Origin of the sequence: Paraburkholderia guartelaensis, from assembly GCF_004353905.1 — a bacterium.
Classification (GTDB): Bacteria; Pseudomonadota; Gammaproteobacteria; order Burkholderiales; family Burkholderiaceae; genus Paraburkholderia; species Paraburkholderia guartelaensis.
The window spans coordinates 1-55,429 of sequence record NZ_SMOD01000016.1 but is presented as its reverse complement, the minus strand read 5'-3'; the positions used below and the strand labels follow the sequence as shown (position 1 = coordinate 55,429).

The following is a 55,429-nucleotide window of genomic DNA, read 5'->3' as shown; positions in this document are numbered from 1 at the left end:
GCTGCGGCCTGAGGCTGATAGTCAAAGCAAAGGCTTCTGCCTGGTTGCAAACACAACGGCTCTGGACCTAAGCATCCAGAGCCGTTTTGGCATTTAGAAGCGTTGAACGATGCCGATCTGCACGCCGCGCGCATCCGCGCCGGGGTAGGCGAGCGGCAGGCCCGGATTTGCCGCGCCGGCGAGCGTGTAACTCGCCTGGTTCCGGTTGCGCAGGAACGAAAGTGCGCCGTAGAAGTTCGTCGTTTTGGAGAGGTCGTATTCGTACATCAGGCCGATCTGGTCGGCATTGTCGCCTTGTGAGGTGCGATCGTGCAGCGTGGCGTAGCCGAGCGAAACCGCGTTGCTCACATTGAACTGATACTTCGCGGAAAGGCCGACCGTATAGGCGTTCAGCGCGAGGTCGGGCCATTTCATGTCCGAATAGCCGCCGAAGATCGTTGCGCTCCCGATCGCGTACGAGGTGCCCGCCATGATCGTCCGGTCGGTGGCGCTCCCTTCGCTGTTCTTGAGCCACTGGCCCGCCACGAACGCGGCAAACGGTCCGTGCGCATAGGTCACGTCGAACTGCTGGCTGGAGCCTGCGGCGCGCAGTCCGCCCGCATCGCCGAAGCCCACGTAGACGCCTGCCTGCAGGCCCGCGAATTCAGGCGTGACATAGGAGACAGTGTTGCTGGTGCGGAAAGTGAACACCGTAAGGTTGTCCATGGCCGAGGCCTGCGTGACACCGCCGAAGGCATCCTGGCCGCCTTGGTCGTTGAAGAGCGGCGAGTTTTGCCGGCCCACACGCACCGTGCCCCAGCCGCCCGAGAGACCGACCCACGCCTGGCGATCGAACAGCGATCCCTTCGTGGCGAGCGTGCCGTCCGTGGGGTTGAAGCCGTTTTCGAGGGCGAACGACAGCGTTTGCCCGCCGCCCAGGTCTTCCTTGCCTTTCAGGCCGAAGCGGCTGCCCCATTGGCCGCTCGATCCGAGCGCGGCCGTGTAGCCGTTGCCCGTGTTGACGTATTGGGCGAATTCGTCGATGAGCCCGTAGAGCGTCACGCCGTCCTGGGCAAGCGCGTCGTGCGCAAAGAGCCCGAGCGCGGTCGCGCAAAGCGTGCTTCTGATTGCGCGAGCGGAGGGGCGAAGAGCCATAGCGGGGTGCTTTTTCATTATCAGTACAACTATTTTTTGGGGGAATGAAACGAACGCGCGGGTGGTGAGACCCGCGCGAATGGGAACTGTGTTGATCAGCGAAGCGGCGCGGCGGCGCGCCGCCGCTTCAATCCTGCTCGACCGGCAGGATCAGCCGTTCGGGAATGACCGGCGGCGTGAGATGCATGGCGACGTAGTAAAGCATGCCCGGCACGATCAGGCCGAGAATCCACGAGATGTCCGTGCCGCCGAGCGCATCGACGAAGGGGCCCGTATAGAAGCTCGTCGAGATGAACGGCATCTGCACCAGCACGCCGAGCACGTAGATGCCGATGGCTTTGGCATTCCAGCGGCCGTAGCGGCCATCGGGGTTCGAGAGCGCCGGCACGTCGTAGCGCGAGCGCGTGAAGCAGTAGAAGTCCACCAGATTGATCGCGCTCCACGGCGTGAAGAACGCGAGCAGAAACAGGATGAACGCCGTGAATTCCTTGAGAAACGAGTGGCGCCCCGCGAGCGCGACGAGCGTCGAGATGCCCACCATGCCGATGATGTAGACGAAGCGATGACGCGTGGAGATCGCACGCTTTGCACGAAACGCGCTGACGATCGTCGCCATCGACATGAAGCTGCCGTACGCGTTGAGCGTCGTGACGGTGAGCTTGCCGAACGCAATGCTGAAGTAGAGCATCGCGGCCACCGCGCCGCTCGCGCCCAGGCTCACGATATATGCCACTTCATGGTGGGCGAACGCGTGGCCCGCGAGTGCAGCGGCAAATACGCCGAACACCATGGCCGCCTGCGCGCCGATCACCGAGCCGAGCCCGACCGCGAGGAACGTACGCGCGGGTGAAGTGGAGCGCGGCAGGTAGCGCGAATAGTCCGCGACATAGGGGCCGAACGCGATTTGCCACGAAGCCGAAAGCGACATGGAAAGCAGAAAGCTCGCGATCGAGAAATGGCGATTGGCCAGCAGCGCGCCGATATCGTGGTGCGTAAAGAGCTGCGCGAACATGAACACGAATGCGAGCACGCCGATCACGCTGGCAATGCGGCCGACGAAGTGAATCGAGCGGTAGCCGAGCAATGTCAGCACGACGATCAGCGCCGCAAACAGGCAGATGCCCGCCGTATCGGAAACGTTGAGCAGTTGTGCGGTGGCCTGGCCGGCGAGCACCGTGCCGCTCGCGGAAAATCCCACATACATGATGCAAACGAGCGCGATGGGAATGGCCGCGCCGTAGACGCCGAATTGCACACGGCTGGAGATCATCTGCGGCAGGCCGAGCTGCGGCCCTTGCGCGCCGTGCAGCGCCATGACCGCGCCGCCGATGAGTTGTCCAGCCAAGAGAGCGATGAGCGACCAGAAAACGTCGCCGCCGAGCACGACGGCCAACGCGCCGGTAATGATCGCCGTGACTTGCAGGTTCGCGGAAAGCCAGAGCGTGAACTGGCTGAACAGGCTGCCGTGGCGCTCAGATTCGGGGATGTAATCGATCGAACGCGTTTCCAGGATCTTGCGGCCATCGGTTTCGAGATTGGCGACGGATTCAGGCATGGCCACGGACAGCTCCGGATGAGGGGGAATGTCCGCATGATGTTGTATAGACAACTTTGGAGGAATAGGGGATAACCCTGTCGGTTCCGGCTCGGACGACAGGGCTAACGGTGCGCCGCTGCGCGCGCTACAGCAGCCACTCGATAGGCAGGATGGAGAAGAACCAGACGCTCAGGCGCTGGTTCCATGTGGTGTTCGGCTCCGTGTCGTAGCGGATGACCGTGTCGTCGGAAAGGCGCGTCCAGTAGAGCTTGCCGTTCTCGTCGAGGTGCGCCTGATACGCGAGCTGCGGCACGCGCGTCCAGAACGCTTTTTCGATCTGGGTGGCGAGCACGGGGCTGTCGATCACGAGGCCGAGTTCGGTGTTGAGGTTGGCCGAGCGCGGATCGAAATTGACTGAGCCGACGAACACGCGCTCCGCATCCACAGCGAAGGTCTTGGCGTGCAGGCTCGACCCCGTGCTGCCGAACGGACCACTGCCTGCGCCTTTGCCCGTAGCCTTGCTCGTGCCCGCCGCACGCTGCAACTCGAACAGCTCCACGCCGCCTTTGAGCAGCGCCACGCGGCGCCGCGCGTAGCCGGAATGGACGGCGGAAACATCGGTGGCTTCGAGCGAGTTCGTCAGCACGCGCACGGTCACGCCCTTGGCGGCGAGCTGGGTGAAGTATTGCGTGCCCACCTCACCCGGCACGAAGTACGGCGAAACCAGATCGAGTTCACGGTGCGGATCGCCGACGATCTCGTGGAGTTGACTGAGGATGAGCGTCTCCTTGGGCGCCGTGCCGAGCGCTTTCGCCGGGTCGTCGCTGACCAGTTGCGTTTTGGCCCACTCGAGCGGCAGCGTGCCGTCCAGCAGTCGGCGCACGTCGGTGGTCTTGCGCAGCGACTCGATGTATTCCTGCGCGGCCGGATCGGTGCGCGCGGCAAGCGCGTCGCGATCGAGTGTGGCGAGTGCATCGGGCGCCGTGTACGGCAGGATTTGCGACGCGGGGAATGACGAAGCGCTGGCCCAGTAGCGGTCGAAATCGTTCGCGACATCGGTGGCGGCGGGGCCGATAGCGAGCACGTCGAGGTCGGCGAAGACGACGCCGTCGGTCGCGCCGAAATACTCGTCGCCGATGTTGCGGCCGCCAAGAATGGTCGCCACACCGTCAGCCGTGAGCGACTTGTTGTGCATGCGCCGGTTCAGCCGCGAGAAGTCGGTGAGAAAGCCGATGGCTTTGGGCTTGCGCGTGACGAACGGATTGAAGAGCCGAACCTCGATGTTGGGATGTCCATTGAGCGCCGCGAGCGTGGAGTCCAGCGAGGACGGAATGCCGTTGTCGTCGAGCAGCAGGCGCACGCGCACGCCGCGATCGGCGGCCTCGCGCAGCTCCTCGAGCAACAGCGTGCCGGTGAGATCGTTGCGCCAGATGTAGTACTGGACGTCGAGCGTGCGCTGGGCGTTGCGCACGAGCGCCACGCGCGAGGCGAAGGCATCGAGCGGGTTCGCGAGCGGGTCGATGCCGGTGAAGTCAGGATGGGTGGCGAGTTCAGCCGCTACGGCTTTGCCAAGTGGAGTCGATCGCGCTTCGGCTGACGTGAGCGCCGTGGTTTGCGTGCGCTCGCCGAGAGGAGGTAACTGCTGACACGCGGCAAGACCGGTGGCAAGCGCGATTGCGCATAGCGGCAACGCCATGGCGCACAGTTTTCGCAACCCGTTTGCAGCCAGCGCGATGAGCGATCTTTGCATGGAGCGTTCGCTTTCCCGTGTCGATCCCGCCTCGAGGCACGAAGCGCGGGGCTTCGCGAGTGAGCGTGCAACGACGTTAGCTTACGCGATTGGCGTGGCGGGCACCACGCCAGGCGTACAGCCCAGGAGCGAACGCGTGGGTGGCGCGCGCTTAGTGCGCGTCGAGCGCGTCGAGCGCGGCTTGCGCGCGGGCACGGGAGTCTTGCGCCGACTGGTTGCGCTCGGCCCGGGCGTCACGTGATTCCTGCTTGAAGGTCTGGCGCGCTTCCGCTGTGCGGGCGCGCTGTTGCCGGTTGGCCTCGCGAACTTCCATGCGCTTCTGAACGATCGGGTCGTTATGCGTCACGGTGGCGGCGGGCTGGCCTTCCTTGCTTGCCGGTGCGGGGGTCTGTGCAAACACCTGGCCCGCAAACAGGGCGCTGGCCACGATGGCGACGATGGCAACGGTGCGAGTTCTGACTTTCATGAATTTCTCTCCGGCAAATAACTTTGTATTGCTAATTAATGCTCAGGCTCCGGTAAGAGCGAGAGCGCGGCCTGTCGAGCGGTGCGAGGCGGGTAGCCCCGGCGGCTCTTGTTTTTCAGTGCTTTCATTTTACTTTCGAGTTGAGGCAGGTCAACCCAAGAGCGGCTCTAACGACGTGGCCGTGCAACCGCGATGCGCCTATTCATAGGCTATTGAGGAATTTGCATGACAGATGGTCGCAGTCACGCGTTCTGTCACCGACGCAGCATGTCTGCAATCGTTTGTGTGAGCAACGTTTGCTTGTGCGCCTTCCGGTGAATCATCCCGACGGTGCGGATGAATGGCCGCCCGGGGAGCGGGACGAGCCGCAAATTCGGATCGCTCTGCCATTTGCCGCCTTGCAGAACGGGCAACACACTCACGCCCACGTCGTTGCGCACCAGCGAGACAATCGTTTCGATCGAATTCAGCTCCAGATATTCGAGCGGTTCGATGCCTAGCTCGCCCAGTGCGTGGTCGATCACGACGCCCGTCGGCACGCGCCGGTCGAAGCGCAGAAAGCCTCGCTCGCGCAGGATGCGGCGCGCGTCGTCTCCGGGCGTCGCGCGGCTCGTCACGAGCATTAACGGCTCCTCGTAGAGCGGCGTCCACGCGAGCGACTCGTGAAGCGAACCATCTGCACTGCCAACTACGACGGCAAGGTCCACGTCGCCGTCTTCGACCATGCGCGCCAGCTCGTTCGAGCGCGCCGAGGTGAGGCGCACTTCGAGTTCCGGATGGCCAGTTTTCAGATGCGCGACGGCCAGCGAAAGCGCGCCGATCACCGACACCACCGCGCCGATGATGATCGAGCCGCGCATCGTGTCGCCGGCGCTCGCGGGCAACTCGTCGATCAGCGCGAGAATGTGTTCGACCTTCGCGCAGATCTCTCGGCCTTCGCGCGTGAGCGCGACCTGCCGCGCGCGGCGGTCGAAGATCTGCCGCCCGAGTGCTTCTTCGAGCCCGCGCATCTGCAGGCTCACGGCCGCCTGGGTGAGCGCCGTTTTTTCCGCCGCCGTGGCGAACGATCCACTGCGCGCGACGGCTTGCAAGGTGCGCAGCATGCGTAGGGTGAGCATGTAAAGAAAACTTAAGTGTCGACAATAAAATATTAATATTTTTTCGCTTGATCCTTCAAGATAATCGATAGATCGGCATGAGACGTGCGCCCCGCGACTGAGTGCGGCAGTGCGCGCGACGCTGCTTTCGTTCATTACCGGAATCCGAATTCCATGACGCGCTTCAACTGGCAAAACCCCTATCCGACGCCGCGCCTGCCGGTGTTCGCCCGCAATATCGTTTCGACGTCGCATCCGCTTGCCGCGCAGGCCGGGCTGCGCATGCTCTGGAAAGGCGGGAATGCCATCGACGCCGCCATCGCCGCTGCCGCGGCCATCACCGTGGTCGAGCCGGTATCGAACGGTCTTGGCAGCGACTGCTTCGCGCTCGTGTGGGACGGCGCGAAGCTGCACGGCTTGAACGCGTCGGGCAATGCGCCGGCGGCGTGGAACGTCGATTATTTCCGCCGCAAATACGGCGAGGAAAACGGACTCGCGAAGCAGCCCAAGCGCGGCTGGGACACGGTGACCGTGCCTGGCGTGATCGCGGGCTGGGAAGCGCTGCATGCGAAGTTCGGCAAGCTGCCGTTCGCGGACCTGATGGAGCCGGCCATCGAGATCGCGGAGCGCGGCCATGCGGTAGCGACCATCGTCACGCGCAAGTGGCAGGCGGCGATTCCCGAGTTGCACAATCAGCCGGGCTTTGCCGATACGTTCATGCCGCGCGGGCGCGCGCCCGAAGTAAGCGAGCGCGTGTGCTTCCCCGGCCATGCGGCCACGCTGCGGCGTCTCGCGGAACGCGGTCCGCGCGACTACTACGAAGGCGAACTCGCCGAGCGCATCGCCGCGTTTGCGCGTGAAGGCGGCGCGGCGCTCACGCTGGACGACCTGCGCAACTATCGCCCGGAATGGGTCGAGCCGATCGGCAAGAACTATCGCGGCTACACGGTCCACGAAATTCCGCCGAACGGGCAGGGCATCGCCGCGCTGATCGCGCTCGGCATTCTCGAACAGTTCGACATGGGCTCGCTCGCAATCGACAGCCTCGAATCGCAGCATCTGCAGATCGAGGCCATGAAGCTCGCGTTCGCCGACGTCTATCGCTACGTGGCCGATCCGCGTTCGATGGAGGTCACGCCCGAGCAGATGCTCGACGACGCCTACCTGAAAGAGCGCGCGAAGCTGATCGACCCGAAGCGCGCCACGCATTTCGACTTCGGCATGCCGCGCTCGGGCGGCACGATCTATCTCTCCGCCGTGGACGAGCGCGGCATGATGGTGAGCTTCATCCAGTCGAACTACATGGGCTTCGGTTCGGGCGTGGTCGTGTCGGGCACCGGCATCGCGCTGCAGAACCGCGGCTGCGGTTTTTCGATGGACCCGGCATCGCCCAACGTCGTGGCAGGCGGCAAGCGCCCGTTCCACACCATCATTCCGGCGTTCCTCACGCAGCAGGTGGACGGCCGCCAGGAAGCCGTGATGAGCTTCGGCGTGATGGGCGGCGACATGCAGCCGCAAGGGCATTTGCAGTCGGTCGTGCGCATGCTCGACTACGGCCAGCAGCCGCAGGCCGCGTGCGATGCGCCGCGCTGGAAGGTCAACCGCGACTTCACGCTCGATATCGAATCGACCTTCAACCCGCAGACGGCGCGCGCGCTGCAAGGGCTCGGCCACGAGATCAAGGGCATCGACGATCCGTACATGGACTTCGGCTCGGGCCAGTTCATCTGGAAGCTCGATCGCAACGATCCCGAGCGCGGCTATGTGGCCGCGAGCGACACGCGCCGCGACGGGCTCGCAGCGGGCTTCTAGGCGGCAAACCGGCAAGCAGTAGTTGACGCGAGCGGGAATACCCCGCTCGCGGTTCACGACGAACAATGAGTAGACCAAATAAAAACGGAGGAGACTGACATGGAGACCGGTTCATCGGTAACGGGCGCGCCGCTCAGCCGCGGCATGGTGCGCCGTATCGTGTTCTCTTCGTCGATCGGCAATGCGTTGGAGTGGTTCGACTTTCTCGTGTACGGCTACTTCGCGCCGATCATCGCGAAGCAGTTCTTTCCCGTGCACGACGAATGGCTCTCCACGCTGCTTGCAGTCGGCACCTTTGGCATCTCTTTTCTCATGCGTCCGCTCGGCGCGATCGTGCTGGGCGTCTACGGCGACCGCAAGGGGCGCAAGGCCGCGCTCACGCTCGCCATTGCGCTCATGATGGCGGGCACGCTCGCCATGGCGGTCATGCCGCCATATGCGTCGATCGGTATCGCCGCGCCGCTCCTGATCCTGCTCGCGCGTCTCGTGCAGGGTTTTGCGGTGGGCGGCGAATTCGGCAGCGCGACGGCGTTCATGGTCGAACACAGCTCCGCGAAGCGCGGCTACTACGCGAGCTGGCAGTTCGCGAGCCAGGGCGCGGCCGCGATTCTCGCGGCGTCGTTCGGCGGCGTGCTCGCATGGTGGCTGCCGCCCGAGCAACTGCAGGCGTGGGGCTGGCGCGTTCCGTTCTTCTTCGGGCTCGTGCTCGGACCCGTGGGCTGGTACATCCGCTCGCATCTGGACGAGACGCCCGAATTCGTCGCGAACCAGCAAGCGCACGGCGAACAAGATGCGCGCGCAACGAATGAGCCGGGGCTCGGCCGTCAATGGGTGAGCCTGCTGCTCGCGGTAGGCATCGTTGCGCAGTCCACCGTCGGCGTGTACATCCTCCAGCTCTACATGCCGATGTACGCGGTGAAACAGCTCCACATGGCGGCGGCGACCTCGTTCGGCGTGGTCGTGCTCAACGGCGGCCTGCAGTTCGCGCTTTCGCCGGTGATGGGCGCGCTCTCGGACCGTATCGGCCGCATTCGCATCATGCTGACCACGTCGATCCTGCTCGCAGCGCTCACGTATCCCATGTTTGCGCTGTTGCAGCGTCACCCCACGCTCGGCTGGCTGCTCGTGCTCCAGGGCGCCGCGGGCATCTTCAAGGCGGCCTATTCGGGCCCGATGCCAGCGCTGATGTCGGAGATTTTTCCCGTGCGCGTGCGCTCGGCGGGGCTTTCCATCGCGTATAGCCTTGGCGTGACGCTCTTTGGCGGCTTTGCGCCGACGATTGCCGAAGTGCTGATTCACGTGACGGGCGATACGCTCGCACCCGCGTATTACGTCTCGCTTGCCGCCGTGATCTCGGGCGTTTCGCTCGCGATCGTCGGCTGGCGGACAATGCGGCAGGCTTCGATGCGTACCACGCTCGCGAGCTGAAATTCGGAAGTCCGAACTGACCCGATTGTTCTTGCGCCCGCAGAATCGCTCCTTAAAACAGGGCGTGAATGCAGGCGCAGTGTTTTTTCACGCCTTCTTCGCGACTTCGTGTGGACCTCGCTGAAGCGTCACGAAAGTGGTGATATAGTCGCCCCCTCACCGCCGTCCGGCAGGGCGAGCATTACGTTTTGTCAGGTTTCGGGAGAGTATATGGCAGTCGAATATCGTGGCTTTCGAGTCACTGTCGATGCGAAAGCAGACGCGACGGACACGCAATGGCTGTGCCGCGCGGTTATGGAAGGTGTCGACGCACAAGTGGAAACGGCCAAGCTGCCTTCCGTGGAGCTTGCAATTCCCAAGCTGAAGATCGATGTGCTGATGGCGCTCAGCGTGGTCGAACAAACGGCGAAACAGGCCGTCGACGAATGGTGGCACGCCAAGCAGCCGGAAATGGCCTGATGTCTCAGGCGCGGGCAACCCCGCTGCGGTTGCCGCGCCTCGCGCTCAACGCGCACTGACCCGATTGCGCGGCTTGCCTTCGCAAAACGCCGCAATGTTTTCCACGAGTTGATCCGCAAGCGCCTGCATGGCTTCATCGCTCGCCCACGCAACGTGGGGTGTGAGGATGAACGCCGGATGCGAGACGATGGCCTGAAAAGGATGATCGGCTGGCAACGGTTCCTGCGTCACGACATCGAAGCCGGCGCCTAAAATCGCGCCGCTTTGCAGGGCGTCCACCAACGCCGCTTCGTTTACGAGTCCCCCACGTGCCGTGTTGATCAGCAAGGGCCGCCGCTTCATGCGCGCGAATGCCGTGGCGTCGATCAGATCCCGCGTTTCCGCGGTGAGCGGGCAGTGCAGCGTGATGATGTCGCTGTCTTCGAGCAGCGTTTCGAGCGGCACGTAGCCCGCTTTCGCGTCGTTGCGCGTTTTGCGCGCGGCGAACAGCACGCGCAGGCCCAGCGCGCGTCCCATTTGCGCAACGGCTTGTCCCAGTGCGCCGTCCCCGATGACGCCGAGCGTCGAACCCGCGAGATTGCGGATCGGAAAATCAAAGAAGCAGAACTGTCCCGATTCGAGCCAGCGGCCCGCGCGCACGGCGTCGCGATACGCGGCCAGGCTGCGGCGCAGCGAGAATATCAATGCGAACGTATGCTCCGGCACGCTGTTGCCGGCGTAGTCGCGCACGTTGCTCACGACGATGCCGCGCGTCGCGCAGGCGGCCAGATCGACGTTGTCCGTGCCCGTGGCGGCGACGGCGACCATGCGCAGGCGGGGCGCGCCAGCCAGTGCTTCGGCGGTGATGCGCGCCTTGTTCGTAATCACGATGTCGGCGTTGCTGATGCGGGCGGCGACCTCATCGGGCGCGGTGCGCTCGAAGGTTTCCAGTGTGTGGTCGAACGGCAGCGGACGAAGCTGCGTCTGGGGCGCGAGCGTCGCGCGATCGAGAAAAACGACGTGCATGATGTCTGGCCTGAGCGAAAGAGGGGCAGTACGTCCATTGTCGCGCACCAGGTGCCCGCCCGGCTTGCGCGATCCGCCACCTGAGTTTCCGGTGAGGAAATTCGCAGCGACGCCGCGCCACAGGCGTTCGTCCAGCCTTTCCATTTGGTCAAGCCAGATTGAGCAAGCATCGATTATCAAAGGGTGCGGTCCGGTTCATCATGTCTCCCATAGTCAGTCGCAACCAGTCCGAAATAACCCCTTTCATGGGACCAGAGTCAGGAGCTTTGCATGGGATCAGAGTAAGCGCTAAAGCGCTAACTCTGATCGACAGCTTTGCCCCAACTCTGGTCGACAGGAGACACAGCCATGCCACGACCACTCGAAGGAATCCGCGTTCTGGAGCTCGGACAGCTCATCGCGGGTCCGTTTGCTGGCCGCATGCTCGCCGAATTCGGCGCGAGCGTCATTAAGGTGGAGCCGCCCGGCGTGGGCGATCCGTTGCGCAAGTGGCGCCTGCTGCACGACGGCACGTCGGTCTGGTGGGCTGCCCAGTCGCGCAACAAGGAGTCCATCACGCTCGATCTGCGCACGCCCGAAGGGCAGGACGTGATTCGCCGTCTCGTATCGGAAACCGACGTGCTGATCGAAAATTTCCGTCCCGGCACGCTCGAAGGCTGGGGCCTCGGCTGGGACGAACTCAGCGCGATCAATCCCGGTCTCGTCATGTTGCGCGTTTCGGGCTACGGGCAGACGGGCCCGTATCGTGACCGGCCTGGTTTCGGCGTGGTCGCCGAAGCGATGGGTGGCCTGCGTCACCTGAGCGGCGAGCCGGAGCGCACGCCGGTGCGCGTGGGCATCTCGATCGGCGATTCGCTTTCCGCGCTGCATGGCGTGATCGGCATCCTGTTGGCGCTGCGGCACCGCGAGCAGCAGGGCGGACGGGGCCAGGTCGTGGACGTCGCGCTCTACGAGTCGGTCTTCAACATGATGGAAAGCCTGCTGCCCGAGTATTCGGTGTTCGGCGCCGTGCGCCAGCCGGCCGGCAGCAGCCTGCCCGGCATCGCGCCGAGCAACGCCTACCGCTGCAGCGACGGCAAGTACGCGCTGATCGCAGGCAATGGCGACAGCATCTATCGCCGCCTGATGGAGCTGATCGGTCGTCCGGACCTGGGCAACGATCCCGCGCTCGCGCAGAACGACGGACGCGTCGCGCAGGTCGAGCGCATCGACGCCGCGATCGGCGAATGGACCGCGCGGCACACGCTCGATGAGGTGCTCGCGGCGCTCAACGAGGCGCGTATTCCTGCGGGCCGCATCTACGACGTCGCGGACATCGCAGCCGATCCGCATTACCACGCCCGCGAGATGATCGTGGACGACACCTTGCCTGACGGCACAGCGGTGCAGGTGCCGGGCGTGGTGCCCAAGCTGTGCGGCACACCCGGCACGATCGAGCGCAGCGCGCCGAAGCTCGGCGAACATACCGACACAGTGCTGGAATCGATAGGCGTCGACGCCGCAACGCGCGAAGCATGGCGCGCGCGCGGCGTAATCTGAACGGAGAGCGGCAAGATGACGACTGGCAATAAGGACAACTTCAAGGGCAAGGTGCTGTATCTGAACGAAGTCGCGACACGCGACGGCTTCCAGAACGAAGCTGCCTTCATCGACACTGACGACAAGATCGCGCTGATCGACCGCCTGAGCGCATGCGGCTACGCGAAGATCGAGGTGACCTCGTTCACGTCGCCCAAGGCGATTCCCGCACTGCGCGACGCCGAGGCGGTGATGCACGGCATCGAGCGCGTGCCGGGCGTCGTCTATACGGTGCTCGTGCCGAACGTGCGCGGCGCGGAGCGCGCGTTGTCGTGCAACGTGAATGAAGTGAATCTCGTGATGTCGGTGAGCGAGACCCACAATCGCACCAATCTGCGCATGACGCGCGAGCAGTCGTTCGCGCAGTTGCGCGACGTGATCGACGCGGTGCGCGGCACGGGCGTGGCGATCAATGTTTCGCTCTCCACAGCAATGGGCTGCCCGATGGAAGGCGACGTACCCGTGCAGGACGTGCTCGGCTGGATGCAGCGTTTCGCGGAACTGGGCGTGCAGGGCGTTACGCTTTGCGATACCACCGGCATGGCGCATCCCGCGCAGGTGCGGGCGCTGTGCGAAAGCGCTGCGCAGGCGTTCGGCGCACTCGAACTGACGCTGCACTTCCACAACACGCGCGGCATGGCGCTCGCCAACACGCTTGCGGCACTCGATGCGGGCATCGTGCGCTTCGACGCTTCGCTCGGCGGTCTTGGCGGCTGTCCGTACGCGCCGGGCGCGAGCGGCAACGTGTGCACCGAAGAACTCGTGCACATGCTCGAACTCGACGGCTACGACACCGGCGTCAACCTCGCCGCCGTGCTCGACGCCGCCGCGCTGTTGCCCGGCCTGATCGGTCATGACGTGCCCAGCCAGATTCTGAAGGCCGGGCGCCGCCTCGATCTGCATCCCGTGCCGGAGCAGGCGCAAGGCATGCCCGTACAACGCGCGTACTCATGACAAGGAGCGAAAGCATGGCGTTGATCGACCACCTCGACCACCTGGTGCTGACCTGCGTGGACCCTGAGGCCACGAAGCACTTCTATACGGAAGTGTTGCAGATGCAACTGGAGACTTTCGGCGCGGGGCGGCTCGCGTTTCGCTTCGGCAATCAGAAGATCAATCTGCATGTGCGCGGCGCGGAATTCGAGCCCAAGGCGCATGTACCGGTGCCGGGCGCCCTCGATCTGTGCTTCATCGCCGCGGTGCCGCTCGATGCGGTGATCGCGCATCTCGCTGAGAAGAACTGGCCGATCGTCGAAGGTCCGGTCGAGCGCACGGGCGCGACGCAGAAGATTCGCTCCGTTTATGTGCGCGACCCGGATCTGAACCTCATCGAAATTTCCGAGCTGATCCAGGCCGGTTGATCCCTCCCGCCAGTTTTCGCCGTTGAGCCGGGGGGCGCCGGTTACGCGGCAAGCACGCCGGCCCGCGTGGCCGGCACGCGGACGTGCATCGCAGCACGTCCGCATCTCCATCCCCGATCTGCACTTCCTCCCAGGGCCGCGATGCAGGACAATCGTCTCCTGCGCCGGCTTTGTCGCATTCATCATGGTCAATCCACTTCACTTCGATCTGCAGTCGCTGCGGGTCTTTCTGCTCGTCGCGGAACATGGCAGCCTCACCAAGGCCGCCGAGCACGGGCAGCTCACGCTTTCGGCCGTCAGCAAGCGCATCGCCGAACTCGAAAGCGTGACCGACTGCGCCTTGTTTATCCGCCGCGCGCGCGGTGTGGATCTCACGCCCGCCGGAGATGCGCTGCTGGAGCACGCCACGCGCGTGGTCGATCAGGTGAATCGCATGGCCACCGAAATGAGCGATTACGCCGCCGGAGTGCGCGGGCACGTGCGCATGTGGGCGAATACGTCGGCGATCGTGCAGTTTCTGCCCGTCGATCTTGCTTGTTTCCTGAATGAAAATCCGGGCATCAAGGTCAGTCTCGAAGAGCGGTTGAGCCACGAGATCGTCGAGGCGCTCGGCGCAGGCAAGGCCGACCTCGGCGTGTTCGCCGACAACGTGCCCGCGCCCGGCATCGAGCGGCGGCTCTACCGCCGCGACGAACTCGTGCTGCTCGTGCCGCGCAGTCACCGTTTCGCACAACTCGACGTGATCCGCTTCGCGGATACGCTCGACGAAGACTACGTGGGCCTGAGCGATGGCAGCTCGCTGCTCGCGCGCATGACGGACGCGGCATTCGCCATCGAGCGATCGCTGAAGCTGCGCATCCAGGCCTCGAACTTCGACGGCGTGTTTCGCATGATCGAAGCAGGGCTGGGTATCGGCGTGCTGCCGCGCGACGCAGTGAGCGACGAGCGCGGCAAAGCCGGCGTCGTCAAGGTGAAGCTGGCGGATACGTGGGCTACACGCACGCTTTGGGTCGGCATGAAGGCGGATAGCGCGCCAAGCTCGGACATCGTGAGCCTGTTCGACTACATGTCGGCGCGTGCCGAGCAATGAAAACGGGGCGGCCCCGCATGACGCGGCGGCCGCCCCGATGATCCAGGGACGCTCGAGGAACAGGCAGGTCAGACCGGATTGATCTCGTCCTGGCTGCGCCGCGTGGTGAGGGGCCCAAGCGTACGCAGGGTCACGGCGACGATAGCCAGCGCGACGGAGATCACGCCAAACATCGCGATCGGGCCGTGCTGCGTAAGCACCGGCAGCAGGATGAAGGGCAGGGCGCTGCTCATGATGCGCGAGAGCGAATAGGTGCTGCCGATCGCTGTCGAGCGCACGCTGGCCGGGAAAATCTCCGCTTGATACACGTGGTAAGCGTTGCTGAAAACATTCGACGCGCAGGTCGTCAGCACGCCGAAGCAAACGATCAGCGCAGCCTGCCCCGAATACGCGAAGCCAAGGCCAAAAATCGCAATGGAGATGAGCGAGGCGATCACGAGCGTGCGGCGCTCGATCCAGTTGAGCAGCGGCACGGAGAGCAGCGAGCCGATCGGGTAGCCGAGAAACGAGAGGGCGACGAACAGCGTGCTGCCCGTCACGTCGATGCCACGGCTCTTCACGACCACGCCCGCAAGCGTGCCGAAGCCGTAATAGCCGAAGGCCTGGAACAGGTGAAACACGACGAGCATGATATAGCGCTTGTCATACGGTGCGCGTCGCAGCACGGCAATGCGCTCGGAAAGGCGCAGCGGGTGCTGGCGCGTTTGTGGATCGGCAAAGCGCTTCGGCATCTGCGCGCCGGCACTTTGCGCGAAGCGGCCCAGCATCGCATAGGCTTCGTCGGTGCGGCCTTGCGCGAGCAGCCAGCGCGGGCTTTCGGGCACGCGATGCTGCACGGCCAGCACGAACAGGGCGCCAAGGCTGCCGATGGCGAGAATGATGCGCCATCCCGCGATGCCGCCAAGATGGATCGGGTTGAGCCAAACCGCGAGGAAGCCGACCAGCGGCACCGCGACATACGAGGTGGTATAGGCCCAGGCGGCCATCCTGCCGCGTTTTTCCTTCGGCAGGATTTCCGAAAGGAAACTATCCGCCACCGGATAGATCGCGCCGACGCCCACGCCGGTCAGAAAACGGCAGACGACGAGCATGGTGGCGTCCACGGAGAATGCGGCGAGCAGCGAGAACGCGCTGTACCACACGAGCGTGAACAGGAAGGCGCGGCGCCTGCCGATGCGGTCGGCGAGACTGCCGAGGAAGAGCGAGCCGAAGAACATGCCGATGAAGGCCGAGGCCAGCAAGAGCTTGAACGCGAGGCTGTGCGCATCGAGTCCGTATTCGTTCTGCAGTGCGGAGCCGATCGAGCTGACGAGGAAGATCTCGTACATGTCGAAGAAGAGGCCGATGCCGATCACCCACACCACGAAGCGGTGCAGCGCACCCACGGGCATGTCGTCCATGAAGCTGCCGAGCGTGACGCCTTGGGGGCTTTGAAACGGCGCTTCAGCGGTTAGCGGGCGGCGTGGCGCTTCGCCCGGCGCACTGCCGCCGAGGTCCAGGGGATGGCTGTTCATGCTGTCTCCAGTATTTTCGATGCCGCGCGATGAGTCGCGGTCGGGGCGCAACTCCGTACGAACGGTACGGAGCAGGCGTGATGGCAAGTTTGGGAGATTTTCGCGAGCGCGAAAATTGAGGAAGGGTGAAGCGTGCTTTCCCGCGGGGAAAGGCTGGGGGCGCGGGCGTTATGACGGGTCGGCGCTTTTTCCCCGCATGACTTTGCGGATCACCGCTCCCATGCCGTCGCGTCGGCGCTCAGGCGTGGGGCGGATCGATTAATTCCGGACGCAGCGAAATCCCGCATAAACATACTGGTAACGTGGCTGAAACCAGTTGCGGAACGTCGGCCGCAACATGCACTGGGCGGTGCGCGGCGAGCCGCCTTTCATCGCGTAGTGCTGGCCGTCGAAGAAGTTTGCCGAATACCCCTCGTAGAACGGAAACGCCTTGAAACCCGGCAACGGACCGAAGAGTGTGGAGGTCCATTCCCAGCCGTTGCCGTAGAGGCCTTCCACGCCCCACGTGCTGGCGCTGTCCGGTGTGGCGTCGACGGCCACCGGGTTCCAGTCGCGGAAATCGAAGTTGTCGGTGCGACCGGGCAGCGCGCCGTGCGCCGCGCGCTGCCACTGCGCCTCGCTTGGCAGCGCCATGCCGCGCCAGCGCGCAAAGGCGCTGGCTTCGGCGTGGCTCACATACACGGGCCACGCAAGCGGCAATGCGATGTCTTCGAACATCGTGCGCAGTGTCCAGCCTTCTGGGCCGCGCGACCAGAACACGGGGTGCTCCACATGCGCGCCTTCCTTCCAGGCCCAGTCCGCGTCGTTCCAGAGTTCGCGCCTGCGGTAGCCGCCGTCCTCGATGAATTCGAGAAACGCGCCGTTCGTCACCATGTAGCGGTCGATCTCGAAGGCCGGCACGTCGACCTGCTGCTCGCCGAACTCGTTGTCCCAGCCGAACAGGCCACGCTCGGCAGTCATCCCAAGCTCCGTGCGGCCCGCGGGCACCTGCACCATTTCGGGCTCGACCGCACGGAGCGGGTCGGCGCGCGCGCCCGATGCGGCGGGCGGCTGCTTTTGCTCGAACGGCAGCTGGTGGAGCATGTAGGCGAGCGTTTCGACATGCATGAGCCGATGTTCGATCGCGACGTTCAGCAACTGCCCTGGCGTATCGTGATTCGAGGCATCGGGCGGCAGATCGAGCTTCGAGAGCTGCGCGTCGATGCGGCTGCGTGCATCGCGCCCGTAGGCCAGGACTTCGGCGAGTTCGGGCCAGTCGGCGGGCACATCGGTCGGCAGACCGCCATCGACAGGATCGATACCGAACGCAAACAGCTGATCGAGGCGCGCATCGGCGGAGGGCAGGTCGAACAGGCGCTTGTCGAAGAGGTTGCGGTCGAATGCTTCCAGATGACCGATATAGAACACGATGCGGTGGCGCTCGCGAATGGGCCGCTCGTAGAGAAACTCGGGCTTGACGACGTTGAACAGCGCGTCGCTGGCGCTGCGAGCCGCTTCGAGACGGGCTGCGAGCGTGGGAGATTGCGGGAGATGCATTTCGGCGATTCTCCTTGCGTGGGCGTAGTACGAAACTTTAACCCTGCGCAGGAGTTGTGCCAACGAAGTTGCCGCACCAGTGAGGCGCGGCGTGGGCACCCCGGGCGGGCGGCCCGCCGGGGGCTTGCCACGAATTACAGATGCCGCAGACCTTCGAGATCGATGATGCGGATCAGCTTGCCCTGTGCGTCGATCAGGCCACGCTTTTGAAATCTCGACAGGGTGCGGCTCACCGTTTCGAGCGTCATGCCGAGATAGCTGCCCATGTCCTCGCGCGTCATACGCAGGTTGAACTCCGCATGCGAATAGCCGCGCTGGCCGTTACGTTCGGAGACATCCAGCAGGAACGCGGCGACGCGTTCGTCGGCAGAGAGCGAGCCGAGCACCATCATTTGCGACGATTCGCGGATGAGCTGCTCGCTCATGAGGCGGTGCAGCCGGTCTTGCATGGCGCCGGTTTCGCGGCACAAATGCTTGAGGGCCGAGTAGGGAATGAGGCAAACCGAGCTGTCTTCGAGCGCCACGGCGCTGCAGGTGTGGAAGCCGGTGCTGATGCCGTCGAGGCCCAGCGGGTCGCCGGCCAGACGCAGGCCGGTGACCTGCTCGCGGCCGTCGCGGTGCGCCATGACTGTTTTGAGCGACCCGGAGCGCGCAACGTAGAGATTGTCGAATGCGTCGCCGGCGCGATACACGGCTTCACCGCGCCGCACACTGCGCGCGGAGCAGATCAAGGCTTCGAGTTTCGGCAGGTCGTCGAGCGTGAGGCCCTGGGGCATGCACAGGTGCCGCATGGCGCAAACCGAACAGCGCGTGGACGTGCGCGGTGCCGTCATCGGCGTGCGATTGCTGCGGCGCACGGTGGTCTGAGAAGTGACGGAAGGGTTCAGCATCGACAATGCTCCTTTGATTTCTGTCCAGGCATTGTCTACCGGGGTCGAATCTCAGATTAGTGGCAAAGTGACGCGCATTTAAGATGAATCGTTTTGAGCCTTGTCAGAAGCCGCTCGCGCGGCGTCTGACGGCGCGCAAGCGGCTTTCCAATAGCACGCAAAACCGCGTGTACTTGATGCGACTACTCTGCGGCATTTCCGGCGGCCGAGGGGATCAGCAGGACAGGCAGCGTGGACTGGCGCACGCAGCGTTCGGCAACGCTGCCGAGGATGAGGCGCTGAAAGCCCCGGCGGCCGTGCGTGCCCATCACGATCAGGTCGGCGCCTGCGGTCTTCGCGGCGTTGAGCACGAGAGTCGGGACGTCGTCGAGCGAGGAGGCTTCGCCCGTGACCATGGCGCCTTGCACGCCACGCTCGCCCATCGCCTTATCCATTTCTTCCGCGAGTTCGTTGCCCTGCGCAATCATCTGGTTGCGCAGGATAGACGGGTCGTAGCCGGGCGCGTCGAAATACATGGGTGTGTTCTCGATCACGTAGTACGGCTGCAGGGTCGCGCCCATCGCCTTCGCCAGGTCGAGCGCGGCTTCGAAGGCGCGGCGCGACGTGGCGCTGCCGTCGACGGCGACAAGGATGCGTTTGTACATAAGACCTCCTCTTGAGTGGGATCGAGAATCGCGCGGCCTCGGGCGAAGCTGTGAGGAGGCGGGCGCGGCGTGTTGTGTCGTAACTGGCGAGAAGCTTAATGGATCGCAAGTAAAAACGCAGTCGGACTGTATGAAATGTGGAAGGTACTGGAAGGAAGATCAAGTGGATTGCGTCGGAATACCGCAGCGTCGCCTGGTTTTCGTTTGCTATGCGGTTATGTTGCACGCGCACCGGCATCCCGCTATTGTTGCCTCTTTTTCGCTTCGCGCAGTCTTCCCCTCCCGTGAAACCTTCCTCCGCTAACCTGCCGTTTCGCGACGCGCTGCTGGCCATGCTCGGCATCGGCCTCGTCAACATGCTCGTCGCACTCGATCAAACCGTCGTCAGCACCGCTTTGCCCTCGATCGTCGCCGAACTGCACGGTTTCGAGTTCTACGCGTGGATCGCGAGCGCCTACCTGCTGGCCTCGGTCGTGACGGTGCCTGTGTTTGGCCGGCTCGGCGACTACTTTGGCCGCAAGCGTTTCGTGATCGCCGCGGTGGTCGTGTTTACGGTGGCCTCCGTGCTGTGCGGCCTCGCCACCGACATGCGTTTTCTGGCGGCGGCCCGCGCGCTGCAGGGCGTTGGAGGCGGGATGATGGTGGGCACCGCGTTCGCCTCGATTCCCGATCTCTTTCCCGACCCGCGTGCCCGGGTGCGCTGGCAGGTCGTCATGGCGGCCGCCTACGGCATCGGCACGGCCGCGGGGCCTTCACTGGGCGGCTGGCTCAGCGAGCACTTTGGCTGGCGCTCGACCTTTCTCGTCAATCTGCCGGTTGGCGCGCTTGCACTTTATTTCATCTGGGCGCATCTGCCGCGCTACCAGCCGGCGCGTACCGGCGAGGTGCGCATCGACTGGACGGGCGCCGCGCTCGTCGCACTGGTGCTGGGCGGTTTCCAGACGCTGATCGAAGCGGTGCCCAAGAGCGGCCTGACGGCCGGCAACGGCGTGCTAGCGCTGGCGGTGCTCGTCGGCGCTGCGGCGCTGCTGGCCTGCGAGCGCCGCGCGACGCATCCGATCATCCCGCTCGACCTGTTTCGCGACCCGCAGCTCGTCACGTTGTTTACGCTCTCGACGCTCTCGGGCTTCGTGATGTTCTCGCTGATCTTTTTCGCGCCGCTGCTGCTGCAGGGCGGTTTCGGGCTGTCGCCCCAGGAAGCGGGTCTGCTCGCCACGCCGATCGCCGCCTGTATCGCGCTAGGCAGCCTGATCAATACGCGCATCGTGATCCGGCTGCGCAAGCCCACGACGATTCTCACGGTCGGCTTCAGCCTGCTGGTCGCGGCGTCCGCCGGTCTTGCCTTCGCGTCCCGGCACACGGCGCACCTCTGGCTCGAGCTGGCGATGTCGGCGGTGGGCATCGGTCTGGGTTTCATCCTGAACAATCTGAATATCTTCGGCCAGGAGATTGCCGGGCGCGAGCGTTTCGGCATCACGACAGCCTTGCTGCAATCCACGCGCATGGTGGGCGGCATGCTCGGCACGAGCGTGGTGGCGACCATCGTCAATCATCGCTACGCGGCCGGGGTGGGGGACGCGCTGGCGGTGATCGGCGCGCCGCTGCAGCAGCGTTGGCAACCGCAACTCGCCGATCCGCGCGTGCTGATCGACCCGTCGTTGCGAGAGGGCCTCGTCGCGCAGATGAAGGCGGCGGGGCTCGACGGCGCGGCGCTGATCGATGCGGTGCGCCACGTACTGGTGGATGCGATCCATCTGGGAATCGGCCTGACGGGCTGCGCGGCGCTCGCAGCGGCCCTGTGCGTGGGGCGGATTTCCCACATCCGCTTCAGTCGCAGCGCCTCGGCGGCACAGAAAAGCGGCGAAGTGCAGGCCGACGAGGTCAAGGCCGACTAGGAGCGGCCGCGTTCGGGTGTAGGGAGAGGGTGCAGGTTTTCAGTTATATTTGTCTGACAAAAACAACAGTCTACCTGGCTGAGCGAGGAAGGCCGCAGCGCCCAGCCAGTGCGTATCTGTCCCTTTGCAGCGTCGCCCTCAGGCGGCGTGGGCCATCGCCCCGAACAGCGCGTGGTGCGTTTGCTGGCTCATGGCGATTTCCAGCGCGACGGCGTTCTCAACGCCAATGCGCATCGGCGCGCCAAGCCGCGTCAACTCGATGCCCGTGCGGCGCAGGAGGCGCTCCATCGGCGTCGTGGTGACGGTCACATAGCTGTTGATGCCCGCCCGGTCGGCGAACGAGACGACTGCGCGCATCGCGCTCATGGTCACATCGGCGAAGCCGAATGCCTGGTCGTTGCCCGACTCGATGGCGAAGCGGCTCAGTTCCCAGATGTTGCGGGACGTAGGCGCAGCCTTGCCCTGCAGCAGTTGCGGGAAGGTGTCGCGCAACATGTTGGGGCCTTCGGTGGGCATCAGGCGCCAGCAGCCGCGCACGTGGCCCGCGCCGTCCTGAATCAGCATGTAATGGGGCCCGAGCGCGTCGTAGCCGTCGATTTCCATCCCCGCGATGGTGGGGATGTCCCAGCCCAGGCGGTCGCGGAACACCCGCGCGCGCAGCCGGTACATCTCATTGATGTCTTCGTTGTCGAAGTCCTGTCTCAGTCCGATCCGTATCGCAGCTTGCATGACAACTCTCCCGATTTGTGTGGAGGCGCGGCAGTACGGTTCGAAAGCTATGCGTTATGAATATAAAAAAACACCTATCTAGATAGGTAGGTGCGCAGATAGGACCTCTTAAGGAGAATCAGTTCCGCGGCAGTCACTCATCAGGCATATCTGACAGCGAGAGTCATCATGGAACTTATGAGCAATCAATGGCACTCGGGTGCGAATACCATGTCGTCCCCCGGGGAGCTGTCCTCGGTCGTCGACCGCGTCCTGATCATTGCGTATCGGAAGAAGAAGAAAGAAAGCCAGCGCCGTTTCTGGGCGCGTTTCGGCGTGACGCAGTCGCGCGGCAGCCGGTTCGAGTCGGGCGCGGAGATTCCGCCGCCGGTGTCGATCCTGCTCGGGTTGTATTTCAACAAGACGATTTCGGACGGCGACCTTGGCCGCGCCGAGCGCGTGTTGCGCGGCGAAGCGCCGATGGTGCTTAGCCCGGGTCAATAAGACCCATCTGGGTCGCGATCACGGCTGCCGCTCGCCGTGAGTTCACGCCGAACTTCCCGCGAATGTTCTTCATGTGGAAGTTCACGACGGCCTCAGAGCAATTCAGGATGTGAGAAATTTCCCAAGTGGACTTGCCTAGCGCAGTCCACTTGAGGCATTCCTTTTCCCGTGGCGTCAGTTTGGGAATCAGCGACTGAACATGGTCGTTCAGGTGCCGCTGGCTCGTGTCCAGCACGAGATCGCGCAGCAGGACGAGATTCGGCAACGCGCGGTTCACGTCGTCCCAGAACTTGTCCGTGGGATTCGCGTCGTTGACGAAGCAGAGCATGCCGATTTCCTGGCGCGGGCCATGGATCGGCAGGGTGATGCCTGCGCGCAGCCCGTACGAGCGGGCCTCCTCATACATCGATTGTTGCTGCTCGGTCGCGAAAAGCTCCGGCGACCAGATGAGCGGCGCCGAACGCGTGGTGCAATGCGACACGGTCGGGTCGAAGTAGGCCATACCGTGGTCGTTATACGTCTGCCGCCAGGCGGCCGAGTAGTTCGTACGGATGAACGCATCCTCGAGCCTCATGCCCGGGCGTGGCAAGATCGCCAGCATGAGCTGGCTGAATCCCCACGAACTGGCGAGCTTCGCCACCGCGTCGAACCACGCTGCCTCTTCGGGCGCGTCGAGCACGGGCGACATCTGCTCAATAAAATGTAGAGGCACGTTCAACACTCTCCATCAGCGCTGGGCGAGATCGCGGGGCAAGCCCACAGGCACTCGCTCCTCGCTTCTTATGATGTAAGAATTTATCACTAAATTCCTATCTGATCCCCCCTCGTCTGCAATCCTCCTGCTTTGTGGGGTCATTTCTGTCAGATTTCGGTGACATCGGAGAGAATTCCGCGTCTCCTGAACAAGCGCAGGTGTGCACGAAAGTGCATGGCACGGGAGCTGAAATAAAGGCAGACGGCATTTCGAAAGCGACAAAAGCGTGCAACTCGCCGGGATAATGCCGTCGATTTATCGGCTTTCATTTATTTTCTGGCTTTTCATTTCGAGTTTTAACTGCACTCGACTGAATGCTGTCTGAATCCGCCAGTGCTGCGATATCGCCAGGATAATCGCAAACGATTCGCCGCACGGTGAGCGGCGAACCGTTGTTCAGGGCTTGCGCTGCAACTCGATCACGCGCGTCGGCCGCAGGTGGTTGAGCGCGAAGTGCAGACGTCCAGGGCTGCGGCGCACGCCCGCTTCGCGCGCGGCGTTGCGCTGCCACTCGTCGTCGTCGGGCTCTTCCGGCGCGCTCATGCCGAGGTCGACAACCTCGTAGCCGGACTCCAGCGCGATAGGCAGCCGGTGCACGCCCTTGCGGCTGTCGAAACCCGCCAGCCCGTCATCCGCTTCGGCCACGCTGTTGACGAGCGTCGCATTGCTGGTCGTCACTTCGTCGGGGCCGATGCAGCCTTCGCCCGCCAGGCGTGCCGCCTCGCGGTTCTTGCCGTCCGTGTCGACCGAACTGTCGTGCGTGCGGTCGTTGTGGAGTTCGGCGCTGCGCGGCCGCGACGGCGACGCGCTCACATCTCCCACATTCGGTTTTTGCATGTCGTCGGGACGATTCATGATGCTTCCTCCTTGGAAGATCTGGGTGCCTGCGTTCAGCAGGCAATTCCGCAAGCGCCGTTCCGCTGCAGCGCCGCACCCTTGAATCGGGGTGAAAAGCAAGCCGGTTCGCCAGGAGAACGCCTCCAGCGATGTTGCATTTTTTTCGTTGGTTTGGCCTTTTTCCCAGGAGTATGATCCTCTTTCAACGAGTTGGCGCGCTTTCGATTAATGGGCCGGGCGAGGGCCCATGCTGTGGCTTTGCCGCACGATCCTGAATGCACGCGCCAAATAAAATGGACGAGGCAGTCAGGGGCGGGTGACACACATGCACTTCGACGCTGCATTTACGCATCGTGGCTATTTGCTGAATTGCGCACCGGCGCGTGCCGGTGACGGCACGTATCAGCCGTATGTGGTGATTTCGCGCTCGAGCGACGGCGAACTCGTCGCCAACCGATTTTTCCCTGCCGAATTGCGTTTTTCCGATGAGGGGGCCGCCATCGCCCATGCGCGCGACTGGGCCGTGCGCTGGATCGACGCGAGCACGGTCACGCTGTGAAGGCGCGCGCCTCGCGTGCGTGGATCGGCTCCGAGGGCGCTTCGGCGAACTCCGGCAAAACGCGGTAATCTCTGGGGTCGATACACTCACTCCTGCGCAGACTCTGCGTCTGCTGCCGCATCACCATGTCCAAAGCTGCTTCCCCCGACTGGGGTCTCGAACAGATCGTCGCCGATCTGCGTGCGTCGCGTGAAGAGCGGCACCGCACGCGCCATCCGCTCGGTATCCGCGAACTGCCGTCACGCGATGCGGTCATCAACATCGTGGCCGGCCTGCGCGCCGCGCTCTTTCCTACGCATTACGGCGCGCCCGACCTGACCGACGAGAGCATCGACTACTACGTCGGCCATACGCTCGACAGCACGTTGCGGCTGCTTGCCGAGCAGATTCGACGCGCGCTGCGCTTCCTGCCGGAAAGCTCGCAGGCGAGCGAGGACGAACTGCGCGCGCGTGCATTCGACGTGGCGCGCGAGTTCGGCCGGCAGCTGCCCGATATCCGCGCGCTGCTCGTGAGCGACATTCAGGCAGCGTTCACGGGCGACCCGGCCGCGCAGCACATCACCGAGATCCTGCTGTGCTACCCGGGCGTGTGGGCCATGACGCATCATCGGCTCGCGCATGCGCTGCATCGTCTCGGTGTGCCGCTGCTCGCGCGCTTCATCAACGAGATTGCGCATTCGGCAACGGGCATCGACATTCACCCGGGCGCACAGATCGGTTCGAGCTTCTTCATCGATCACGGCACGGGCGTCGTCATTGGCGAGACGGCGATCATCGGCGAGCGCGTGCGCGTGTATCAGGCTGTGACGCTCGGTGCGAAGAGCTTCGCGGCCGACCTCGACGGTACGCTCGTGAAGGGCAATGCGCGCCATCCGATCGTCGAGGACGACGTGGTGATCTACGCGGGCGCGACGATTCTCGGCCGCGTGACGATCGGGCGCGGCTCCGTGATTGGCGGGAACGTGTGGCTCACGCATAGCGTGCCGCCGGGCAGCAGCGTGCGCCAGGGCAAGATTCGCGAGATCGAGCGCGGCGACGAAGGACCGCTCAAGTAAGGAGGGGAACGGGACACGCGGTCCCGTTCTTTATCTGTGCGTTCCGATCAGGTATTCGAGACGCTCATCGCGCTCGGGTTGCCGACGATCGCGAGAAACTCGCGGCGCGTGGAAGGATCGGTGCGGAACGTGCCGAGCATGCGCGACGTCACCATCGCCACACCCGCCTTGTGCACTCCGCGCGTGGACATGCATTGATGCGCCGCTTCGAGTATCACGCCCACACCCTTGGGCTGCAGGATTTCATTGAGCGTGTCGGCGATCTGCGCGGTCATCTTCTCCTGGATCTGCAGGCGCTTCGCGAATGCGTCGACGAGACGCGCGAGCTTCGAGATGCCCACCACGCGATGCTCGGGCAAATACGCCACGTGCGCGCGCCCGATGATCGGCACCATGTGATGCTCGCAGTAGCTCTCGAAGCGGATGTCCTTCAGCACGATCATTTCGTCGTAGCCGTCCACCTCCGAGAAGGTGCGTGACAGGATCTCGCGCGGATCGACCTCATAGCCCGCGAAGAACTCCTCATAGGCGCGCACGACGCGGCCCGGCGTATCGAGCAGCCCTTCGCGAGCGGGGTCGTCCCCGGCCCAGCGCAACAGCACGCGCACGGCGTCCTCGGCTTCGGCGCGTGACGGGCGCGCGACGGTCGCGCTCGCTGCGCTCTTGCGTTGCTTCGCGGCTTGGGTCGTTGCTTGCTTCGCGCTTTGCTTCGTTTTCCCGGCCTTTTTTTCTTCGCTCATGCATGGGCTCCTGTCATGTGGGAGTACGCCGCTTTGGCGTGCACCACGAGCGCCCATTGTTTCATGTTTTGCCGTGCTTGGCGCGAGGGGTCATTTGGGCCATTCGTCCATGGCGTCGTTGAACAGTTCCGCCACGATGCTACGCAGCCATTCGCCGCGCGGCGCATTGTGATACTTGCGATGCCAGTGCTGCTTGAGATCGAAGCGCGGCAACTGCAGCGGCGGCTCGACGAGCGTGATCGATGCATGTTCGGACACGTAGGCGAAGCCGATTGCATGCGGCACGGTCGCGATGAGGTCGGAGCGCGTGAGAATGAACGGCAGGCTCATGAAGTGAGGCGTTTCGAGCACGGCGCGGCGGCGCATGCGCCTTTTCTCCAGATACTGTTCCAGCACTTCCTGGCTGCGTCCCTCGGCGCGCACGACGGCATGTCCCATGGCGAGAAACTGCTCGATCGTCATGGCTTTGCCCGCGAGCGGATGCCCGCTGCGCATCATGCAGATGAAGCGGTGCGTGAAGAGGCGCTGCTGGAAGAAGTTGTTGCCGCCGAGGTCGGGGAAATAGCCGACCGCGAGATCGATGTCGCCCGATTCGAGACCTCGCTCGACCTGGCTTGGCGGCAGCGACACCGAACGCAGGTTCGCATTGGGCGCACGCTCGGCGAACACCTGCAAAAGGCGCGGCAGAAACACGATCTCGCCGACGTCGGAGAGCGCAATGGAGAACGTGTGCGTGCTCGTGGCGGGATCGAAGTCCTGCGCCTGCAGCATGCCTTTCTCGATACGCACCAATGCGTCGCGCGCGGCGGGAATGAGGCCGAGCGCGCGCGGTGTGGGCTCCATGCCGCGCGAGGTGCGCACGAAGAGCGGGTCGCCGAAGAACTCGCGCAGCTTGCCGAGCGCCGTGCTCACGCGCGGCTGGCTCACGCCGAGCCGCTCGGCGGCGCGGCTCACGTTGCGCGTCTCCTCCATGGCCACGAGATAGGGGATGAGATTCAGATCGAGGTCTTGCATGAAGGCGAAGGCGGCGCTGACTATGTCGAAATCGGATAAAGACTAGTCGATGAATCGCAATTCCGGATATTGGGGTATGTGCCCACGGGTGCGCGTGGCCTGAAGGAAGGGCAGCGCGTGCGGTCCGGCGCGCATCGGCGTCGGCATGAAGTAGATTGCCTGTGTGGGTAGACCCGCCTTGACAAGCGCTTGAATCCACTCTGATAATGCGCTGGACGTTCGCTAAACGAATCAGTGTTCGTATATAGAACTTTTTCGCGATCGAGTGACGTGGACCTTCCGCGATGCGCATCGCTTTCAGGAACAGGCATGATCAACAAGATTTTCGACTCGCTTCAAGCCGCCGTGGCCGATGTGCATGACGGCGCCACGGTGATGATCGGCGGCTTCGGCACGGCCGGTATGCCCGCCGAACTGATCGACGCGCTCATCGAGCAGGGCGCGCGCGACCTCACCATCGTCAACAACAATGCAGGCAACGGCGACATCGGCCTTGCCGCGCTGCTCAAGGCGAAGCGTGTGCGCAAGATCATCTGCTCGTTCCCGCGCCAGACCGACTCGTATGTGTTCGACGCGCTCTATCGCGCCGGCGAAATCGAGCTCGAACTCGTGCCGCAAGGCAATCTGGCCGAGCGCATCCGCGCTGCCGGCGCCGGCATTGGCGGCTTCTTCACGCCCACGGGCTACGGCACGAAGCTGGCCGAAGGCAAGGAAACGCGCCTGATCGACGGCCGTCACTATGTGCTCGAAGCCCCGCTGCACGCCGACTTCGCGCTCATCAAGGCCTTCAAGGGCGACCGTTGGGGCAACCTCGTCTATCGCAAGACGGCGCGCAACTTCGGCCCGATCATGGCGAGCGCGGCGAAGGTCGCCATCGCGCAGGTTTCGGAAGTCGTCGAACTCGGTCAGCTCGATCCGGAAAACATCGTGACGCCCGGCATTTTCGTGCAACGCGTCGTGGAAGTGCCGCAAGCGGCGCATCAAGCGCACGCCGACCAAAGCGGCCAGGCAGCCTGAAGGAACGGAGAGAGGCAATGAAACGACTGAATCGCGACGAAATGGCCAAGCGCGTGGCCGCGGACATTCCCGAAGGCGCATATGTGAATCTCGGCATCGGCGTGCCCACGCTGGTGGCCAACCACCTCGATCCGAGCAAGGAAATCTTCCTGCACAGCGAGAACGGCCTGCTCGGCATGGGCCCGGCGCCCGCGCCCGGCGAGGAAGACGACGAACTCATCAACGCGGGCAAGCAGCACGTCACGCTGCTCACCGGCGGCGCGTTCTTCCATCACGCCGACTCGTTCGCAATGATGCGCGGCGGTCACCTCGACTACTGCGTGCTCGGCGCGTTCCAGGTATCCGTGAACGGCGACCTCGCGAACTGGCACACCGGCGCGCCCGACGCGATTCCGGCCGTGGGTGGCGCAATGGACCTCGCACTCGGCGCCAAGCAGGTGTTCGTCATGATGGAACTGCTGACGAAGCAGGGCGAAAGCAAGCTCGTGAGCGAATGCTCGTACCCGGTGACGGGCGTGGGCTGCGTGGGCCGCATCTATACCGACCTCGCCGCGTTCGACGTCACGCCCGAAGGCCTCGCCGTGCGTGAGATCTATTCGGACATCGATTTTGACGCGCTGCAGAAGCTCGCCGGCGTGCCGCTGATCGACGCGACGCAAAACCGTCGCGCAGCGTAAACTGTCTGTAGACGTGCGCATCGTACGCACGTGAGTGGCGCGGCAACCGTCGGCATTCGTCGACGGTTGCCGCGCCCGCTTCATTCCGCCTGTATCTGAACGCCTGCTTTTTCCACGCGCCACACTCCATGATTGAACGCCTCACGAGCCTGATCTGCGGGACCGAACCGATGAACGCGGTCTGGTCTCCCGATGCCACGCTGCAACGCATGTTGGACGTCGAAGCGGCGCTCGCGCGCGCCTCGGCGGCGCATGGCGTGATTCCGCAGTCGGCCGTGGCCGCGATCGTCGAGGCCTGCGCGGCGGATCAACTCGACGCCCCGGCGCTCGCACGCGACGCCGCGCTGGGCGGCAACCTGGCGATCCCGCTCGTCAAGCAGCTCACGGCGCGCGTGAAGTCCGCCGACCCCGAAGCCGCCAAGTATGTTCACTGGGGCGCCACGAGCCAGGACATCATCGACACGGCCACGGTGCTGCAGTTGCGCGACGCGCTCGCGCTAATCGAGCGCGGCATCGACGCGCTTTGCGCGACGCTGGCGGACCTCGCGCGCACGCATCGCGCGACGCCTGCAGTCGGGCGCACGTGGCTGCAGCAGGCGCTGCCCATCACGCTCGGACTGAAGTTTGCGCAATGGCTCGACGCGATGCTGCGCCATCGCGAACGCCTTGCCGTGCTGCGCGAACGAGCGCTGGTGCTGCAGTTCGGCGGCGCGGCCGGCACGCTTGCGAGCTTGCGCGACGCCGCCCCGGCGGTGAGCGCCGCGCTCGCGCAGGAACTCGATCTCACGTTGCCCGCCGTACCGTGGCACACGCAGCGCGACCGCATAGCCGAAGCTGCATCGTTCTTCGGCATGCTCATCGGCACGCTCGGCAAGATCGCGCGCGACATCTCCCTGCAGATGCAGACCGAAGTCGGCGAGCTGGGCGAACCGGCGGCGGCAGGCAAGGGCGGTTCCTCGACCATGCCGCACAAACGCAATCCCGTGGGTTGCGCAGCCGTCCTGACGGCTGCCACGCGCGCGCCGGGCCTCGTTGCGACGGTGTTCGCGGGCATGGTTCAGGAGCACGAGCGGGCGCTCGGCGGCTGGCAAGCCGAGTGGGATGCGCTGCCCGATCTCGCGCGCCTCGCTGGCGGCGCGCTCGCGCAGATCGAGCAAATCACGGCAGGGCTCGAAGTGCGGCCCGAACGGCTCGCGGCGAATCTCGACATCACGCACGGCCTTATTCTCGGCGAAGCCGTGATGCTCGCACTCGGCGACCAGATCGGGCGTCTGGACGCGCATCATCTCGTTGAGCACGCATCGAAAGCGGCGGTGCAAAGCGGCCGCACGTTATACGAAGTCCTCGCGGCGGAACCCGCCGTCACGAGGCACCTGGACGAAGCGCGCCTCAAGGCGCTGCTCGATCCGGCCAATTACGTGGGGCAGGCGCATGCTTTCGTCGACGCGGTGCTCGCATCGCACGAAGCGAACGCAAAGCAACGCACGTCCCATTGATCATAGAAGACATACGAGGAGTAACACGCATGCCATACGCAGCCGTCAACGACACGCATTTGTTCTACCGCATCGACGGTGCGGAGAACCATTCGGCGCCATGGGTGGTCCTGTCGAATTCGCTCGGTAGCGACGTGTCGATGTGGACGCCGCAGATCGTCGAGTTCACGAAGCACTTCCGCGTGCTGCGCTACGACACGCGCGGCCACGGCCACTCGGCGGCGCCGCTGGGTCCGTACACCATCGAGCAGCTGACCGGCGACGTGATCGGCCTGATGGATCAGCTCGGCATCGAACGCGCGCATTTCGTGGGCGTGTCAATGGGCGGCCTGACCGGCGTCGGCCTCGGCGCGCGTTACGCCAACCGCATCGATCGCCTCGTGCTGTGCAATACGGCCGCGAAGATCGGCTCGCCGGAAGTGTGGGTGCCGCGTGCGGCGAAGGCTCGCAGCGAAGGCATGCTCGCGCTCGCCGAAGCGGTGCTGCCGCGCTGGTACACGCCCGAATTCATCGCGAACAATGCGCTCGTGATGTCGCAGGTGCGCGACGTGTTCGTGCATACGGACAAGGACGGCTATGCTTCGAACTGCGAAGCGATCAACGCTGCCGACCTGCGCGGCGAGGCGCCGTCGATCAAGGCGCGCACGCTCGTGATCTCGGGTACGCACGATCTGGCCGCAACGCCCGCGCAAGGGCGCGAACTGGCCGAATCGGTGCCGGGCGCGCGCTATGTCGAGCTGAACGCCGCGCACATCTCGAACGTCGAGCTGGCGGACGAGTACAACAAGATCGTGCTCGATTTCCTGCTGGGGGCGTGATGAACGACGAAGACCGCTACGAAGCCGGCATGAAGGTGCGCCGCGCGGTGCTGGGCGACACGCACGTCGATCGCTCGCTCGCCAACCGCACCGAAGTGACCGAGGAATTCCAGAATTTCATTTCGCGCTACGCGTGGGGCGAGATCTGGACGCGTGATGGCCTGCCGCGCCACACGCGCAGCCTGCTGACGATCGCGATGATGGTCGCGCTCAACCGCAGCGAAGAACTTGCGCTGCATCTGCGCGCCGCGCGCAATAACGGCGTCACGCGCGACGAGATCAAGGAAGTGCTGCTGCAAACGGCGATTTACTGCGGTGTGCCGGCGGCGAACTCGGCGTTCCATCTCGCCGACCGCATCTTCCGCGAGCAGGACGCCGAGCAGGCCTGATCGTGCGGTGACAGCGCGCGGGGCACTTGCCCCGCGTTCAGTCGAACACCGGCGACTCCACGCCGAGCACCTTGTGCAGGCGCGTGCTGGTGGTGGTGTACTGCAGATGAATTTTCTTCTCGGGAAACACGTGATGCGCCGCGCCGAACGCAGCGAGCGCGGCTTCGTGAAAGCCGGAGAGAATCAGCTTCTTCTTGCCCGGATAAGTATTGATGTCGCCGACGGCAAAGATGCCTGGCACGCTCGTCTCGAAGCGCGCCGTATCCACCGGCAACTGCTTGCGCTCGATTTCGAGGCCCCATTGCGCGATCGGCCCGAGTTGCGGTGACAAGCCGTAAAACACGAGCAGGTAATCGAGATCCAGCGAGCGCGTGACGCCGTCGCCGCCCGTCACCTTGATGCGCTTGAGCTTGCCGCTTTCGTCATCGAAGCCGGTCAGCTGGCCGACGATGGACTGCATGCGCCATTCCTCGCATAGCGCGTGCATCTTCGCGACTGTCGCGGGCGCCGCGCGATATCCCTCACGCCGGTGCAGCAGAATCACGCTCTGCGCGACGTCCACGAGTTGCAGCGCCCAGTCGAGCGCCGAATCCCCGCCGCCGCACACCACGACGTCCCTGTCGCGAAAGCGCTCGAGATCGCGCACGCGATAGAACAGCTGCGTGTCGCGGTATCGCTCGATGCCGCTCAGCTTGAGCGTGCGCGGTTGAAACGAGCCCACGCCTGCGGCGATGAAGACCGTCTTCGCCAGAAACTGCGTCCCCTTGCTCGTCTGCACGAAAAAGCGGCCGTCGGCGCGCGGCTCGACGATTTGCACTTCCTGGCCGAGGTGGAACGTCGCGCCAAAAGGCTCGATCTGCTGCATCAGCGCATCGACGAGTTGTTGGCCGGTGCACATCAGCACGGCCGGAATGTCGTAGATCGGCTTGTCGGGGTAAAGCTCGGCGCACTGGCCGCCTACCGCCGGCAGCGAATCGACCACGTGTGCGTGGATTTCCATCAGGCCCAGTTCGAATACCTGGAAAAGTCCCACCGGCCCGGCACCGATGATGAGCGCGTCGGTTTCGATGAGCTGCGGCGGGAAGTGATCGTTGCGCTCGTTCATCGGCGAGCTCTCCTTGCAAGAGGCAGGGAAAATGATCAAGAGTACTATTCTTCTGGCTGCACGTCGGCTACATAACGACGCAGGCAGGCGAGCAGCGCGGCTTCCTCGGCGCGGCTTGCCGCGTCGCTGGCCGAACCCGCGTCGCGCTCTTCGCCGAACATGGCCGCGGGCGCGGGAATCGTGTCGACCACGCGGCCGTCACGGATCACGCGGATTTGATGGGTCGCTTCCACATACTCGGCGATCCAGTGGATGCCCTCGATATGCGTGCCGACGCGGACTGGCATCTTCATGAGATTCCCTCCTGGCCAGCGCACGTCGGTCGATGCGCGCTCGCCGCAATCGCGTTTCTTATGGCGGATAGGGCAACGATACGCCGATGGTGCGTTCCGTGCTTGAACCCGGTCCTTGCGCGTACGGCGGCCGAAAAAAGAAAAGGCGGCCCGAACGCGGGCCGCCCTTGCGGCGGATTACCAAATGAAAGCAGGCGCGAGCGAAGGGCCGCCCGCGCTTCGCGCGTTACTGCACCGTGGCGAGCACGTCGCGCACCGTGCCGAACAGACGTGCGATTTCCTCTTCGGTCACGATGAGCGGCGGCGAGAACGCAAGAATGTCGCCCGTGAAGCGGATCAGCACGCCCGCCTCGAAGCACTTCACGAAAACCTCGTAAGCGCGTGCGCCCGGCGCGCCGTCGCGCGAGTCGAGTTCGACGCCGGCAACGAGACCGAGATTACGCACGTCCTTCACGTGCTTCTCGCCACGCAGCGCATGCGCGGCGGCCTCGAACTTCGGCGCGAGCGCGTCGGCGCGCTCGAACAGGCCCTCGCTGCGATACAGGTCCTGCGTCGCGATCGCGGCGGCGGCGGCGAGCGGGTGCGCCGAATAGGTGTAGCCGTGGAACAGCTCGATTGCGCCCTGCGCGCCGCTGTTCACGATCGTGTCGTGGACCGTGCGGCTCGCGGCCACGCCGCCCATCGGCACGGCGGCGTTGTTGATCGCCTTGGCCATCGTGATGATGTCGGGCGTTACACCGAAATACTCGCTGGCCGTGGCCTTGCCGAGACGACCGAAGCCCGTGATGACCTCGTCGAAAATCAGCAGGATGCCGTGCTTCGTGCAAATCTCGCGCAGACGCTGCAGATAGCCTTGCGGCGGAATCAGCACGCCGGTCGAGCCCGCCACGGGTTCGACGATCACGGCGGCGATGGTCGAGGCGTCGTGCAGCGCGACGATGCGCTCGAGGTCTTCAGCGAGATGAGCGCCCCAGGCCGGCTGGCCCTTCGAGAACGCGTTGTGCTCGAGATTATGCGTGTGCGGCAGATGATCGACGGCGGGCAGCAACTGGCCCGAAAACGCCTTGCGATTCGGCGCGATGCCGCCCACCGAGATGCCGCCGAAGCCCACGCCGTGATAACCGCGCTCGCGGCCGATCAGCTTGGTGCGCTGGCCTTCGCCGCGTGCGCGATGGTAGGCGAGCGCGATCTTCAGTGCGGTGTCGACCGACTCCGAGCCGGAATTCGTGAAGAACACGCGGTCGAGGCCCGCCGGCATGATTTCGGCGATCTTCTGGGCCGCTTCGAACGCGAGCGGGTGGCCCATCTGGAACGTGGGGGCGAAGTCGAGCGTACCGGCCTGCTGGGCGATGGCCGCGACGATTTCCTCGCGCGCATGGCCCGCGTTCACACACCAGAGGCCCGCGCTGCCGTCCAGCACTTCGCGGCCATCGGTCGTGCGGTAGTACATGCCTTTCGCCGATTCGAGCAGGCGCGGCGCGGCCTTGAACTGGCGATTGGCGGTGAAGGGCATCCAGAACGACGAGAGATCGTCGATGACGGGGCGCGAAGTCATGCGTGCTTCTCCTCAGGTGGGTTTGGCTCAACTGTAGCGCCGAGGCTTGAACGACGGCATACACAGTCTCTATACTGATCTGCAAACCGTGCTGGACAATTCTCGCCAACTGTATTGATCGGCGTCCCGAATCGTACGGGTTTTCCCTCGTACTATACTCTCGCTTTCCCGATGATCGAACTCGAACTGGAGCGCGGCCGCGGCGTCACGACGACGCTTGTCGAGCAGCTCGTACAGGGCTTCACGCGCGCAATCGAAGCGCAAACGCTGCGCGCCGGGGCGCTCTTGCCTTCGGTACGGCAGCTCGCGCAATCGCACGAGCTATCGACCTATACAGTGACCGAGGCGTACAACCGTCTCGTTTCGATGGGCTTCGTCGTCGCGCGGCGCGGCTCGGGCTACCGCGTGGCGCCCCGTAGCGAGTCGGCGCGCGCGAGCGTGACGGGCTGGCAGCCGCCCACGCTGACGGCGACCTGGCTGCTCTCCGACGTGTTCGCCGATCATTCGGTGCCGATCAAGGCGGGCTGCGGCTGGGTGCCGGGCGAGTGGATCAACGAAAGCGGCCTGCAGCACGCCTTGCGCGCCATGAGCCGGGTGCCGGCCGTGCGGCTTGGCGACTACGGGCACCCGTACGGCTACGCGCCGCTGCGCGAGCGCATCGCGGCGCAGCTGGACCGGCAGGGGCTGCCCGTCGAGGTGTCGAACGTCCTGCTCACGCAGGGCGCGACGCAGGGGCTCGATCTCATCGTGCGTACGTTGCTGCGGCCCGGCGACACGGTGCTCGTTGAAGACCCAGGCTACTGCAATCTGCTGCAGATTCTCAAGCTCGCTGGCCTCACGGTGCAGGGTGTGCCGCGCACGCCCGCCGGGCTCGACATCGAGGCGCTCGAGCGCCAGGTGGCGGCGCACCAGCCGAAGGCGATCTTCGTGAACACGACGCTGCAGAATCCCACCGGCGCGACGTATGCGATGTCCAATGCCTTCCGCTTGCTGCAGATCGCCGAGCGCCAGCGTATGTGGGTTGTCGAGGACGATGTGAGCCGCGAGCTTGCGCCGCCAGGCGCACCGCTGCTCGCGGCGATGGAAGGCTTGCAGCGCGTGCTGTACGTCAGCGGCTTTTCGAAGACGGTCACGCCTTCGCTGCGTTGCGGCTATGTGGTCGCCGAGCGCGATGTGCTGCGCGAGCTGGCGCGCGCGAAGATGGCGGTGGGGCTCACCTCGTCGGCGACCATCGAGCGCATGGTCGACAAGGTCTTGCTAGAGGGGCGCCACGCGCGCCATGTCGAACTCGTGAACGAACGTCTGAAGGCCGCGCATGCCTGCGTGGAGGAGCGGCTCGACGCGCTGGGGCTCGAGATATTCCATCGGCCGCGTGCGGGGTTGTTCGTGTGGGCGCGCCTTGCCATCGAACCCGAACGGGCCGGCGCGATCGCGACGGCGGCGCTGCGCGACGGCATCTGGCTCGCGCCTGGCTCCTATTTCAGGCCCGACGACGAACCGAGCGCGTGGTTTCGCTTCAACGCGCCGTATTCGACTGACGATGCGCTGTGGCGGTTCATCGAGCGCGCGCGTTAGGGCGCTCAAAATGGCCCACGCTTAAAACAGACTCTGCTGCCCCGACATCAACGTATCGAAATCCTCGCGCAGGAAAGGCAGAATCGCGTCCGCAACCGGCTGTAGCTGGCGGCTCACATAGAACGCGTAATCGAGCGGAGAACTCAGCGTTTCGAGCGGCTCGGGGCCGGCCGTCGTCATCACGTAGCTGATCCAGCCGCCGTTCTGATACTGTAGCGGGCGGCCTTTCGCGCGATTGAACTCGTCCGCGACGCGCGCCGCCCGCACGTGCGGCGGCACGTTGCGCTGGTACTCGACGAGCGGCCGCCGCAGGCGCTTGCGGTAGACGAGCTGGTCGTCCAGTTCGCCATTGAGTGTGCGCCGCACATAGTCGCGGATGTACTCCACGTACGGCTCGCGCTGGAAAATGCGCCGGTACAGTTCGCGCTGGAATTCCTGCGCGAGCGGCGTCCAGTCGGTGCGCACGGTTTCGAGGCCCTTGAACACGACTTCCTCACCGCCGTTCTTCGCGAGCGTGAGGCCGGCGTAGCGCTTTTTGCTGCCTTCTTCCGCGCCGCGCACCGTGGGCATGAGAAAGCGCGAGTAATGGCGTTCGAACTGCAATTCCAGAGCGCTTTGGAGACCGAAGCGTTCCTGCAGTTCGGCCTTCCACCAGGCATTGACGTGCTCGACGAGTTGCTTGCCGGTTCGTGTGGCGTCGGCTTCGCTGTGCGCGTGCTTGAGCCAGACGAAGGTCGAGTCGGTGTCGCCGTAGATCACGTCGTAGCCTTGCGCCTCGATGAGCTGACGGGTTCTGCGCATGATCTCGTGCCCGCGCATCGTGATCGAAGAAGCGAGGCGCGGGTCGAAGAAGCGGCAGCCCGTCGATCCGAGCACGCCGTAAAACGCGTTCATGATGATCTTGAGCGCCTGCGAAAGCGGGGCGTTGTGCTGCCGCTTCGCATGTTCGCGGCCCTCCCACACCTGGCGCACGATTTCCGGCAGACAGTGCTTCTCACGGGAAAAGCGCGCGCCGAGAAAGCCGGGCACGGACGCTTCGTCGCTGGGATCGTTCAGACCTTCGATGAGCCCGACGGGATCGATCAGGAAGGTGCGGATGATCGAGGGGTAGAGGCTCTTGTAATCGAGCACCAGCACCGAATCGTAGATGCCGGGACGCGAGTCCATGACGAAGCCGCCGGGGCTGTTTTCGCCCACCACGTCGCCGAGATTCGGCGCGACGTAGCCGAGCCGATGCATTTTCGGCAGATACAGATGCGTGAACGCGGCCACCGAGCCGCCGCTGCGATCCACGGGAAGCCCCGTGACCGATGCGCGTTCGAGCAGAAAGGCCATCAGTTCGGTTTTCTCGAAGACGCGCGTCACCAGCTCGCAGTCCTTGAGGTTGTAGATGGCCAGCGCGGGCTTGTCTTCGTCGAAGCGGCGCTGGATCTCGTCCATGCGCTGATACGGATTGTCGATCGACTTGCCCTCGCCGAGCAGCGCCTGGGCGACGTATTCGAGGCTGAACGAAGGAAAGCTCCAGGTGGCCGAGCGCAGCGCCTCGATGCCGTCGATGATGAGGCGGCCCGCGGCGCCCGCGAAGAAATGATTCTCCCGCATGCCGTGCTCGCGCCACTCCATGACCTCGCCGCCGCGCCCAAGACGCAGGGGCACGCCGGTTTGCTGGGCGTGCGCGTGCAACACGCGCAAATCGAACTGCACGAGATTCCAGCCGATGATCGCGTCGGGATCGTGCTTCGCCATCCATGCGTTGAGGCGTTCGAGCATCTGCGCGCGGCTCTCGCAGTATTCGAAGTCGAAGTCGATCTGGCTCGCGTCCCCATTTGCGGGGCCGAGCATGTAGACCTGGCGTTGTCCGCAGCCTTCGAGCGCGATGGAATAAAGCTCGCCCTGGGCGCTCGTTTCGATGTCGAGCGATACCAGTTTCAGCTGCGGGCGATAGCCGTTGGCGGGTTTCATCTCGCCGTCGAGCAGCACGCCGCTTTCGTCCTGGCTACCCGCACCGCCGCGAAACAGCACGGGCGCCGTGATGAACCGCTCCATCATATAGCGGTCCGGCGGCTGGATATCGGCTTCGTAGACGTCGACGCCCGCTTTGGCGAGGCGCTTTGCGTGCCCGGCCAGGGTGCGATATTGCGGGGAATAGAGCCCAAGCACCGGGCGGCGCTGGAAGTCGCACAGATTGAGCGGGCGTAGCTCGGCGCGTGCGTCGCCCTTCAGCGCGGCGCGTGCCGCCGCTTCCTGAGCGGCCGGCACGAATGCGACAGAGGGCTGGGGACGCAGGCGCAGCTGGCGCGGCCCCGCGTCGGTCGCGAGCCAGAAGTCGACCTCGGTGTGTTCGCCCGTATCGCGCCAATGGCGGGTGAGAATAAAACCCGCTTCAAACTCAGACAAAGTGTGACTCCGCCGCCCATGTTTCCCGGTTGCGATTGTAGCGGTTGAACCGAGGTATGGCGGCGGGTCGTTTTAGTGTTGAAGCAGGTGCGCGAACATCGGATACAGCGAAACGAGCAGCGAAAGCGCCATGAAGATGTTGAACGCGCGCAATCGCCGCGGATTCGACAGAAAACGCCGCATGCTGGTGCCGAACGCGGCCCAGATGCAGATGCAGGGCAGGCCGATCACATAGAACAGGAAGGCCATCATCATCGTATTGGTGCCGAAGTTCGCGGAAAGGCGGATCGTGGTGGCGGCCGTGAGCACCATCATCCACGCCTTGGGATTGACCCACTGGAACGCGATGGCTTCGTGAAAGCGCATGGGCCGGTGCTCGCCGCTCTTCACCTTGATGTCGCCCGAGGTGCCGATTTTCCACGCCAGATACAGCAGGTACGCAATGCTCGCGACTTCCAGTACGGTATAGAGCGACGGGACGTGCCTGAACACCTGGCCAAGCCCGAAGCCCACCGAGAGCATGAGCACGACCACGCCCGCGCTGATGCCGAGAATGTGCGGCACCGTGCGACGAAAACCGAAGTTGACGCCGGAAGCCAGCAACATGGTGTTGTTGGGGCCGGGCGTGATGGTCGTGACCACGACGAAGAGCATGCCGGCGGGCAGCGCGCTGAGCATTTCGGGCAGCATGATGCGAGGGGCTCCGGAAAGAAAAGATAGATTCGACGGAAACCAGTTTATCGACAGTTCTCGGTACAGTACCGGTACAGTTGTGAAGACGCTGAACGGTACGGATTGGGGGCGTGAAGGTGGCGTTCGTCCGGACGCGTTCAAATTTCGCCGCGAAAGAATCCGCTATGCTCACTTCGCGTCAGAGCCGCGGACGGCAGCCGCGCGGTCTGGAATATGACGCGCAAACGCATGGCGCGCGTCCAATTCGGCTGCGCGAGCCTACCCACGTAGGCCATCCGTGATAACGATAAGGATGCCTTGACAATCGACATCAGCGTGTTGTCGGGCGTAAATGTCGTGAAGGCGATCAGCCCGATGCCGTCGATGCAGCCTTGCGCGGCTTCGTGTTCGACGTCACGACTCTCCGTCGGCATCGTGACGGTGGACGACACCTCGCGCATTGACAGCATGATCCTGACGCTCGATATCGAACTGCGCCTGCAGATATTCAGCCTCGGCCAGCGGCGCTACGCTCCCGTCGCCGGCGTGCTTGCCGGTATCACATACGGCACCGAAGACCGGGGAAGCCGCAACGGCAATCGGCGTATTGCCGTTTCCAGATGCCGGCTCAAATGCACCAGGCGTGGATTTGATCAGCACCCGATAAGAGGCGTTGCCGAAGCAGATGGATAAATAATGCGCGCCACATTGAATCGCTGAACCATTTTCGAACGAATGCCACGTTGAATACGTCATGTGCGAATCGTATTCCATAATGTTCGTCAGATATCCGGAGGATGGATGGCAAAAGACAATTCTCCGCGTACGTATTGGCTGAATGTTCGCTAATGACTATGCGTGGAATCGTTAGCAAACAGGCCGAATGAATTAGCGAATCCGCAATGCGCCGCATTAGGGGAAATGTCATGCGATATCTCGCTGCAACACTTCTTGGCTCCGTAGTCGCCTCGTTCGCGCTTTCTGGTTGCGAGGCGCCAACTTCGGGCTCCACCTTCAGGCCGGCCCAGGCGCAGCAGGTGATGGTGGTCGAACTCGGTACGGTCGAATCCGTGCGGCCCGTCACGATCCAGCCTGGTCCATCGGGCATTGGCGCAATAACCGGCGGCGCGCTTGGCGGCATCGCGGCTGGCAGCAACATCGGGCGCGGCACGGGTGCCGTGGCGGCGGGCATCGGCGGCGCCGTGCTGGGCGGCGCGGCAGGCAATGCCGTCGAGCAGCGCGTCACGCAGCGGCAAGCCCTTGAAATCGTCGTGCGCCTGGATTCGGGGCAACTGATGTCGGTGGTCCAGGATGCGGATCAGCAGTTCGTTCCGGGCGACCGCGTGCGTGTGCTACTCGGCAACAACTCGGTGCGCGTGACGCGATGAAGTGAACGCAGGTGTCGTCGATCTCTCGATAAAACGAAGTGTCGAACCACGCGAGGAAACCCATGGCCGATACCGGGCAGAAAATGAGTCGCGTGCAGTTGACCGCGATGGTAGTCGGCGGCATGGTGGGCGCGGCCATCATCGTGGCGTCGGCTGACATCTCGCTGTTTCATTTCCTCATTCTTCGCGGCGTGAAGCAGGCCGCGTTCATCAACACCATCGTGACGTTCGCCAACGTCATTCCGATCGTGGTGTTCATCGTCATTCTGGAACGTCGCCTGGTGTCGTCGAGTTCTAGCGCTTGAATCGTCGTTGTTTTCGGATGGATACCCCGGCACGCCCGGCGGGGCTGCAACAGGGCGCGAAGCCATTTCACGGTGGACACGGGCAACCTGTCCAAGGATCCAGAGGAATACGCCAGTGTTTGCGAATCATGCTGCAGGTCGAATGGTTTCCCTGCCTTTGGCCGTGACGCTGTGTGCGCTGTGTGTAACGGCGGCGGGCGGACTGTTGGCGGGCTGCCGTAAGGGCGAAGAGGCGCCGGTGACGGAAGTGCGCCCGGTACGCGTCGTCAGGATAGAAAAGCAGGAGGCCGGAGCGACCATCGCCTTGACCGGAAGATTGCAGGCGCAGGCCGAGATCAATCAATCGTTCCGTATCGACGGAAGAATGACTTCCCGCAACGTCGATGTCGGGGACCGTGTCAGGGCGGGCCAGGTGCTGGCGCGGCTTGACCGGATGAACGAGGAAAGCAGCCTGCAGTCCGCGCGGGCGCAGTTGGCCGCCGCGCAGGCACAAGCCCTGGAAGCGCGCACCATGTTCACCCGCATGCGCGATCTGCTTGCGGAGCATGCCGTGTCGCGTGCTTCGTTCGAACAGTCGGAAGCGATGGCAAAGATCACCCAGTCGCAAGTCGATTCGGCGCAGTCGTTGGTCAACATCGCGCAGAACCGGCTGAGCTATACCGACCTCGTTTCCGACGTAGCCGGCGTGGTGACGGCGCGTGGAGCGGAGCCGGGCGAGGTGGTTCCGGCTGGACGCATGATCGTGCAGATCGCTCGCGAAGGCGCGGTGGATGCCGTATTCGATGTGCCCGCCGCGATCAAGGACGTCGCGCCGGCCAATCCCGACATCGTCATCGCGCTTGCCAGCAACCCCCAGGTCACCGCCGTTGGTAAGGTGCGCGAAGTATCGCCCCGCGCCGATCCGGTGACCGGAACCTTTGCGGTCCGGGTTCAAGTGCTCGATCCGCCGGCAGCCATGCGCCTTGGCAGTACGGTCATTGGCCACATGAAGCTCCCGCGCGCGGCGGCCATCGAAATTCCTTCGAGCGCCCTGATCCAGCCAGGAGGAAAGCCGGCGGTCTGGGTGGTCGATACGAAGACAGGGACGGTTTCGGTGCGTGAGGTCGAGCTTCAGGCGTATGGCGAGGACCGCGTTGAGGTGTCGCAAGGTCTCAACACAGGCGACGTGGTCGTGACTGCCGGCGTGCAGGCATTGCGGCCGGGACAGAAAATTAACTGGACCGAGGCAGCCAGGTGATTGGCCCGAATCTATCCGAGTGGGCGCTTTCGAAGCGCCCCCTGGTCGTGTTCCTCATGATCGCTGCACTCGTGGCGGGAACCCTGTCATTTTTGCGGTTGGGGCGCGCCGAAGATCCGGTCTTTACATTCCGCACCATGGTGGTGGCCGCTGCGTGGCCGGGGGCCACTGTCGACGACACGCTCTCGCAGGTGACCGAGCGGCTCGAACGCACGTTGCAGGAAACCCGTCACCTGGATCGCATACGCAGCTATACGACAGCGGGCCAAACGACGATCTTCGTCGATCTTCTGCAGTCCACGCCACCCTCCGAAGTCCAGGACGTCTGGTATCAGGTTCGCAAGAACGTGGACGATATGCGACAAACGCTCCCGGCGGGAACGCTCGGGCCGTTCTTCAACGATGACTTCGGCGACACCTACGGCATCATCTACGGCTTCACCGCCGACGGCTACAACATGCGTGAGTTGCGCGATCGCGTCGAGGCGATTCGCTCGCGCCTGCTGCTGGTGCCGGACGTCTCGAAGATCGAGGTCCTGGGCGCTCAGGACGAACAGATCTACATCGAATTCTCGACCACCCGTCTGGCGGGCTTGCGTCTGGACTACCCGACCATCGTCGCCGCATTGAGAGCGCAAAATCTCATCAGGCCGACCGGCGTCCTGCAAACCGGGCAGGAGCGGGTGTTCTTCAGGGTGACGGGCGCCTTCGATTCCGAACGCGACATCGAGAGTGTCAACCTCGTGCTGGGAGGGCGCATCGTGCGCCTCGGCGACATCGCCACCGTGAGACGCGGCTTCGCCGACCCTCCACAGCCAATGTTCCGCGTCAACGGCAAACCGGCCATCGGCCTCGCGATCGCCATGCGCGATTCGGGCGACATACTGGCGCTCGGTCGCAACCTGAAGGCCGAGATGGCCGACGCCACCGCGAACCTGCCCGCTGGCATCGAGCCGTTCCTGGTCGCCAATCAGTCAGATACCGTCGACGTGGCGATCAACGACTTCATGGCGTCGCTCTGGCAGGCGATCATCATCATCCTGGTGTGCAGCTTCGTGAGTCTGGGCATACGGCCGGGGACGGTAGTCGCATTGTCTATCCCGCTGACGCTGGCGATTGTCTTCGGGATCATGGACGTCGTGCACATCGACCTGCACCGGGTCTCGCTGGGCGCGCTGATCATCGCGCTGACCTTGCTGGTCGACGACGCCATGACCACCGTCGACGCCATGATCAACCGCCTCGCCGCCGGTGACAGCAAGGATCAGGCGGCGACTTTCGCGTACCGTACGCTGGCCGCGCCAATGCTGATCGGCACGCTCGTGTCGATTTCCAGTTTCGTGCCGATTGGCTTCGCAAAAAGTTCGGCCGGCGAATATACGTTTTCTATTTTTGCGGTAGTCGCCATCGCGCTGCTCGCATCGTGGTTCGGTGCGGTGATTTTCTCGCCGCTGGTCGGTGTGGCAATCCTGAAAGCGCCCAAGGCCGAAAAGGAGCCGCGCAAGCCCGGCAAGATGCTCATGGCCTATGACCGCTTCCTGCGCGGCGCGCTGCGGCTCAGGTGGTTGACGATTGCCGTCACGCTCGCGGCGTTCGTGGTGTCGATCTTCCTCGTCCGGTTCGTGCCGCGGCAGTTCTTTCCCGCCTCGGACCGGCCGGAGCTGACGGTGGATCTGACCTTGCGCCAGAACGCGTCCATCCACGCGACCGCGGACCAGGTTGCGCGACTCGAGGCCATTCTGAAAAGCGATCCCGATGTCGATCACTTCAGCAGCTATGTGGGCCGCGGCGCAGTGCGCTTTATTCTTACCCTCAATGTTCAGCTGCCTAATCCGTTTTTCGCACAGGTCATCGTGGTCGCGAAAAGTCTCGAGGCGCGGGACCGGCTGCAATTGAAACTGGAGAAGGCACTGAGCGAACAGTTCCCCGGTATCGTCGCCCGCGTGTCGCCGCTGGAACTGGGACCGCCAGTGGGGTGGCCGCTGCAGTATCGCGTCTCGGGCCCCGACCCGGCTCAGGTGCGCAGGGCCGCACTCGATCTGGCCGGCATCGTGGGTTCCGACGAGCGAACGCGCCACATCAATTTCGACTGGATGGAGCCGGCCCGGCAGATCCGCATCCACATCAACCAGGATGAAGCGCGTCAGCTCGGCGTGAGTTCCGCCGCGTTGGCCGCCATCATGAACACCGTCATTACCGGAACGCCACTCACGCAGATACGCGACGACATCTACCTGGTCAACGTGGTGGCGCGAGCGCAGGAAGAGCAGCCGCTGACGGTGCAGTCACTGAGTACGCTGCAGGTACCCACGCCGAGCGGGCGCATGGTTCCACTCAGTCAGTTCGCGACGTTCACGGAGGAACAGGAGTCGCCGCTGATATGGCGGCGAAACCGCGTACCGACGCTCACGGTACGCGCCGACGTGATGCATGGCGAGCTGCCCGACGAAGTCGTCGCAACGCTCGCGCCGAAGATCGATGCGTTCAATGCGAAGCTGCCCAAGGGTTACCACGTCGCGACTGGCGGCATCTTCGAGGAAAGCGCGATTTCGCAAGCCTCGGTATTTGCCGTGGTCCCGGTGATGATCGTGCTGATGCTGACGAGCATGATGCTGCTGCTGGTGAGCTTCAAGCGCCTGGCCATGGTGGTCTCGGTGATGCCATTGGGCCTGATCGGCGTGGTGCTCGCGCTGCTGGTTTTCAACCGGCCGCTTGGTTTCGTCGCCATTCTGGGCATTCTCGCGTTGATCGGCATGATCGCCAAGAACGGCCTGATCCTGATCGTGCAGATCGAGACTTTTCGACACGAGGGCATGGGCGTGCTGGAGGCCGTTGTCGCTTCGGGCACTTCGCGCATACGGCCAATGATGTTGACCTCGATCTCGACCGTGCTTGGCCTGATCCCGATCGCACCTACGGTGTTCTGGGGCGCCATGGCCTTCGCGATCATGGGCGGCTTGCTGGTGGCGACGCTGCTGACCCTGGTGTTCCTGCCGGCCCTGTACATGGTGGTGTTTGGCAAGGAAGACCGGCCGCCGTCGCAGTCTTCGGGGATGGCGAGCGGGGCGACGTGAGCCGCCGGGGCCTGACTCCATCCGGCAGACGCCCGCCGTTTTCGCGCTCGCTGGTTTTTCGATAGAGGAGGCGCATCTTCCATGAGCTCATCAACGCTTCGTGCTTTCCTGCTCGACTGGCGTTCGCACTGGCGCGTCGCGCTGACACGCGCGGTTTGCTTTCTCGCGCTATGGATCATCCTGATGCCGAGCGTGAAGCCGGCCGATCTCGTCTGCGGCCTGATCGCGACGCTCGTCGCGACGCAGATGAGCCTGCGTCTCCTGCCTCCCGTCGCGGGAAGGGTACGGCTCGGCGCCTTACTCGTATTCGTTCCGCATTTCCTCTTGCAGTCCCTGCTCGCGGGCATCGACGTGGCGCGCCGCGCGTTGGACCCGCGCCTGCCTTTGCGGCCCGGTATCGTGGTCTATCGTGTCGGTTTTCCGCCGGGAACGGCGCGCAATGGTTTCGCCATCATCACGAGCCTGTTGCCGGGGTCGCTGCCGGTAGATGAGACCGCGGACGGGCTCGTCTACCACTGCCTCGACACCTCGCAGCGGGTTGAGGAACAACTGGCGGACGAAGAACGGCGCCTCGCGGGCGCGCTGGTCAGCGGTGAACGTCATGGCTGACGTGCTCATCGCCGTTTGCGCGCTGGTGCTGCTGATGGTGGCCGTGGGCCTGCTGTCGGTGCTGCGCGGGCCCACGCGCGCCGACCGCATGATGGCCGCGCAACTGTTCGGCACGGGAGGGATCGCGGCGTTGCTGCTGGTCGGCACGGCAAGCGGCGTCGAGGCTGTCGTGGATGTGGCGTTGACGCTCGCCGTGCTTGCGGCGTTCGCGTCGGTCGCCTTCGTCAAGGCCGATCGTCAGGCAGAAGGCGATATCGCGAAAGAGGACCGGAAATGAAAGCCGCAGCCGATATTTTCACGATCATTGCCATGCTGGCCGGCATTGTCTTCTTCGTGGCCGGTACAGTCGGGCTGTTGCGGTTCCCGGACACGTACACGCGGCTGCACGCGTTGACCAAGGCCGACAATCTAGGCTTGGGCATGGTGGTGCTGGGGCTGCTGCCACAGACCGGTCATATCGTGATCGCCCTCAAGCTGATCGTGGTCTGGCTGCTGGTGATGCTGACGTCGTCCGATGTGTCGCAGCTCATCGCGCGCGCCGCGCGCCGGCAGGAGGAGCGTGCATGATCGCCGCCATCTCCGTCGGTATCGGCATCCTGTTGCTGGGGCTTGCGCTCTGGACGGTCGTCGTGCGCGATACGTTCGCCGCGGTCGCCGGATTCATTCCTTACGGCCTGCTGCTCACGCTGGCCTGGCTAGTGCTTCGTGCTGTCGACGTCGCGTTGACCGAAGCGGCCATCGGTGCGGGCCTGACCGGCGCGCTGCTGATCCGCGCGGCGTCGCGGCTCGAGGCAACTGAAGCGGCGGCCCAGGCCGAAACGCCGGGCCTCGCGATGCGTGTCGCGGCAGGCGTGGCCGCCACGGCGGTCGCCGTCGTGATTGCCGTTAGCCTGTTGAGCTTGCCGGACCCCGCGCCGACCCTGGCGCCCGAGGTGGCGAGACACATTCAGGCGACTGGCGTCGGCAACCCGATCACGGCCGTCCTGCTGTCATTCCGCGCGATCGACACGCTGCTGGAAGCCATCGTGTTGCTGTTCGGCGTGGTCGGCGTCTGGTCGCTGGCGCCGGACCGCTGCTGGGGCGGCAGGCCGGGTCTGGCGCAGGTGGTGAGTCCCAACGACATTCTGGTGTATCTCGCGCGCGTATTGCCGCCGATAGGCGTCGTGATCGGCATCTACATTTTCTGGGTCGGCGCCGATCATCCGGGCGGCAAATTCCAGGGCGCCACGGTGATTGCCGCCATGTGGCTGCTCGTCATGATGTCCGGTTTGCGTGATGCGCCGCCGGTCAGCCGGCGCTGGCTGCGCGCCGTGCTGATCCTCGGGCCGGCGGTGTTCATCGCGCTTGGCCTGCTCGGCGCCGTCGTGGCGGGAGCGTTTCTCGCGTACCCCGATGGCTGGGCGAAGCTGTGGATCATCATCATCGAAGCCGCGCTGCTGCCTTCGCTTGCCGTGACCCTGGTCCTCCTGCTTGTCGGGCCACCGCAGCGGCCGGAGGTGAGCCCATGAACGTCTCGCAGTTGTTCGGCTTGACCGCCGCCGCCCTCGTGGGTCTCGGCCTCTATGGCCTGATCGTCAACCCGCAGCCCTTGCGCAAGGTGCTGGCCTTCAACCTCACGGGCAATGGCGTCTTTCTGGCTTGTGCCGTGATCGCGCATCGGGGAGCTGGCGCCGGCATGTCCGGCGACCCGGTGCCGCAGGCGCTATTGATCACGGCGATTGTCGTGTCGTTCGCCGCTTCCGCGCTCGCAGTCGGACTCATGCTGCGCAGGTTCGCGGAAACGGGCTCGAATTCTCTGTCGGCGGACGGTGACGCGGCGTCGGGCGGGGCGCGCGCCAATACGGAGGCGAGGTGACGACGCTGGCGCTCACGGGGCAATCGACGCCGGGCGGCCTGCTGCTGACGCTCGCCGTGTTGTTGCCTTTTGCCGGGATGCTGGCGGGGTTGGCGCTCGGCGGACGCCACGCGCAACGCGTGGCCTGGGTGACAATCGCCTTCGGTTTCGGCGTCGTGCTGGAGATTGCGGCGAGGCTGCTGGTCTCGGGCGACGCATTGCGCTATCTGCTGGGCGGCTGGGCGCCGCCGCTGGGCGTCATGCTCCGCGCCGACGGCCTCTCGGTGTGCATGATGCTGGTGGTTGCCGTGGTGGTGGGGGCGGTGGCGATATACGCCAATGGCGACTTCGGCACGCCGTCCGGCACGAACGAGGCGCGCGCGCCGCTGGCGTTCTGGCTGCTGCTGCTGGCGGTATGGGGAGCGCTCAATCTGGTGTTTGTGAGCGGAGACATTTTCACGCTCTACGTCGCGCTCGAACTGCTGACTTTTGCGGGCGTTCCTCTCGTGTCCCTCGATGGCCGCGCCGAAACATTGCAGGCTGCGTTGCGTTATCTGTTGTACGCGCTGATCGGCTCGATGCTTTATTTGCTGGGGGTTTTTCTGCTCTATGGCGCCTATGGCACGCTGGACATTGCGCTGCTTGCCGCGAGGATAGGGGCGCAGCCGCTAGCCTGGGCCGCGTTGGCGTTGATGACGGCCGGCATGCTCGCCAAAACCGCGCTGTTTCCGCTGCATCTGTGGTTGCCGCCTGCGCACGCGGGCGCACCCGCCGCCGCGAGCGCGCTGCTGTCGGCATTGGTCATCAAGGGATCGTGGTTCGTGGTGGTGCGGTTATGGGTCGACGTCTTCGCCGGCATCGCAAGCGGATCCTGCTCGCAACTGCTTGCAGGTCTGGGGGCGCTCGCGATCCTCTTCGGCAATGTGGTGGCGCTGCGCCAGGTGCGGCTGAAGCTCTTGATCGCTTACTCGACGGTCGCCCAGATCGGCTATCTGTTCCTGCTGTTCCCGCTTGCCGTGCAGCACGAAAGTGCTCGGGCCGTCACGGGTGGCCTGTTGCAGGCCGTATCGCACGCGAGCGCCAAAGCGGCCATGTTTCTCGCGGCCGGTCTGATCTATAGCACGCTGGGGCATGACCGTCTGGCCGACCTGCGCGGCGCAGGGCGCGCCCTGCCCATGACGCTGACGGCTTTTGCGCTTGCCGGCGCCACGTTGATCGGCTTGCCGCCTTCCGGAGGCTTTCTGGCCAAGTGGCTGCTGATGTCGGCGGCACTCGCGACGGGGCAATGGTGGTGGGCGGTCGTGATGCTGGTCGGCGGCCTGCTCACGAGCGTCTACGTTTTCATGGTGGTGGTGCGCGCGATGGAGCCCGCCGCGCCCGGCTGGTCGCCGCAAAAGCAGGTGCCTCGTTACCAGCAACTCGCCGTGCTTGGCCTCGCAACGTGTTCTTTCCTGCTTGGCCTCGCCGTGCTGCTGCCGGTCGACGTGGCCCAGATTGGCCGCACAGTGGTGCCGCCAGCGGGGCTGCCATGAACGTCTCCCAAGCTCTGCTCGTCGCAGCCGTCGGGTTGCCATTGCTGATGCTGCTGCTCTGTGCGTCGGCGCCTGTTCGCAGGTGCCTGCCGTCATGGTTCGCTGTCGCTGCGCTACCCGCGCTGGCCGCGGCCGTCGGCGCCAGCCAGAGCGAAACCCTGATGCTCGGCCACAGCCGTTTCGCCCTCAGTTTCGCGCTCGATACGCCAGGCGCGGTGTTGCTCGGCACGGCGGCGCTGTTGTGGCTCTTCGCCGGAATCTATGCCGCACGATATGTACGCGGTCGCGAAGATATCGATGGGTTCGTCGTCTGCTGGCTCATGGCCTTGACCGGCAGCGTGGGCGTGTTCCTGACGGCCGATCTGATCGGCTTCTATCTGATGCTGGCGGTGTTGAGTGTCGGCGCCAGCGGGCTGGTGCTCCAGGGCGACGGGCCCGAAGCCCGATACGCGGGCGCGCTTTATCTTGGCGTTGCATTACTGGCCGAGGCTTTCGTGCTGGGAGGATTGGTCCTGCTCGCACAGGCCACGCCTGGTGGCAGCCTGCTGATTCGCGATGCGGCTGCAGCCTTGCCGGGCTCGCCCTGGCGCAACGCCACGCTGCTATTGCTCCTGGTTGGCCTCGGCATGAAGGCGGGAATGGTGCCGCTGCATTTCTGGATGCCGCACGCCTATCGCGCGGCGCCTGTTCCGGCGGCGGCGGTGCTCAGCGGCGCGGTGGTCAAGGCCAGCGTGATCGCATTGGTTCGTTTTCTGCCATTTACTTTCAACGACGCATGGCCGCACTTTGGCATCCCTTTCGCGGCGCTGGGCATGTTCGGCGCGTTCTACGGCGTAGCGATCGGTATCACCCAGTCCCAGCCGAAAGTCGTGCTTGCGTACTCGAGCGTCAGCCAGATGGGCTTCCTGATGGCCGTGATCGGCATGGGGCTAGCCGCAGGCGACCCCGCTACCGTCGTGGCAGCCGCTTACTATGCCGCGCACCATCTGCTCGTCAAAGGCACTTTGTTTCTGGCCGTGGGCGTGGTCGCGTTGACGGGTGCCGGATCGTTGCGATGGGTGCTGCTGCCCACGGCGGTCATCGCGCTTGGACTGGGCGGATTGCCGTTGACGGGCGGCGCACTGGCCAAGTACGCGGCCAAGGACCTGCTGGGCGGCGATCTGGCCGGGTCGTTGGCTGCGGCCTCTTCAGCCGCGACCACGTTGCTGATGCTTCATTTCGTGCGCTGTCTGGGTGCAGTGGCCACGACCGATTCCAACGCGCGCGCTCCGGGGCCGTTCAGGGGAGCATGGCTGGCAATGGTAGTGGTCTCGCTCGCGGTTCCGTGGGTGTTGTATCTGCGTATCCCGGCAGGCTCGCTACCCGAGGCCCTGGCTCCCGCGGCGCTGTGGTCGGCACTCTGGCCGGTACTCGTTGGCGCGGCGCTCGCGATTGGCTGGAACCGATGGGGCAAGACGGTGCCGTCCTTGCCTGTGGGAGATGTCAGTGGCCTCCTGCGCGGACTGCAACGAGGCAGCACGGGGGCCGCACGCATCGCTGTGTGTACGGATGCGTTCGTACGCGGATGGGCCGTCTCCTGTCTGACGCTGTTGCTCGCGGCGCTGCTGTTCGGCGGCCTGCTCGCGGTGGCGGCATGATGTGTGTGGCGCAACCGACCGCACCGCCTGCGCACACGGGACGCGGTCGCAGCAGAACCTGGAGTACGTCATGAGAACGCTGACGCGTGCTGCGATATTTGCCGCCGCTACCAGTTGCCTGGCCGGCTGCATTAGCGTGGGGCCCGATTACAGTCGCCCCGAGGTGGCGGTGCCCGCAACGTGGCGGGTCGATTTGCCCGCGGCTGAAGAAGTCGTGGACACGGCGTGGTGGGAGCAATTCGACGATCCGGTGTTGAACGACCTGATTCAAACCGCACTGGAGGGCAATCTGGACGTGCGTATCGCAGCGGCGCGTATCGACCAGTTCATCGGCTTGTTGCGCGCTGCGCGCTCGCAGGGTCTCCCGCAGATCGGCTATGGCGCCAACGTGAGCCGCAACCGGACCAGCGAGGTCGGGATGCCGCCGCTGTCCCCCTTGCTCGATCCCGTATTCAATCTCTATCAGGGCATGCTGTCCGCTTCCTGGCAAATCGACCTGTTCGGCCGGGTAAGACGCCTGACCGAAGCCGCGCAGGCGCAGGTCTATGCCAGCGAACAGGCCCAGCGGGGCGTCGTGCTTTCGCTGGTGACAGGCGTGGCGACCAGCTACATCACGCTGCGCGGGCTCGACCGGCAACTCGAAGTCGCACGGGCCACGGCGAGTAACTTCGGCGAAACATTACGCATATTCGAGTTGCGCTATCGCGACGGACTGGTTTCCCAGACGGAGCTTTCCCAGGTGCGCTCGCAGTACAAGCTGGCTCAATCCGCGATACCGGCCATCAAACAGCAGATCGCCATCGTGGAAAACGGCATCTCCATTCTGCTGGGACGTAATCCCGGGCCCATTGCGCGAGGCAAGTCGGTGAGCGAGCTGGTGCTTCCTGTCATTCCGGCGGATCTGCCTTCGACACTGCTCGAGCGGCGGCCCGATATTTTGCAGGCCGAACAGAATCTGGTCGCGGCCAATGCGAATGTCGGCGCCACGCGTGCGCTTTACTATCCCACCATCTCGCTGACGGGGGCGCTGGGTTCGGTCAGTACCGCATTCGGCGACTTCCTTTCCGGGCCCGCCTCGCTCTGGTCGGTCGCAGCAGGACTGACCGGGCCGATCTTCACGTCGGGTGCGATTGCTGGCCAGGTGCAGTCAGCCGAGGCACAAAAGCGCCAGGCCGAACTGGTCTACAGGCAGACGGTGCTGGGCGCGTTCAACGACACCAATAATGCGCTCGTCAGCTCACAAATGACCATCGAGCAGACCGCGCTTCAGCAGCAGCGCGTCGATGCTTTGCGCGAATATGCGAGGTTCTCGCGGCTCAAGTTCGAAGACGGGTTGATCGGCTATCTCGAAGTGCTGATATCCGAAAACGACCTGTTTTCCGCCGAGCTTGCCCTCGCCAATTTGCAGGCCTCGCGCTATAACCAGGTGATCAGCGTGTATCAGGCCATGGGCGGCGGCTGGGTGGATATCGCCGATTCGCGTACGCCCGTGTCCCTGAGCGCCGACCGAAAAGGCAATGCCTCGCAGGGCAGGTGACATAGTCTTTAAAGACATAGGGCCAGGCTGCGCATCGGTCGAATGGATACGCAGCAGAAGAAGTTCAAGGTCACGGTGTGTTTTGAAGTCGCTTCCAAGAGAAAACCCATGCTACGCACGTCGCTGAAGGTAATAAAAATATGCGTGTCGATACTGGTCGTGCTCGCGTTACTCGCATTGGGTTTGCGGGCATGGTCTTCGCTGCGCGGCCCGGAACTATCCGTCTGGCACACCTACGTGCCGCGGGAGATGACCGTCGAAGAAATAGACGCCGGCGACTGGAGTGCGTACATGCGGGAGGAGTCGCGGCTTTTCGAGGATGTGCACGTCAACGTCGTCGAAAAGATCAAAGCATCCGAGCGTGTCCCGTCGAACCGATACTACGAAGGCTCACCGATCTATCCGGAGCACTTCGCTCAGGACTGGAACCGCTCGTACATACTGGAACCTCCCGGAACGCCGGTTGGAGCGGTGGTGCTGCTGCATGGCATGACGGACTCGCCCTACAGTTTGCGGCACATCGCGCGCAACTATCGTGACCGGGGCTTTGTTGCGATCGCCATCCGTTTGCCTGGACACGGTACCGTGCCTGCGGGACTGACCAATGTCACATGGCAAGAATGGGCCGCGGCAACACGACTCGCGGTTCGCGAAGCGCGCCGGCGCGTGGGCCCGGACAAGCCGCTCGAACTGATAGGCTTCTCGAACGGCGGCGCGCTTGCCCTGCAATATGCAATGGACGCCATCGAGAACCCCGCGCTCACGCGTCCCACCCGGCTCGTGCTCATTTCGCCGATGATCGGAGTCACTCGTTACGCGCGGTTTGCGGGCCTCGTGGGACTACCCGCGATGTTGCCCGCGTTCGCGCGGGCCGCCTGGCTCGGCATCGTGCCGGAATTCAACCCCTTCAAATACAACTCGTTCCCGGTGAACGCAGCGCGTCAGTCCTGGCTGCTTACCCGCGCCATCCAGGAGCAGATGGCGAGGCTCGAGCGTGAGAATCGGTTGAAGTCGCTCCCTCCCGTGCTGACGTTCCAGTCGGTTACCGATTTCACGGTCAGCACCCCTGCTGTCATGTCGTCGTTGTATGACAAGCTTCCCGAAAACGGCAGTGAAATTGTGTTGTTCGATGTGAACCGCAGCGTGAGTTTCAGAACCTTCCTGCGCGTCGCGTCCTATTCGGCGCTCACACGACTGCTGCGCATCGGGCCGCAGAACTATCGCACCACGGTCATCGCCAACGCCTCACAAGATTCGGCTCATACGGTCGAACGCAGTGTCGATGCCGGCAGTGTGGCAACTCACGTTCGTCCTTTGGACATTGACTATCCTCCGGATATTTTTTCGTTATCGCATGTTGCGATTCCATTTCCCGTGACGGATGCGCTCTACGGCATCGAGCCGGGCGACGACGAGAACTTCAATGTCAACCTTGGTACGCTCGCGCCGCGCGGAGAACGCGGCACGTTGATTCTGACGCTCGACTCGATGTTCCGGATTGCATCGAATCCGTTCTTCCCGTATCTCCTGCAACGCATCGACGAGGGCATCGGCAAGATGCCTCCTCCCGTTGTCGATTCACCGAGGCGCACTCATGAGACCGCTGCCGGGAAGCCGGAGGATCCCGCAGAAGCGTTGAGGGAACTGGAGCAGGCCGGCGATGATTACGACGAGCCGTAAGCCGACGGCTGCAACACCAACTAGACTGAAAGAATCGACAGCATCCAGACACCGGGCCAACCTTGTTACCGAGCCTGGTTTGTCCGATGATACGGGCAGGGTGCGCAAGCTCGCATGGGGCCGCCGCGGCCACCTGCCGGCCAGATGTACCTGTGCAGCACCAGCGCCTGTTGAGTGTTACGTCATACCCGGAGACGAGCACCGTGAACATGACCCGATTGCTGCTTGGCAGCATCCTGCTTTTCGTGGTGGGTACGGTGTTGCAGCTGGTATGGCCGCTGGCGCAGGCGGCGTCGTATCACCACTTCGCGGACCAACGCGCGCTGGGCTTGATACCGCATGCAGCGGACGTGCTGTCGAATCTCGTCATTCTGGCGGCAGGGATCGCCTGCCTCAGTTGGGCGAAACGAAATGCGTCGCGGCAGCCGCCAAAATTCCCCGGCATGGTAGTCGCCGGATTCGGGCTCGTGCTAACCGCAATCGGGTCGGCCTACTATCACTGGGCACCTTCCGACGCGACGCTCGTCTGGGATCGCCTGCCGATGACGATCGTCTTCGCCGGCATACTGGCGATGCTCTGGACGTCGAACACCGGGCAGCGCGTGGGCTGGGTACCGTTGCTCATCCTGGTTGCCGTATCGCTAGGCACGATCGAGTACTGGCTCGCACTCAACAGCCTGTGGCCGTACGCGATCCTGCAGTTCGGCGGGCTCATGTTCATCGTCGGCTTGACGCTCACACGCAAGGTGGACAGCGTATTCGGCTGGACGATGGTGATCGTTTTCTACGGGGTGGCCAAGATCTTCGAGAGCCTTGACTGGCAGGTGTGGGAACTCACTCGCCATGTGATCGCGGGGCATGCGCTGAAGCATGTATCGAGCGGCCTGGCCGGTGCCGCCCTGATTCTGGTGGCGAACGCGGCACCGCGCTTTGCAGTCGCCCCGATGGGCAGTTCAAACTCCTCCACTTGTGGGCGGCTAAATTCCCCCAGGCAGGACGAGCGGATTATGCGTCGGATTCCTCAGTGACGGCAAGCCTGGCAGCGGCTTCACGGAGACGATAGCTCTTGCCTTCAAACTCGAGGAGTTTGGAGCGATGCAGCAGACGGTCAAGGATCGTCGAAGCCATGGTGCTGTCGCGAAGGTAGCGCCCCCAGTCCTGGACGACGCGGTTGGACGTGACGAGGATGCTGCGGCGTTGCTTGTAGCGTTGATGGACGAGGGTCTGCAGCAGTT

General features: G+C 64.1%; 55 protein-coding genes (1 of these 55 cut by a window edge). 32 read left to right on the top strand and 23 right to left on the bottom strand.

Features of this window, described 5'->3' with window-relative positions:
- Positions 1-12, top strand: partial view of an N-formylglutamate deformylase gene (gene hutG, locus E1N52_RS21540; RefSeq protein ID WP_133184751.1) — the end only. The gene continues 798 nt to the left of window position 1, outside the view; the window shows 12 of its 810 coding nt (coding positions 799-810); the start codon falls outside the window, past its left edge; its stop codon occupies positions 10-12.
- Positions 13-93: 81 nt separating this feature from the next.
- Here the strand turns inward: hutG and E1N52_RS21535 are convergent, their stop codons facing one another.
- The 5 genes from E1N52_RS21535 to E1N52_RS21515 form a co-directional block, all read right to left on the bottom strand.
- Positions 94-1,134, bottom strand: coding sequence for a porin (locus tag E1N52_RS21535; RefSeq protein WP_246089160.1), 1,041 nt, complete (start codon positions 1,132-1,134; stop codon positions 94-96).
- Between the two features lie 127 nt (positions 1,135-1,261).
- The gene (locus E1N52_RS21530) at positions 1,262-2,689 is read right to left on the bottom strand and encodes a purine-cytosine permease family protein (RefSeq protein WP_205965649.1); all 1,428 of its coding nucleotides are present in this window, start codon (positions 2,687-2,689) and stop codon (positions 1,262-1,264) included.
- A 127-nt stretch (positions 2,690-2,816) separates the two neighbouring features.
- Positions 2,817-4,421, bottom strand: coding sequence for a phospholipase D family protein (locus E1N52_RS21525; RefSeq protein WP_133184749.1), 1,605 nt, complete (start codon positions 4,419-4,421; stop codon positions 2,817-2,819).
- Between the two features lie 151 nt (positions 4,422-4,572).
- Positions 4,573-4,887 (bottom strand): hypothetical protein, encoded by a 315-nt coding sequence (locus tag E1N52_RS21520; protein ID WP_133184748.1) that lies wholly within the window; start codon positions 4,885-4,887, stop codon positions 4,573-4,575.
- A gap of 254 nt (positions 4,888-5,141) precedes the next feature.
- Positions 5,142-6,005: a LysR family transcriptional regulator gene (locus tag E1N52_RS21515; RefSeq protein WP_133184747.1), complete on the bottom strand. Its 864-nt coding sequence runs from the start codon at positions 6,003-6,005 to the stop codon at positions 5,142-5,144.
- Between the two features lie 153 nt (positions 6,006-6,158).
- Here E1N52_RS21515 and E1N52_RS21510 point away from each other — a divergent pair, with 153 nt between their 5' ends.
- The 3 genes from E1N52_RS21510 (at position 6,159) to E1N52_RS21500 (ending at position 9,683) form a co-directional block, all read left to right on the top strand.
- Positions 6,159-7,796 carry a gamma-glutamyltransferase family protein gene (locus E1N52_RS21510; RefSeq protein ID WP_133184746.1) on the top strand — a complete coding sequence of 546 codons (1,638 nt, stop codon included), beginning with the start codon at positions 6,159-6,161 and terminating at the stop codon, positions 7,794-7,796.
- Positions 7,797-7,895: 99 nt separating this feature from the next.
- On the top strand, positions 7,896-9,224 hold the full coding sequence (locus tag E1N52_RS21505) for an MFS transporter (protein ID WP_133184745.1): 1,329 nt from the start codon (positions 7,896-7,898) through the stop codon (positions 9,222-9,224).
- Positions 9,225-9,434: 210 nt separating this feature from the next.
- Positions 9,435-9,683, top strand: coding sequence for a hypothetical protein (locus E1N52_RS21500; protein ID WP_133184744.1), 249 nt, complete (start codon positions 9,435-9,437; stop codon positions 9,681-9,683).
- Positions 9,684-9,728: 45 nt separating this feature from the next.
- Here E1N52_RS21500 and E1N52_RS21495 read toward each other — a convergent pair whose 3' ends face one another.
- Positions 9,729-10,688 (bottom strand): D-2-hydroxyacid dehydrogenase, encoded by a 960-nt coding sequence (locus tag E1N52_RS21495; protein WP_133184743.1) that lies wholly within the window; start codon positions 10,686-10,688, stop codon positions 9,729-9,731.
- A 348-nt stretch (positions 10,689-11,036) separates the two neighbouring features.
- Between E1N52_RS21495 and E1N52_RS21490 the strand changes: the two genes are divergently transcribed.
- The 4 genes from E1N52_RS21490 to E1N52_RS21475 all read left to right on the top strand — a co-directional run bounded on the left by E1N52_RS21490 (position 11,037) and on the right by E1N52_RS21475 (position 14,717).
- The gene (locus tag E1N52_RS21490) at positions 11,037-12,227 is read left to right on the top strand and encodes a CaiB/BaiF CoA transferase family protein (RefSeq protein ID WP_133184742.1); all 1,191 of its coding nucleotides are present in this window, start codon (positions 11,037-11,039) and stop codon (positions 12,225-12,227) included.
- A gap of 15 nt (positions 12,228-12,242) precedes the next feature.
- On the top strand, positions 12,243-13,220 hold the full coding sequence (locus E1N52_RS21485) for a hydroxymethylglutaryl-CoA lyase (RefSeq protein ID WP_133184741.1): 978 nt from the start codon (positions 12,243-12,245) through the stop codon (positions 13,218-13,220).
- A 14-nt stretch (positions 13,221-13,234) separates the two neighbouring features.
- Entirely contained in the window at positions 13,235-13,627 is a 393-nt protein-coding gene (locus tag E1N52_RS21480; protein ID WP_133184740.1) for a VOC family protein, read from the top strand.
- Between the two features lie 184 nt (positions 13,628-13,811).
- Positions 13,812-14,717, top strand: coding sequence for a LysR family transcriptional regulator (locus E1N52_RS21475; protein WP_133184739.1), 906 nt, complete (start codon positions 13,812-13,814; stop codon positions 14,715-14,717).
- 68 nt (positions 14,718-14,785) lie between these two features.
- On the opposite strand, the gene E1N52_RS21470 is transcribed toward E1N52_RS21475, so the two are convergent.
- The 4 genes from E1N52_RS21470 to E1N52_RS21455 form a co-directional block, all read right to left on the bottom strand.
- Positions 14,786-16,231: an MFS transporter gene (locus E1N52_RS21470; protein ID WP_133184738.1), complete on the bottom strand. Its 1,446-nt coding sequence runs from the start codon at positions 16,229-16,231 to the stop codon at positions 14,786-14,788.
- Between the two features lie 258 nt (positions 16,232-16,489).
- A complete protein-coding gene (locus E1N52_RS21465) occupies positions 16,490-17,767 on the bottom strand; it encodes an SUMF1/EgtB/PvdO family nonheme iron enzyme (RefSeq protein ID WP_133184737.1) in 1,278 nt (425 codons plus the stop codon).
- A 134-nt stretch (positions 17,768-17,901) separates the two neighbouring features.
- Positions 17,902-18,657, bottom strand: coding sequence for a helix-turn-helix domain-containing protein (locus E1N52_RS21460; RefSeq protein WP_133184736.1), 756 nt, complete (start codon positions 18,655-18,657; stop codon positions 17,902-17,904).
- A 182-nt stretch (positions 18,658-18,839) separates the two neighbouring features.
- Positions 18,840-19,301, bottom strand: a complete 462-nt coding sequence (locus E1N52_RS21455) for a universal stress protein (protein WP_133184735.1) — start codon at positions 19,299-19,301, stop codon at positions 18,840-18,842.
- Positions 19,302-19,633: 332 nt separating this feature from the next.
- Here E1N52_RS21455 and E1N52_RS21450 point away from each other — a divergent pair, with 332 nt between their 5' ends.
- Positions 19,634-21,196, top strand: a complete 1,563-nt coding sequence (locus E1N52_RS21450; protein WP_133184847.1) for an MFS transporter — start codon at positions 19,634-19,636, stop codon at positions 21,194-21,196.
- Positions 21,197-21,334: 138 nt separating this feature from the next.
- Here the strand turns inward: E1N52_RS21450 and E1N52_RS21445 are convergent, their stop codons facing one another.
- Complete coding sequence (locus E1N52_RS21445) at positions 21,335-21,925, bottom strand: acyl-homoserine-lactone synthase (protein WP_133184734.1); 591 nt, start codon at positions 21,923-21,925, stop codon at positions 21,335-21,337.
- 168 nt (positions 21,926-22,093) lie between these two features.
- Between E1N52_RS21445 and E1N52_RS21440 the strand changes: the two genes are divergently transcribed.
- Positions 22,094-22,408 (top strand): helix-turn-helix domain-containing protein, encoded by a 315-nt coding sequence (locus E1N52_RS21440; RefSeq protein ID WP_133184733.1) that lies wholly within the window; start codon positions 22,094-22,096, stop codon positions 22,406-22,408.
- Here E1N52_RS21440 and E1N52_RS21435 read toward each other — a convergent pair.
- A complete protein-coding gene (locus tag E1N52_RS21435; protein WP_028206371.1) occupies positions 22,392-23,096 on the bottom strand; it encodes a helix-turn-helix transcriptional regulator in 705 nt (234 codons plus the stop codon). The two genes, E1N52_RS21440 and E1N52_RS21435, sit on opposite strands and share 17 nt — an antisense overlap.
- Positions 23,097-23,558: 462 nt before the next feature.
- Positions 23,559-24,017 (bottom strand): DUF3005 domain-containing protein, encoded by a 459-nt coding sequence (locus tag E1N52_RS21430; protein WP_425468105.1) that lies wholly within the window; start codon positions 24,015-24,017, stop codon positions 23,559-23,561.
- A 307-nt stretch (positions 24,018-24,324) separates the two neighbouring features.
- Between E1N52_RS21430 and E1N52_RS21425 the strand changes: the two genes are divergently transcribed.
- On the top strand, positions 24,325-24,558 hold the full coding sequence (locus E1N52_RS21425; RefSeq protein ID WP_069267130.1) for a hypothetical protein: 234 nt from the start codon (positions 24,325-24,327) through the stop codon (positions 24,556-24,558).
- 125 nt (positions 24,559-24,683) lie between these two features.
- The gene (gene epsC, locus E1N52_RS21420; protein WP_133184732.1) at positions 24,684-25,613 is read left to right on the top strand and encodes a serine O-acetyltransferase EpsC; all 930 of its coding nucleotides are present in this window, start codon (positions 24,684-24,686) and stop codon (positions 25,611-25,613) included.
- 47 nt (positions 25,614-25,660) lie between these two features.
- Here epsC and folE read toward each other — a convergent pair whose 3' ends face one another.
- Together folE and E1N52_RS21410 are read right to left on the bottom strand one after the other, a co-directional pair.
- On the bottom strand, positions 25,661-26,353 hold the full coding sequence (gene folE / locus E1N52_RS21415) for a GTP cyclohydrolase I FolE (protein ID WP_133184731.1): 693 nt from the start codon (positions 26,351-26,353) through the stop codon (positions 25,661-25,663).
- Positions 26,354-26,443: 90 nt separating this feature from the next.
- Positions 26,444-27,367, bottom strand: coding sequence for a LysR family transcriptional regulator (locus E1N52_RS21410; protein ID WP_133184730.1), 924 nt, complete (start codon positions 27,365-27,367; stop codon positions 26,444-26,446).
- Between the two features lie 309 nt (positions 27,368-27,676).
- On the opposite strand from E1N52_RS21410, the gene E1N52_RS21405 reads away from it, so the two are divergent.
- From E1N52_RS21405 to pcaC, 5 genes are all read left to right on the top strand, one after another.
- Positions 27,677-28,384, top strand: a complete 708-nt coding sequence (locus E1N52_RS21405) for a 3-oxoacid CoA-transferase subunit A (RefSeq protein WP_133184729.1) — start codon at positions 27,677-27,679, stop codon at positions 28,382-28,384.
- Positions 28,385-28,401: 17 nt separating this feature from the next.
- Positions 28,402-29,061, top strand: coding sequence for a 3-oxoacid CoA-transferase subunit B (locus tag E1N52_RS21400; protein WP_042260188.1), 660 nt, complete (start codon positions 28,402-28,404; stop codon positions 29,059-29,061).
- Positions 29,062-29,189: 128 nt separating this feature from the next.
- Complete coding sequence (locus tag E1N52_RS21395) at positions 29,190-30,557, top strand: 3-carboxy-cis,cis-muconate cycloisomerase (protein ID WP_133184728.1); 1,368 nt, start codon at positions 29,190-29,192, stop codon at positions 30,555-30,557.
- Between the two features lie 29 nt (positions 30,558-30,586).
- The gene (gene pcaD / locus E1N52_RS21390; protein WP_133184727.1) at positions 30,587-31,375 is read left to right on the top strand and encodes a 3-oxoadipate enol-lactonase; all 789 of its coding nucleotides are present in this window, start codon (positions 30,587-30,589) and stop codon (positions 31,373-31,375) included.
- Positions 31,375-31,764: a 4-carboxymuconolactone decarboxylase gene (gene pcaC / locus E1N52_RS21385; protein ID WP_133184726.1), complete on the top strand. Its 390-nt coding sequence runs from the start codon at positions 31,375-31,377 to the stop codon at positions 31,762-31,764. Before pcaD ends, pcaC begins: the two co-directional genes overlap by 1 nt.
- 37 nt (positions 31,765-31,801) lie before the next feature.
- Here pcaC and E1N52_RS21380 read toward each other — a convergent pair whose 3' ends face one another.
- From E1N52_RS21380 to aptA, 3 genes are all read right to left on the bottom strand, one after another.
- Positions 31,802-32,869: an NAD(P)/FAD-dependent oxidoreductase gene (locus E1N52_RS21380; protein ID WP_133184725.1), complete on the bottom strand. Its 1,068-nt coding sequence runs from the start codon at positions 32,867-32,869 to the stop codon at positions 31,802-31,804.
- 44 nt (positions 32,870-32,913) lie between these two features.
- Entirely contained in the window at positions 32,914-33,162 is a 249-nt protein-coding gene (locus E1N52_RS21375; protein WP_133184724.1) for a hypothetical protein, read from the bottom strand.
- Between the two features lie 226 nt (positions 33,163-33,388).
- Positions 33,389-34,717: an omega-aminotransferase AptA gene (gene aptA / locus E1N52_RS21370; RefSeq protein WP_133184723.1), complete on the bottom strand. Its 1,329-nt coding sequence runs from the start codon at positions 34,715-34,717 to the stop codon at positions 33,389-33,391.
- Positions 34,718-34,888: 171 nt separating this feature from the next.
- Here aptA and E1N52_RS21365 point away from each other — a divergent pair, with 171 nt between their 5' ends.
- Complete coding sequence (locus E1N52_RS21365; protein ID WP_133184722.1) at positions 34,889-36,292, top strand: aminotransferase-like domain-containing protein; 1,404 nt, start codon at positions 34,889-34,891, stop codon at positions 36,290-36,292.
- Between the two features lie 21 nt (positions 36,293-36,313).
- Here the strand turns inward: E1N52_RS21365 and E1N52_RS21360 are convergent, their stop codons facing one another.
- The 4 genes from E1N52_RS21360 to E1N52_RS21345 form a co-directional block, all read right to left on the bottom strand.
- Positions 36,314-38,689 (bottom strand): DNA polymerase II, encoded by a 2,376-nt coding sequence (locus E1N52_RS21360; protein WP_133184721.1) that lies wholly within the window; start codon positions 38,687-38,689, stop codon positions 36,314-36,316.
- A gap of 72 nt (positions 38,690-38,761) precedes the next feature.
- Complete coding sequence (locus tag E1N52_RS21355) at positions 38,762-39,379, bottom strand: LysE family translocator (RefSeq protein ID WP_133184720.1); 618 nt, start codon at positions 39,377-39,379, stop codon at positions 38,762-38,764.
- A 140-nt stretch (positions 39,380-39,519) separates the two neighbouring features.
- Positions 39,520-39,822 carry a hypothetical protein gene (locus E1N52_RS21350; RefSeq protein WP_133184719.1) on the bottom strand — a complete coding sequence of 101 codons (303 nt, stop codon included), beginning with the start codon at positions 39,820-39,822 and terminating at the stop codon, positions 39,520-39,522.
- A complete protein-coding gene (locus E1N52_RS21345) occupies positions 39,776-40,117 on the bottom strand; it encodes a hypothetical protein (protein WP_133184718.1) in 342 nt (113 codons plus the stop codon). Before E1N52_RS21345 ends, E1N52_RS21350 begins: the two co-directional genes overlap by 47 nt.
- A 170-nt stretch (positions 40,118-40,287) precedes the next feature.
- Between E1N52_RS21345 and E1N52_RS21340 the strand changes: the two genes are divergently transcribed.
- The 14 genes from E1N52_RS21340 to E1N52_RS21275 all read left to right on the top strand — a co-directional run bounded on the left by E1N52_RS21340 (position 40,288) and on the right by E1N52_RS21275 (position 55,222).
- Positions 40,288-40,749: an outer membrane lipoprotein gene (locus tag E1N52_RS21340; RefSeq protein WP_133184717.1), complete on the top strand. Its 462-nt coding sequence runs from the start codon at positions 40,288-40,290 to the stop codon at positions 40,747-40,749.
- 62 nt (positions 40,750-40,811) lie between these two features.
- The gene (locus E1N52_RS21335) at positions 40,812-41,054 is read left to right on the top strand and encodes a hypothetical protein (RefSeq protein ID WP_425468104.1); all 243 of its coding nucleotides are present in this window, start codon (positions 40,812-40,814) and stop codon (positions 41,052-41,054) included.
- Positions 41,055-41,196: 142 nt separating this feature from the next.
- Positions 41,197-42,291, top strand: a complete 1,095-nt coding sequence (locus E1N52_RS21330) for an efflux RND transporter periplasmic adaptor subunit (protein ID WP_133184716.1) — start codon at positions 41,197-41,199, stop codon at positions 42,289-42,291.
- Positions 42,288-45,365, top strand: a complete 3,078-nt coding sequence (locus E1N52_RS21325) for an efflux RND transporter permease subunit (protein WP_133184715.1) — start codon at positions 42,288-42,290, stop codon at positions 45,363-45,365. The genes E1N52_RS21330 and E1N52_RS21325 overlap by 4 nt, the downstream gene beginning before the upstream one ends.
- Before the next feature lie 81 nt (positions 45,366-45,446).
- A complete protein-coding gene (locus E1N52_RS21320; protein ID WP_133184714.1) occupies positions 45,447-45,974 on the top strand; it encodes a Na+/H+ antiporter subunit E in 528 nt (175 codons plus the stop codon).
- Positions 45,967-46,251: an MrpF/PhaF family protein gene (locus tag E1N52_RS21315; RefSeq protein WP_069267111.1), complete on the top strand. Its 285-nt coding sequence runs from the start codon at positions 45,967-45,969 to the stop codon at positions 46,249-46,251. The genes E1N52_RS21320 and E1N52_RS21315 overlap by 8 nt, the downstream gene beginning before the upstream one ends.
- The gene (mnhG, locus tag E1N52_RS21310) at positions 46,248-46,541 is read left to right on the top strand and encodes a monovalent cation/H(+) antiporter subunit G (protein WP_069267110.1); all 294 of its coding nucleotides are present in this window, start codon (positions 46,248-46,250) and stop codon (positions 46,539-46,541) included. The genes E1N52_RS21315 and mnhG overlap by 4 nt, the downstream gene beginning before the upstream one ends.
- Entirely contained in the window at positions 46,538-47,482 is a 945-nt protein-coding gene (locus E1N52_RS21305) for a hydrogenase subunit MbhD domain-containing protein (RefSeq protein WP_133184713.1), read from the top strand. Before mnhG ends, E1N52_RS21305 begins: the two co-directional genes overlap by 4 nt.
- Complete coding sequence (locus E1N52_RS21300; RefSeq protein WP_133184712.1) at positions 47,479-47,829, top strand: NADH-quinone oxidoreductase subunit K; 351 nt, start codon at positions 47,479-47,481, stop codon at positions 47,827-47,829. The genes E1N52_RS21305 and E1N52_RS21300 overlap by 4 nt, the downstream gene beginning before the upstream one ends.
- A complete protein-coding gene (locus tag E1N52_RS21295) occupies positions 47,826-49,340 on the top strand; it encodes a complex I subunit 5 family protein (RefSeq protein ID WP_205965647.1) in 1,515 nt (504 codons plus the stop codon). The genes E1N52_RS21300 and E1N52_RS21295 overlap by 4 nt, the downstream gene beginning before the upstream one ends.
- Positions 49,337-50,977: a proton-conducting transporter transmembrane domain-containing protein gene (locus E1N52_RS21290; protein ID WP_133184711.1), complete on the top strand. Its 1,641-nt coding sequence runs from the start codon at positions 49,337-49,339 to the stop codon at positions 50,975-50,977. The genes E1N52_RS21295 and E1N52_RS21290 overlap by 4 nt, the downstream gene beginning before the upstream one ends.
- A gap of 70 nt (positions 50,978-51,047) precedes the next feature.
- Positions 51,048-52,514 carry an efflux transporter outer membrane subunit gene (locus E1N52_RS21285; protein ID WP_133184710.1) on the top strand — a complete coding sequence of 489 codons (1,467 nt, stop codon included), beginning with the start codon at positions 51,048-51,050 and terminating at the stop codon, positions 52,512-52,514.
- 108 nt (positions 52,515-52,622) lie between these two features.
- The gene (locus tag E1N52_RS21280; RefSeq protein WP_133184844.1) at positions 52,623-54,194 is read left to right on the top strand and encodes an alpha/beta hydrolase; all 1,572 of its coding nucleotides are present in this window, start codon (positions 52,623-52,625) and stop codon (positions 54,192-54,194) included.
- 209 nt (positions 54,195-54,403) lie between these two features.
- Entirely contained in the window at positions 54,404-55,222 is an 819-nt protein-coding gene (locus tag E1N52_RS21275) for a ceramidase (protein WP_246089163.1), read from the top strand.
- Here the strand turns inward: E1N52_RS21275 and E1N52_RS21270 are convergent.
- A partial coding sequence (locus tag E1N52_RS21270; protein ID WP_165979312.1) for an ATP-binding protein occupies positions 55,200-55,429 on the bottom strand: 230 nt, incomplete at its 5' end. The genes E1N52_RS21275 and E1N52_RS21270 overlap by 23 nt on opposite strands.

Excerpts from the sequence above, each read along its gene's own strand:
- E1N52_RS21535 (WP_246089160.1), bottom strand. The coding sequence starts at position 1,134 with ATGGCTCTTCGCCCCTCCGCTCGCGCAATCAGAAGCACGCTTTGCGCG.
- E1N52_RS21530 (WP_205965649.1), bottom strand. The coding sequence starts at position 2,689 with ATGCCTGAATCCGTCGCCAATCTCGAAACCGATGGCCGCAAGATCCTG.
- E1N52_RS21525 (WP_133184749.1), bottom strand. The coding sequence starts at position 4,421 with ATGCAAAGATCGCTCATCGCGCTGGCTGCAAACGGGTTGCGAAAACTG.
- E1N52_RS21520 (WP_133184748.1), bottom strand. The coding sequence starts at position 4,887 with ATGAAAGTCAGAACTCGCACCGTTGCCATCGTCGCCATCGTGGCCAGC.
- E1N52_RS21515 (WP_133184747.1), bottom strand. The coding sequence starts at position 6,005 with ATGCTCACCCTACGCATGCTGCGCACCTTGCAAGCCGTCGCGCGCAGT.
- E1N52_RS21510 (WP_133184746.1), top strand. The coding sequence starts at position 6,159 with ATGACGCGCTTCAACTGGCAAAACCCCTATCCGACGCCGCGCCTGCCG.
- E1N52_RS21505 (WP_133184745.1), top strand. The coding sequence starts at position 7,896 with ATGGAGACCGGTTCATCGGTAACGGGCGCGCCGCTCAGCCGCGGCATG.
- E1N52_RS21500 (WP_133184744.1), top strand. The coding sequence starts at position 9,435 with ATGGCAGTCGAATATCGTGGCTTTCGAGTCACTGTCGATGCGAAAGCA.
- E1N52_RS21495 (WP_133184743.1), bottom strand. The coding sequence starts at position 10,688 with ATGCACGTCGTTTTTCTCGATCGCGCGACGCTCGCGCCCCAGACGCAG.
- E1N52_RS21490 (WP_133184742.1), top strand. The coding sequence starts at position 11,037 with ATGCCACGACCACTCGAAGGAATCCGCGTTCTGGAGCTCGGACAGCTC.
- E1N52_RS21485 (WP_133184741.1), top strand. The coding sequence starts at position 12,243 with ATGACGACTGGCAATAAGGACAACTTCAAGGGCAAGGTGCTGTATCTG.
- E1N52_RS21480 (WP_133184740.1), top strand. The coding sequence starts at position 13,235 with ATGGCGTTGATCGACCACCTCGACCACCTGGTGCTGACCTGCGTGGAC.
- E1N52_RS21475 (WP_133184739.1), top strand. The coding sequence starts at position 13,812 with ATGGTCAATCCACTTCACTTCGATCTGCAGTCGCTGCGGGTCTTTCTG.
- E1N52_RS21470 (WP_133184738.1), bottom strand. The coding sequence starts at position 16,231 with ATGAACAGCCATCCCCTGGACCTCGGCGGCAGTGCGCCGGGCGAAGCG.
- E1N52_RS21465 (WP_133184737.1), bottom strand. The coding sequence starts at position 17,767 with ATGCATCTCCCGCAATCTCCCACGCTCGCAGCCCGTCTCGAAGCGGCT.
- E1N52_RS21460 (WP_133184736.1), bottom strand. The coding sequence starts at position 18,657 with ATGCTGAACCCTTCCGTCACTTCTCAGACCACCGTGCGCCGCAGCAAT.
- E1N52_RS21455 (WP_133184735.1), bottom strand. The coding sequence starts at position 19,301 with ATGTACAAACGCATCCTTGTCGCCGTCGACGGCAGCGCCACGTCGCGC.
- E1N52_RS21450 (WP_133184847.1), top strand. The coding sequence starts at position 19,634 with ATGCTCGGCATCGGCCTCGTCAACATGCTCGTCGCACTCGATCAAACC.
- E1N52_RS21445 (WP_133184734.1), bottom strand. The coding sequence starts at position 21,925 with ATGCAAGCTGCGATACGGATCGGACTGAGACAGGACTTCGACAACGAA.
- E1N52_RS21440 (WP_133184733.1), top strand. The coding sequence starts at position 22,094 with ATGGAACTTATGAGCAATCAATGGCACTCGGGTGCGAATACCATGTCG.
- E1N52_RS21435 (WP_028206371.1), bottom strand. The coding sequence starts at position 23,096 with ATGTCGCCCGTGCTCGACGCGCCCGAAGAGGCAGCGTGGTTCGACGCG.
- E1N52_RS21430 (WP_425468105.1), bottom strand. The coding sequence starts at position 24,017 with ATGAATCGTCCCGACGACATGCAAAAACCGAATGTGGGAGATGTGAGC.
- E1N52_RS21425 (WP_069267130.1), top strand. The coding sequence starts at position 24,325 with ATGCACTTCGACGCTGCATTTACGCATCGTGGCTATTTGCTGAATTGC.
- epsC (WP_133184732.1), top strand. The coding sequence starts at position 24,684 with ATGTCCAAAGCTGCTTCCCCCGACTGGGGTCTCGAACAGATCGTCGCC.
- folE (WP_133184731.1), bottom strand. The coding sequence starts at position 26,353 with ATGAGCGAAGAAAAAAAGGCCGGGAAAACGAAGCAAAGCGCGAAGCAA.
- E1N52_RS21410 (WP_133184730.1), bottom strand. The coding sequence starts at position 27,367 with ATGCAAGACCTCGATCTGAATCTCATCCCCTATCTCGTGGCCATGGAG.
- E1N52_RS21405 (WP_133184729.1), top strand. The coding sequence starts at position 27,677 with ATGATCAACAAGATTTTCGACTCGCTTCAAGCCGCCGTGGCCGATGTG.
- E1N52_RS21400 (WP_042260188.1), top strand. The coding sequence starts at position 28,402 with ATGAAACGACTGAATCGCGACGAAATGGCCAAGCGCGTGGCCGCGGAC.
- E1N52_RS21395 (WP_133184728.1), top strand. The coding sequence starts at position 29,190 with ATGATTGAACGCCTCACGAGCCTGATCTGCGGGACCGAACCGATGAAC.
- pcaD (WP_133184727.1), top strand. The coding sequence starts at position 30,587 with ATGCCATACGCAGCCGTCAACGACACGCATTTGTTCTACCGCATCGAC.
- pcaC (WP_133184726.1), top strand. The coding sequence starts at position 31,375 with ATGAACGACGAAGACCGCTACGAAGCCGGCATGAAGGTGCGCCGCGCG.
- E1N52_RS21380 (WP_133184725.1), bottom strand. The coding sequence starts at position 32,869 with ATGAACGAGCGCAACGATCACTTCCCGCCGCAGCTCATCGAAACCGAC.
- E1N52_RS21375 (WP_133184724.1), bottom strand. The coding sequence starts at position 33,162 with ATGAAGATGCCAGTCCGCGTCGGCACGCATATCGAGGGCATCCACTGG.
- aptA (WP_133184723.1), bottom strand. The coding sequence starts at position 34,717 with ATGACTTCGCGCCCCGTCATCGACGATCTCTCGTCGTTCTGGATGCCC.
- E1N52_RS21365 (WP_133184722.1), top strand. The coding sequence starts at position 34,889 with ATGATCGAACTCGAACTGGAGCGCGGCCGCGGCGTCACGACGACGCTT.
- E1N52_RS21355 (WP_133184720.1), bottom strand. The coding sequence starts at position 39,379 with ATGCTGCCCGAAATGCTCAGCGCGCTGCCCGCCGGCATGCTCTTCGTC.
- E1N52_RS21350 (WP_133184719.1), bottom strand. The coding sequence starts at position 39,822 with ATGCGCGAGGTGTCGTCCACCGTCACGATGCCGACGGAGAGTCGTGAC.
- E1N52_RS21345 (WP_133184718.1), bottom strand. The coding sequence starts at position 40,117 with ATGACGTATTCAACGTGGCATTCGTTCGAAAATGGTTCAGCGATTCAA.
- E1N52_RS21340 (WP_133184717.1), top strand. The coding sequence starts at position 40,288 with ATGCGATATCTCGCTGCAACACTTCTTGGCTCCGTAGTCGCCTCGTTC.
- E1N52_RS21335 (WP_425468104.1), top strand. The coding sequence starts at position 40,812 with ATGGCCGATACCGGGCAGAAAATGAGTCGCGTGCAGTTGACCGCGATG.
- E1N52_RS21330 (WP_133184716.1), top strand. The coding sequence starts at position 41,197 with ATGGTTTCCCTGCCTTTGGCCGTGACGCTGTGTGCGCTGTGTGTAACG.
- E1N52_RS21320 (WP_133184714.1), top strand. The coding sequence starts at position 45,447 with ATGAGCTCATCAACGCTTCGTGCTTTCCTGCTCGACTGGCGTTCGCAC.
- E1N52_RS21315 (WP_069267111.1), top strand. The coding sequence starts at position 45,967 with ATGGCTGACGTGCTCATCGCCGTTTGCGCGCTGGTGCTGCTGATGGTG.
- mnhG (WP_069267110.1), top strand. The coding sequence starts at position 46,248 with ATGAAAGCCGCAGCCGATATTTTCACGATCATTGCCATGCTGGCCGGC.
- E1N52_RS21305 (WP_133184713.1), top strand. The coding sequence starts at position 46,538 with ATGATCGCCGCCATCTCCGTCGGTATCGGCATCCTGTTGCTGGGGCTT.
- E1N52_RS21300 (WP_133184712.1), top strand. The coding sequence starts at position 47,479 with ATGAACGTCTCGCAGTTGTTCGGCTTGACCGCCGCCGCCCTCGTGGGT.
- E1N52_RS21290 (WP_133184711.1), top strand. The coding sequence starts at position 49,337 with ATGAACGTCTCCCAAGCTCTGCTCGTCGCAGCCGTCGGGTTGCCATTG.
- E1N52_RS21285 (WP_133184710.1), top strand. The coding sequence starts at position 51,048 with ATGAGAACGCTGACGCGTGCTGCGATATTTGCCGCCGCTACCAGTTGC.
- E1N52_RS21280 (WP_133184844.1), top strand. The coding sequence starts at position 52,623 with ATGCTACGCACGTCGCTGAAGGTAATAAAAATATGCGTGTCGATACTG.
- E1N52_RS21275 (WP_246089163.1), top strand. The coding sequence starts at position 54,404 with ATGACCCGATTGCTGCTTGGCAGCATCCTGCTTTTCGTGGTGGGTACG.